The organism is Blautia wexlerae, assembly GCF_013300825.1.
In the GTDB taxonomy this organism is placed as follows: Bacteria; Bacillota; Clostridia; order Lachnospirales; family Lachnospiraceae; genus Blautia_A; species Blautia_A wexlerae_B.
This window is the reverse complement of record NZ_JAAIMY010000006.1, coordinates 1-57,671: the sequence shown is the minus strand read 5'-3', so window position 1 is coordinate 57,671 and position 57,671 is coordinate 1. Positions and strand designations below refer to the sequence as shown.

At 43.0% G+C, this 57,671-nt stretch carries 48 protein-coding genes, 1 tRNA gene, 1 pseudogene and 1 other annotated feature (1 of these 51 running past the window's edge); of the genes and pseudogenes, 40 read left to right on the top strand and 10 right to left on the bottom strand.

The window, feature by feature from the left end:
- Together aroC and G4417_RS17700 are read right to left on the bottom strand one after the other, a co-directional pair.
- Positions 1 to 403, bottom strand: the 5' end (the start) of a protein-coding gene (aroC, locus tag G4417_RS04940) for a chorismate synthase (protein WP_173682849.1). It extends 692 nt beyond the left edge of the window; the window shows 403 of its 1,095 coding nt (coding positions 1–403); it begins with the start codon at positions 401 to 403; the stop codon falls past the left edge of the window.
- 24 nt (positions 404 to 427) lie between these two features.
- Positions 428 to 484: pseudogene (locus G4417_RS17700) on the bottom strand (DUF6783 domain-containing protein); the annotation flags it as partial.
- Positions 485 to 747: 263 nt separating this feature from the next.
- On the opposite strand from G4417_RS17700, the gene G4417_RS04935 reads away from it, so the two are divergent.
- The 4 genes from G4417_RS04935 to G4417_RS04920 all read left to right on the top strand — a co-directional run bounded on the left by G4417_RS04935 (position 748) and on the right by G4417_RS04920 (position 5,505).
- Positions 748 to 1,689, top strand: a complete 942-nt coding sequence (locus G4417_RS04935) for a magnesium transporter CorA family protein (protein ID WP_025576939.1) — start codon at positions 748 to 750, stop codon at positions 1,687 to 1,689.
- A 114-nt stretch (positions 1,690 to 1,803) separates the two neighbouring features.
- Positions 1,804 to 2,679: a hypothetical protein gene (locus G4417_RS04930; RefSeq protein WP_173682850.1), complete on the top strand. Its 876-nt coding sequence runs from the start codon at positions 1,804 to 1,806 to the stop codon at positions 2,677 to 2,679.
- 17 nt (positions 2,680 to 2,696) lie between these two features.
- Positions 2,697 to 3,977 (top strand): diaminopimelate decarboxylase, encoded by a 1,281-nt coding sequence (locus tag G4417_RS04925; RefSeq protein WP_173682851.1) that lies wholly within the window; start codon positions 2,697 to 2,699, stop codon positions 3,975 to 3,977.
- Positions 3,978 to 4,413: 436 nt separating this feature from the next.
- Entirely contained in the window at positions 4,414 to 5,505 is a 1,092-nt protein-coding gene (locus G4417_RS04920) for a leucine-rich repeat domain-containing protein (protein WP_173682852.1), read from the top strand.
- 81 nt (positions 5,506 to 5,586) lie between these two features.
- Here the strand turns inward: G4417_RS04920 and G4417_RS04915 are convergent.
- Positions 5,587 to 5,669: transfer RNA gene (locus G4417_RS04915), tRNA-Leu, on the bottom strand.
- 199 nt (positions 5,670 to 5,868) lie between these two features.
- Here G4417_RS04915 and ftsH point away from each other — a divergent pair.
- The 7 genes from ftsH (at position 5,869) to G4417_RS04880 (ending at position 14,288) form a co-directional block, all read left to right on the top strand.
- Positions 5,869 to 7,824, top strand: a complete 1,956-nt coding sequence (gene ftsH / locus G4417_RS04910; protein WP_173682853.1) for an ATP-dependent zinc metalloprotease FtsH — start codon at positions 5,869 to 5,871, stop codon at positions 7,822 to 7,824.
- A gap of 214 nt (positions 7,825 to 8,038) precedes the next feature.
- Positions 8,039 to 8,386, top strand: coding sequence for a zf-HC2 domain-containing protein (locus G4417_RS04905; RefSeq protein ID WP_008704734.1), 348 nt, complete (start codon positions 8,039 to 8,041; stop codon positions 8,384 to 8,386).
- Between the two features lie 17 nt (positions 8,387 to 8,403).
- Positions 8,404 to 11,160, top strand: coding sequence for a DNA polymerase I (gene polA / locus G4417_RS04900; protein WP_173682854.1), 2,757 nt, complete (start codon positions 8,404 to 8,406; stop codon positions 11,158 to 11,160).
- The gene (gene coaE / locus G4417_RS04895; protein WP_243872076.1) at positions 11,160 to 11,762 is read left to right on the top strand and encodes a dephospho-CoA kinase; all 603 of its coding nucleotides are present in this window, start codon (positions 11,160 to 11,162) and stop codon (positions 11,760 to 11,762) included. Before polA ends, coaE begins: the two co-directional genes overlap by 1 nt.
- Positions 11,749 to 12,543: an MBL fold metallo-hydrolase gene (locus G4417_RS04890; RefSeq protein WP_173682855.1), complete on the top strand. Its 795-nt coding sequence runs from the start codon at positions 11,749 to 11,751 to the stop codon at positions 12,541 to 12,543. Before coaE ends, G4417_RS04890 begins: the two co-directional genes overlap by 14 nt.
- Positions 12,544 to 12,559: 16 nt before the next feature.
- On the top strand, positions 12,560 to 12,832 hold the full coding sequence (locus G4417_RS04885) for an ACT domain-containing protein (protein WP_117674729.1): 273 nt from the start codon (positions 12,560 to 12,562) through the stop codon (positions 12,830 to 12,832).
- Positions 12,833 to 12,923: 91 nt separating this feature from the next.
- Positions 12,924 to 14,288, top strand: a complete 1,365-nt coding sequence (locus G4417_RS04880) for a PFL family protein (RefSeq protein WP_173679666.1) — start codon at positions 12,924 to 12,926, stop codon at positions 14,286 to 14,288.
- A gap of 361 nt (positions 14,289 to 14,649) precedes the next feature.
- Here the strand turns inward: G4417_RS04880 and G4417_RS04875 are convergent, their stop codons facing one another.
- On the bottom strand, positions 14,650 to 15,741 hold the full coding sequence (locus G4417_RS04875) for a pyridoxal phosphate-dependent aminotransferase (protein WP_173682856.1): 1,092 nt from the start codon (positions 15,739 to 15,741) through the stop codon (positions 14,650 to 14,652).
- Positions 15,742 to 16,001: 260 nt separating this feature from the next.
- Positions 16,002 to 16,253, top strand: a binding site (T-box leader).
- 244 nt (positions 16,254 to 16,497) lie between these two features.
- Between G4417_RS04875 and G4417_RS04870 the strand changes: the two genes are divergently transcribed.
- The 3 genes from G4417_RS04870 to G4417_RS04860 all read left to right on the top strand — a co-directional run bounded on the left by G4417_RS04870 (position 16,498) and on the right by G4417_RS04860 (position 19,420).
- On the top strand, positions 16,498 to 17,520 hold the full coding sequence (locus G4417_RS04870) for an ABC transporter substrate-binding protein (protein WP_118408173.1): 1,023 nt from the start codon (positions 16,498 to 16,500) through the stop codon (positions 17,518 to 17,520).
- A 175-nt stretch (positions 17,521 to 17,695) separates the two neighbouring features.
- Positions 17,696 to 18,622: an ABC transporter permease gene (locus G4417_RS04865; RefSeq protein ID WP_288546901.1), complete on the top strand. Its 927-nt coding sequence runs from the start codon at positions 17,696 to 17,698 to the stop codon at positions 18,620 to 18,622.
- Between the two features lie 3 nt (positions 18,623 to 18,625).
- Positions 18,626 to 19,420, top strand: a complete 795-nt coding sequence (locus tag G4417_RS04860; protein WP_118571017.1) for an ABC transporter ATP-binding protein — start codon at positions 18,626 to 18,628, stop codon at positions 19,418 to 19,420.
- A gap of 112 nt (positions 19,421 to 19,532) precedes the next feature.
- Here the strand turns inward: G4417_RS04860 and G4417_RS04855 are convergent, their stop codons facing one another.
- Positions 19,533 to 20,843: a nucleotidyltransferase family protein gene (locus G4417_RS04855; protein ID WP_173682857.1), complete on the bottom strand. Its 1,311-nt coding sequence runs from the start codon at positions 20,841 to 20,843 to the stop codon at positions 19,533 to 19,535.
- A 252-nt stretch (positions 20,844 to 21,095) separates the two neighbouring features.
- Between G4417_RS04855 and pta the strand changes: the two genes are divergently transcribed.
- From pta to G4417_RS04820, 7 genes are all read left to right on the top strand, one after another.
- On the top strand, positions 21,096 to 22,106 hold the full coding sequence (gene pta / locus G4417_RS04850; RefSeq protein ID WP_019161337.1) for a phosphate acetyltransferase: 1,011 nt from the start codon (positions 21,096 to 21,098) through the stop codon (positions 22,104 to 22,106).
- A 231-nt stretch (positions 22,107 to 22,337) separates the two neighbouring features.
- Positions 22,338 to 23,528 carry an acetate/propionate family kinase gene (locus G4417_RS04845; protein ID WP_173682858.1) on the top strand — a complete coding sequence of 397 codons (1,191 nt, stop codon included), beginning with the start codon at positions 22,338 to 22,340 and terminating at the stop codon, positions 23,526 to 23,528.
- A gap of 274 nt (positions 23,529 to 23,802) precedes the next feature.
- Positions 23,803 to 24,330 (top strand): YceD family protein, encoded by a 528-nt coding sequence (locus G4417_RS04840; protein ID WP_173682859.1) that lies wholly within the window; start codon positions 23,803 to 23,805, stop codon positions 24,328 to 24,330.
- Between the two features lie 4 nt (positions 24,331 to 24,334).
- Positions 24,335 to 24,517, top strand: coding sequence for a 50S ribosomal protein L32 (gene rpmF / locus G4417_RS04835; protein ID WP_008704709.1), 183 nt, complete (start codon positions 24,335 to 24,337; stop codon positions 24,515 to 24,517).
- A gap of 226 nt (positions 24,518 to 24,743) precedes the next feature.
- On the top strand, positions 24,744 to 26,108 hold the full coding sequence (locus G4417_RS04830) for an MATE family efflux transporter (protein ID WP_173682860.1): 1,365 nt from the start codon (positions 24,744 to 24,746) through the stop codon (positions 26,106 to 26,108).
- Positions 26,109 to 26,252: 144 nt separating this feature from the next.
- A complete protein-coding gene (locus tag G4417_RS04825) occupies positions 26,253 to 28,526 on the top strand; it encodes a hypothetical protein (RefSeq protein ID WP_173682861.1) in 2,274 nt (757 codons plus the stop codon).
- A 39-nt stretch (positions 28,527 to 28,565) separates the two neighbouring features.
- Positions 28,566 to 30,473, top strand: a complete 1,908-nt coding sequence (locus tag G4417_RS04820; protein ID WP_173682862.1) for a sensor histidine kinase — start codon at positions 28,566 to 28,568, stop codon at positions 30,471 to 30,473.
- Positions 30,474 to 30,505: 32 nt separating this feature from the next.
- Here G4417_RS04820 and G4417_RS04815 read toward each other — a convergent pair whose 3' ends face one another.
- Positions 30,506 to 31,228 carry a LytR/AlgR family response regulator transcription factor gene (locus G4417_RS04815; RefSeq protein WP_173682863.1) on the bottom strand — a complete coding sequence of 241 codons (723 nt, stop codon included), beginning with the start codon at positions 31,226 to 31,228 and terminating at the stop codon, positions 30,506 to 30,508.
- A 260-nt stretch (positions 31,229 to 31,488) separates the two neighbouring features.
- Between G4417_RS04815 and G4417_RS04810 the strand changes: the two genes are divergently transcribed.
- The 15 genes from G4417_RS04810 (at position 31,489) to queA (ending at position 47,240) form a co-directional block, all read left to right on the top strand.
- A complete protein-coding gene (locus G4417_RS04810; protein ID WP_154780059.1) occupies positions 31,489 to 32,298 on the top strand; it encodes a hypothetical protein in 810 nt (269 codons plus the stop codon).
- Between the two features lie 179 nt (positions 32,299 to 32,477).
- The gene (locus G4417_RS04805; protein WP_118509593.1) at positions 32,478 to 34,295 is read left to right on the top strand and encodes an ABC-F family ATP-binding cassette domain-containing protein; all 1,818 of its coding nucleotides are present in this window, start codon (positions 32,478 to 32,480) and stop codon (positions 34,293 to 34,295) included.
- A 175-nt stretch (positions 34,296 to 34,470) separates the two neighbouring features.
- Positions 34,471 to 35,508, top strand: a complete 1,038-nt coding sequence (plsX, locus tag G4417_RS04800) for a phosphate acyltransferase PlsX (RefSeq protein WP_173682864.1) — start codon at positions 34,471 to 34,473, stop codon at positions 35,506 to 35,508.
- Positions 35,509 to 35,545: 37 nt separating this feature from the next.
- Positions 35,546 to 35,773: an acyl carrier protein gene (acpP, locus tag G4417_RS04795; RefSeq protein ID WP_020993747.1), complete on the top strand. Its 228-nt coding sequence runs from the start codon at positions 35,546 to 35,548 to the stop codon at positions 35,771 to 35,773.
- Between the two features lie 57 nt (positions 35,774 to 35,830).
- Positions 35,831 to 36,514: a ribonuclease III gene (gene rnc, locus G4417_RS04790; RefSeq protein WP_173682865.1), complete on the top strand. Its 684-nt coding sequence runs from the start codon at positions 35,831 to 35,833 to the stop codon at positions 36,512 to 36,514.
- Between the two features lie 11 nt (positions 36,515 to 36,525).
- Positions 36,526 to 40,086, top strand: a complete 3,561-nt coding sequence (smc, locus tag G4417_RS04785) for a chromosome segregation protein SMC (RefSeq protein ID WP_173682866.1) — start codon at positions 36,526 to 36,528, stop codon at positions 40,084 to 40,086.
- 15 nt (positions 40,087 to 40,101) lie between these two features.
- Positions 40,102 to 41,052 (top strand): signal recognition particle-docking protein FtsY, encoded by a 951-nt coding sequence (gene ftsY, locus G4417_RS04780; protein ID WP_173682867.1) that lies wholly within the window; start codon positions 40,102 to 40,104, stop codon positions 41,050 to 41,052.
- A gap of 26 nt (positions 41,053 to 41,078) precedes the next feature.
- Positions 41,079 to 42,290: a threonine ammonia-lyase gene (ilvA, locus tag G4417_RS04775; protein ID WP_055053435.1), complete on the top strand. Its 1,212-nt coding sequence runs from the start codon at positions 41,079 to 41,081 to the stop codon at positions 42,288 to 42,290.
- A gap of 185 nt (positions 42,291 to 42,475) precedes the next feature.
- Positions 42,476 to 42,799, top strand: a complete 324-nt coding sequence (gene ylxM, locus G4417_RS04770; protein WP_008704687.1) for a YlxM family DNA-binding protein — start codon at positions 42,476 to 42,478, stop codon at positions 42,797 to 42,799.
- A gap of 3 nt (positions 42,800 to 42,802) precedes the next feature.
- Positions 42,803 to 44,158 carry a signal recognition particle protein gene (gene ffh / locus G4417_RS04765; RefSeq protein WP_008704686.1) on the top strand — a complete coding sequence of 452 codons (1,356 nt, stop codon included), beginning with the start codon at positions 42,803 to 42,805 and terminating at the stop codon, positions 44,156 to 44,158.
- A gap of 113 nt (positions 44,159 to 44,271) precedes the next feature.
- The gene (gene rpsP, locus G4417_RS04760) at positions 44,272 to 44,517 is read left to right on the top strand and encodes a 30S ribosomal protein S16 (protein WP_008704685.1); all 246 of its coding nucleotides are present in this window, start codon (positions 44,272 to 44,274) and stop codon (positions 44,515 to 44,517) included.
- A gap of 63 nt (positions 44,518 to 44,580) precedes the next feature.
- A complete protein-coding gene (locus G4417_RS04755) occupies positions 44,581 to 44,811 on the top strand; it encodes a KH domain-containing protein (RefSeq protein ID WP_008704683.1) in 231 nt (76 codons plus the stop codon).
- Positions 44,812 to 44,955: 144 nt separating this feature from the next.
- Positions 44,956 to 45,459 (top strand): ribosome maturation factor RimM, encoded by a 504-nt coding sequence (rimM, locus tag G4417_RS04750; protein WP_008704681.1) that lies wholly within the window; start codon positions 44,956 to 44,958, stop codon positions 45,457 to 45,459.
- Positions 45,460 to 46,218 (top strand): tRNA (guanosine(37)-N1)-methyltransferase TrmD, encoded by a 759-nt coding sequence (gene trmD / locus G4417_RS04745; protein WP_008704678.1) that lies wholly within the window; start codon positions 45,460 to 45,462, stop codon positions 46,216 to 46,218. It abuts the gene before it with no gap.
- Positions 46,215 to 47,240: a tRNA preQ1(34) S-adenosylmethionine ribosyltransferase-isomerase QueA gene (queA, locus tag G4417_RS04740; protein WP_025576906.1), complete on the top strand. Its 1,026-nt coding sequence runs from the start codon at positions 46,215 to 46,217 to the stop codon at positions 47,238 to 47,240. The genes trmD and queA overlap by 4 nt, the downstream gene beginning before the upstream one ends.
- Positions 47,241 to 47,418: 178 nt before the next feature.
- Here queA and G4417_RS04735 read toward each other — a convergent pair whose 3' ends face one another.
- On the bottom strand, positions 47,419 to 48,813 hold the full coding sequence (locus tag G4417_RS04735; protein ID WP_173682868.1) for a CapA family protein: 1,395 nt from the start codon (positions 48,811 to 48,813) through the stop codon (positions 47,419 to 47,421).
- A 261-nt stretch (positions 48,814 to 49,074) separates the two neighbouring features.
- Between G4417_RS04735 and G4417_RS04730 the strand changes: the two genes are divergently transcribed.
- Genes G4417_RS04730 through G4417_RS04720 form a run of 3 tightly spaced genes read left to right on the top strand, consistent with a single transcriptional unit; the run spans position 49,075 to position 50,885 of the window.
- Complete coding sequence (locus G4417_RS04730) at positions 49,075 to 49,911, top strand: deoxyribonuclease IV (protein ID WP_173682869.1); 837 nt, start codon at positions 49,075 to 49,077, stop codon at positions 49,909 to 49,911.
- Positions 49,912 to 49,913: 2 nt separating this feature from the next.
- Positions 49,914 to 50,465, top strand: a complete 552-nt coding sequence (locus tag G4417_RS04725) for a flavodoxin family protein (protein ID WP_173682870.1) — start codon at positions 49,914 to 49,916, stop codon at positions 50,463 to 50,465.
- A gap of 60 nt (positions 50,466 to 50,525) precedes the next feature.
- Positions 50,526 to 50,885: a hypothetical protein gene (locus tag G4417_RS04720; protein ID WP_173682871.1), complete on the top strand. Its 360-nt coding sequence runs from the start codon at positions 50,526 to 50,528 to the stop codon at positions 50,883 to 50,885.
- A 63-nt stretch (positions 50,886 to 50,948) separates the two neighbouring features.
- On the opposite strand, the gene G4417_RS04715 is transcribed toward G4417_RS04720, so the two are convergent.
- The 3 genes from G4417_RS04715 to G4417_RS04705 form a co-directional block, all read right to left on the bottom strand.
- The gene (locus G4417_RS04715) at positions 50,949 to 51,938 is read right to left on the bottom strand and encodes a 2-hydroxyacid dehydrogenase (protein ID WP_008704545.1); all 990 of its coding nucleotides are present in this window, start codon (positions 51,936 to 51,938) and stop codon (positions 50,949 to 50,951) included.
- A gap of 453 nt (positions 51,939 to 52,391) precedes the next feature.
- Positions 52,392 to 53,666 carry a 3-phosphoshikimate 1-carboxyvinyltransferase gene (aroA, locus tag G4417_RS04710; RefSeq protein WP_173682872.1) on the bottom strand — a complete coding sequence of 425 codons (1,275 nt, stop codon included), beginning with the start codon at positions 53,664 to 53,666 and terminating at the stop codon, positions 52,392 to 52,394.
- Between the two features lie 108 nt (positions 53,667 to 53,774).
- Positions 53,775 to 54,866 (bottom strand): prephenate dehydrogenase, encoded by a 1,092-nt coding sequence (locus tag G4417_RS04705; RefSeq protein ID WP_173682873.1) that lies wholly within the window; start codon positions 54,864 to 54,866, stop codon positions 53,775 to 53,777.
- A gap of 487 nt (positions 54,867 to 55,353) precedes the next feature.
- Between G4417_RS04705 and G4417_RS04700 the strand changes: the two genes are divergently transcribed.
- The gene (locus G4417_RS04700) at positions 55,354 to 57,444 is read left to right on the top strand and encodes an elongation factor G (protein ID WP_173682874.1); all 2,091 of its coding nucleotides are present in this window, start codon (positions 55,354 to 55,356) and stop codon (positions 57,442 to 57,444) included.
- The last annotated feature ends 227 nt before the right edge of the window (positions 57,445 to 57,671 follow it).

Sequence of the window (57,671 nt, the reverse complement as noted above, 5' to 3'; positions counted from 1 at the left end):
CTCTTCCGATGGTTTCCCGCCCTGAAGAACGTCCGCCGCCTCTGTAGTCGCGGAATCCGTATTTTTGGTCAAAAGTATAGTCTGCATGTCCGGGACGATAGGAATATGCAATATTTCCGTAGTCTCTGGAGCGTTGGTCTGTATTTCTTACCATCAGAGAAATTGGAGTTCCGGTGGTTTTGCCTTCAAAGACACCTGAGAGGATTTCTACCAGATCTCCCTCTTTGCGGGCAGTGGTGTATCTGCTCTGTCCGGGTTTCCTTCTGTTGAGAAATTTCTGAATGTCCTCTTCACAGAGAGGGAGGCCTGCCGGGCATCCGTCTACCACAGCTCCGAGAGCTTTTCCGTGGGATTCACCCCAGGTGGTTACCTTAAATTTATTTCCAAATGATGACTGGCTCATATGATTTGTATCCTTTCCTGTTATTGTATTAGAGTGTGTTTGAAAAATCATTCCCACAATCTGTACGCCCCATTTTGCGATATATTTTGCTATAGGTTGCCGTAGCCCGCTACGACGCTCTCATCCGGGACTTCTATAAATACTACTTTATTATAGCGAAGTGTAAAAGTTTTGTAAACCGAAAGCATTGGAATTGACAAAAATTCATGTTCAAATTATAATGATGTTTGAGTCTTTGTGAAAATAAAGAGCAAACGTAACTGTTCAGTAATCTCTTGCAGAAACTCTGAATAGTTGCAGATTTATTTGAGGGGAAATCGAGAAAAAGAAGGGAAGTGTGGATCGTGGTAAGGATTTTTAAGACAATCGATGGCGCTATCCATGAAATACAGGAACCACAGGAGGGCTGCTGGATTGCACTGACGAATCCTACGGCAACAGAGATTTTTGAAATTTCCGAGCAGTTTGGGATAGAGGTGGACGATTTGCGCGCACCTTTGGATGAGGAAGAACGTTCCCGTATTGAAGTGGAGGACAATTATACCCTTATCCTTGCAGATGTACCTGCGATTGAAGAACGTAACGAGAAGGACTGGTATGTGACTATTCCTCTTGGTATTATCGTAACTCAGAAGATGATTTTTACTGTATGTCTGGAAGACACACAGGTTCTGACAAGATTTATGGAAGGCAGGGTAAGAAACTTTTTTACCTATATGAAAACCAGATTTATCCTGCAGATTTTGTACCGTAATGCCAGCATGTATCTGAGATATCTGCGTATTATAGATAAGAAGAGCGAGCAGATAGAGGAGAAACTTCATCTGTCTACAAGAAATCAGGAATTGATGGAACTTCTGGAACTGGAGAAATCACTGGTATACTTTACCACATCTCTGCGTTCCAATGAGATGGTTCTGGAGAAACTTCTGAAGGTGGAGAGTATCAAGAAATATCCGGAGGATACAGAACTTCTGGAGGATGTTATCATTGAGAACAAGCAGGCTATTGAGATGGCTAATATTTACAGCGGTATCCTCAGCAGTATGATGGGAACCTTTGCGTCAGTTATTTCCAATAACCTGAACATTGTCATGAAGGTTCTGGCTGTTATTACCATTGTTATGAGTATTCCGACTATTGTTTTCAGCGCATATGGCATGAACCTGAGTGCTGCGGGAATGCCGTTTTCCAGGACACCATGGGGATTTCTTATCGTTATCATCCTTTCTGTAGTGGCAAGTATCATTGCAGCGATATTTCTTTCCAAGAAGAAGTTTTTCTGATTTTGCAGCTGGACTGAAAAGCAGCTATGCGGTGCAGAGTTACGCAGAGAAAGCAGATTGTGGATATCCGCTGTAACGAAAGAACGAATAGCATTTTGTGAGAAAAGGAGATCTATGAAATTTATTGACAAACTGGAACGAAAATTTGGAAACCGCGGGATTGAGAATCTTACGATTTATATTATTGTAAGTTATGTACTGGGATATGCATTGATGTATATTAATCCAGGGGCTCTTTCCATGTTGAGTTTGAATGTCTCTAAAATCCTGCATGGTCAGATATGGAGACTTGTTACATGGATTATTTCACCGCCAAGTATGTCATCACCACTTTGGTTTGTAATCGCAATTTTATTCTTTTATTATCCTGTAAGTGCTTCTTTAGAGCATACATGGGGAAAATTCAGATTCACCTTATATATTTTGTCCGGAATATTTTTTACAGTGATTGCTGCATTTATTCTGCATTTTGCAATGGATGGAATGTTGGATGGATATAGTGGGATGATTTTTTCCACATATTATATTAGTTTATCAGTTTTTCTGGCATATTCGCTGACATATCCGGATACAACTGTATTGTTTATGTTTGTAATACCAATTAAGATGAAATGGATGTCAATTGTGTATGTGCTGATTGTCATGTATGATGTTGTAAGTGATATCATGAGTGGAGCATGGTTTATGGCACTGCCGATCATCGCATCCCTACTGAACTTTATTATTTTCTTCCTTGGTACAAGAAATCTTAACAGATACAATCCGAAGGAAATCCATCGCAGAAATCAGTTTAAGAGAGCAATGGGAGAAAGCAAGACTGTTCCTTTCTCGGGTGGTAACAAGTCAGGGGAAGTGACGAAGCACAAATGTGCAGTCTGTGGCCGTACAGAGAAAGATGATCCGAATTTGGAATTCCGTTTCTGTTCCAAATGTAACGGAAACTACGAGTACTGTCAGGATCATTTATATACACATATACACAAGAAGTAAGAGGAGAAAAGATTATTATGAAAAAAGTACCATTTGTCACCCTGGATAAACTTCAGGAAATCACCGCACAGTTTCCTACACCTTTCCATCTTTATGATGAAAAGGGTATCCGCGAGAATGCGAAGGCAGTGAAAGAGGCATTTGCATGGAATAAAGGCTTCAAAGAATTTTTTGCTGTAAAGGCAACGCCAAATCCGTTCTTGATTCAGATTCTTCAGGAGTATGGCTGTGGCTGTGACTGTTCTTCCATGACAGAGCTGATGATGTCCAAAGCAATCGGATGCAAAGAGGGAGATATCATGTTTTCTTCCAATGATACACCGGAAGAAGAATTCAAATATGCAAATGAAATCGGCGGGATCATCAATCTTGATGATATCACACATATCGAGAGCGTAGAAAGAGCCGTAGGATATATTCCGAAGGTGATCAGCTGTCGTTATAATCCGGGCGGAGTGTTTAAGATCAGCAACGATATTATGGACAACCCCGGAGATGCCAAATATGGTATGACAACAGAGCAGATTTTTGAAGCATTCAAGATCCTGAAGGAAAAAGGTGCCGAGGAATTCGGTATCCATGCATTCCTTGCAAGCAATACTGTGACAAATGAGTATTATCCGATGCTGGCGAAAGAGATGTTTGAAATGGCAGTGAAACTTCAGAAGGAGACAGGCGCTCATGTGAAGTTTATTAACCTTTCCGGTGGTGTGGGAATCGCTTACAAACCAGATCAGACTCCGAATGATATCAGAGAGATCGGTGAAGGTGTCCGCAAAGTATACGAAGAGGTACTTGTTCCGGCAGGAATGGGTGATGTTGCAATTTATACAGAGATGGGACGTTTCATGATGGGGCCGTATGGCTGCCTGGTAACTAAGGCGATCCATGAGAAACATACCCATAAAGAATATATTGGTGTGGATGCGTGTGCAGTAAACCTGATGCGTCCGGCAATGTATGGCGCATACCATCATATCACTGTTATGGGAAAAGAAGACCAGCCATGTGATCATATGTATGATGTGACAGGTTCTCTCTGCGAAAACAATGATAAATTTGCAATTGACCGTTATCTTCCAAAAGTAGATATGGGAGATCTTCTTGTGATCCATGATACAGGAGCTCATGGTTTTGCCATGGGATATAACTACAATGGTAAGCTGAAATCTTCTGAGATTCTTCTCCGTGAAGATGGAAGCTTCGAAATGATCCGCCGTGCCGAGACACCGAAGGATTATTTTGCAACATTTGACTGCTTCCCGATTTATGAGAAATTGCTGGAAGATATGAAATAATACAGGAAAACGCGATTTACGCAGTGAATCAGCATATTCCGGATAAATATATACAAAAAGGAAGGTACTGATCTTATGTACAATGTCGTAAGATCAGTACCTTTTGCGTTGCCTGATCATACTGAGATTTTTGCGGCAGCATGTCAGTGAAACATATAATCTGGAAATAACAGAGGAAAGTTATTTGGCAAGCCTATTAATCAATATGCATTATTTACGAGGAGTGCTATAGTTCAGAGAAATAGGATTAAGTAATAATATGAGGAAATTCGATGAAAATCGAGATAGACATTTTCTGAAAAAATAGTAATATATAGATATATAAGCGTATGTTGATAATTATAGAGAATCTTTATGACGATTCAGCCGTGAACTGTGAAGAGACTGAATGGTTACAAATGTCTGGCTGATTATCACCGGGAAAAGGGAGGATGGAATGATGAAGAAAATAATTGCTTTTATGCTCGCAGGAATGCTTGCGCTTGGTTCTGCTACAGTTGATGCAGCACAGTTTTCGGATGGAGCAGGTTCATACAGTGAAAACTGTTTTGACGGAGGATTACGGTATATATGGCCGGCCGGTGTCAGTGAAACTGCAGTTGAAATGAATAAAAATACAGATGTGGATGTTAATGAAAGCGTTATTACAGGGCTTGAAAAACCGCTGCTTTTTTATCCTGAAATATATTATGATTTTAAAGTGACAGGTGCGGGAACTCAGAACGCCAGTCCTGTTTCTGGCGATATGAGATGGGTACCTGTATATTGGAGTCAGTCTCCTGAACCGGAAGAAAATGGAATATTCAGGCTTTGGAAGATTGGAACAGCAAAAGGAGTATATACCGATAAGAAGCTTACATTTAATCTGTACGTGTTCTTTCAGAAGGAAATGTATGATGGAACAGAGTGGAAAATTACTGATACAGTAGAATCAGTGAGATATCAATTCAGCGCAGCACCTTTGTTGAAGGAGACGGCTTCCGGATATCTGTCAGGCGGACTTTATTATAAGGTTTCAGGTAAAAAAGAGGTTTGTGTCACAGGATGTACGGCAGATATGAGTGCAGTGCAGATTCCATCGGCAGTTAATATTAATGGAACATCTTATAAGGTTACCTCTGTCGGGGCAAAGGCATTTTCCGGAAATAAGAAGATTACCGGTGTGACATTAGGAGATAACGTGGCTTATATTGATAAACAGGCATTTTATCAGTGCGCAAATCTCAAAACTGTAAGATTTGGCAGAAAAGTCGCAAAGATTGGAAGCAGTGCATTTGCAAAATGCGGGAAACTGAACAGTTTTACACTTCCGGCAGGTCTGAAGAGAATTGACACAAAAGCATTTTATCAGTGTGCGGCTGTCAAAACAGTCAAAATTAACAGCACAGCATTGAAATATGTGGGTCAGAAAGCGCTGGCAGCTAACAGGACAGTAAAGCTGAAACTTCCGAAGAAGTTATATTCAAAATATCAGAAACTGATCAAAGCAGGCGGTGTGTATACAAAAACAAAATTTGTGAAGTTTTAACCGGATCAGGTAAATCTCCCGCTCTGGCAATAAAAAACGAAGCCGCAGTAAATAACGGCTTCGTTTATATTTAATGTTTAATGCCGGCAGTGGGACTTGAACCCACACGTGGTTGCCCACAACAGATTTTGAGTCTGCCTCGTCTGCCATTCCGACATGCCGGCGTTGAAACGACTATTATAATAGCATAATCTGTTAAAGAAAGCAAGTGTATTTTTAAATTTTGAAGCTTATTTTTTCGGGATAGTTACTGTTATTATTCCATAATTCTAAAATCTTTATGAAATTTATCCCACTTTTCTTGAAAAAGTGGAAAATAAGTGATATGGTACATCATAACAAAAACGAATGGAGGAAAAGTCGATGAATATTGATAATAAAAAGCCGGGCAGAAAACCGCTTTATGTATATTATATTATTGCGGCAGTTGTTATCATTCTTCTGAATGTGCTTTTACTTCCTGCAATTGAAGGACGAAAGGTACAGACAACAGAGTACAGTGTCTTTCTGACAGGAGTGGAGAAGGGTTATGTTAAGACCGTAGAAATTCAGGATGATTATATCTATTATGTAGCAGAAAGTGACGGACAGGAAGGCTATTTCAGGACTGTCAAGATGAATGATCCTGATCTTGTAGATCGTCTGCATGATGCAAAAGTGAAGTTTGGTGCGGCAGCACCTCAGCAGACCTCTGTCTGGGTAAGCCTGCTGGCAGGATATATATTACCGATTGTTATCTTTATCCTTCTTGGAAGATGGCTCAGTAAGAAGATGATGAGTTCCATGGGTGGAGGTCCCGGTGGGGCAATGTCATTTGGAAAGAGTAATGCCAAAGTATATGTAAAATCATCTACGGGAATTAAATTCTCAGATGTAGCGGGAGAGGACGAAGCCAAGGATCTTCTGACAGAGATCGTGGATTATCTTCATAACCCGCAGAAATACAGAGAAATCGGTGCATCCATGCCCAAAGGAGCACTTCTTGTAGGCCCTCCGGGTACAGGTAAAACACTTCTTGCAAAAGCAGTAGCCGGTGAAGCGGAAGTTCCGTTCTTCTCCATTTCCGGTTCTGAATTCGTGGAAATGTTTGTTGGTATGGGGGCTGCCAAGGTGCGTGATCTTTTCAAACAGGCGAATGAGAAAGCACCATGTATCGTATTTATCGATGAGATCGACACAATTGGCAAGAAACGTGATGGTGCCGGATTTACAGGCGGCAATGATGAACGCGAGCAGACTCTGAATCAGCTGCTTACAGAGATGGATGGTTTTGACGGTTCTAAAGGTGTTGTGATTCTTGCAGCAACCAACAGACCGGATTCTCTTGATCCCGCACTTCTTCGTCCCGGACGTTTTGACAGACGTATTCCTGTTGAACTTCCGGATTTAAAAGGACGTGAGGAAATCCTTAAAGTCCATGCAAAGAAGATTAAGATTGCAGATTCCGTACGTTTTGATGAGATTGCGAAAGCTGCAGCCGGAGCCTCCGGTGCAGAACTTGCAAATATTGTCAATGAAGCTGCCCTTCGTGCAGTACGTGACGGCAGAAAATTTGCCACCCAGGCAGATTTTGAGGAGAGTATCGAGGTAGTTATCGCAGGGTATCAGAAGAAGAACAGAGTTCTTTCCAATAAAGAAAAACTGATAGTTGCTTATCACGAAATCGGACATGCGCTGGTTGCAGCAAAGCAGACCGAATCTGCACCGGTTCACAAGATCACTATCATTCCACGTACATCAGGAGCACTCGGATATACCATGCAGGTGGATGATGGAGATCATTATCTGATGACAAAGGAAGAACTTGCAAATAAGATAGCGACCTTTACAGGCGGTCGTGCTGCTGAGGAACTGATCTTCCACTCCATTACAACCGGAGCATCCAATGATATCGAACAGGCGACTAAGCTTGCAAGAGCAATGATCTCCAGATATGGTATGAGTGAAGACTTCGACATGGTTGCCATGGAGAATGTGACAAATCAGTATCTGGGCGGAGACTCCAGCTTAAGCTGTTCTTTTGAGACACAGACTCTTCTGGATAAGAAAGTTGTGGAACTGGTAAAAATGGAACACCAGAAAGCACTGAAAATCCTTCAGGACAATATTGGAAAGCTCCATGAACTTGCAAAATATCTGTATGAACATGAGACAATTACAGGTGAGGAATTTATGAAAATCCTGAATGCACCTGTACAGGCTTCCACTGCAGTGGCGGAATCTGAAAGTAATACAAAGTCTGAGAACAATGCAGAATCCGAAAACAGTACAGAAGCTGACGCAGATACATCTTCCGGGAAAATAAATCTGCAGAAGTGATATTTTTTCGAGATATACAAGTCAAAAGTCCATTGTCGCAGGCAATCCGGAAAATTGGCTATATCACAGAAAACTGAGTGAACAGCAATGAAAGCAGCAGAGGCGATTTGAGCTTCTGCTGCTTTTTCTTGCCAATTAACTCCGGTTCGGTTATAATTCGTAATAGTGAACGCAGCATCCTGGATGTTTTTTTGGAAGAAAGAAGGGAATGAAGATGGATTGCCAAACTGCAGAAGGAATGGTGAGCAGGTATATTAAACATGATCTTCCGTTAAATGAACTGGAAGAGTTTCTTGATCATGTACAGAATTGTTCTTCCTGTTATGATGAACTGGAGACATATTTTATTGTCCATGAGGTAACACATCAGCTTGATGATGACAGCAGCGATTCAGTTCTGGATTTCAAAAAACTGCTGGAACAGGACATCCGGAAATCCAGAAGATATATCCGCAAGAAGAAAGTCAGCTGGCTTATGTTTGGCGTGAGTATATGCCTTCTGATCGCTACGATTGCGGCAATACTGATTTTTGTAATGATGGAGACAAATTACATTCTATAAAGATACTGGAGGATTTTATGAGCGAAAAAATATTACTGATTGACGGACACAGCATTCTGAACAGAGCTTTTTATGGTCTGCCGGATCTTACAAATTCAGAAGGAAAACACACAGGGGCGGTATATGGTTTCCTGAATATCCTTTTTCGGACGATCGAGGAAGAGAAGCCTCAGTATCTGACGGTGGCATTTGACCTGAAGACACCGACTTTCCGTCATAAGATGTTTGAAGCATACAAGGGAACACGTAAACCCATGCCTGAAGAACTGAGAGAGCAGGTACCGCTGATCAAAGAGATGCTTACTGCAATGGGTGTGAATATTGTGACAAAAGAGGGATACGAAGCGGATGATATACTGGGAACTCTGGCCAGGAAAAGTGAAGCAGAGGGAATGGATGCGACAATCCTTTCCGGGGACAGAGATCTGCTTCAGCTTGCGACAGACAGGATTATGATCCGCCTGCCAAAGACTGTAAGAGGCAAGACTACCATAGAGGATTACCATGCACAGCAGGTGATCGAGAAATATCAGGTGACACCTCCCCAGATTATTGAGTTAAAGGCCCTGATGGGAGACAGTGCAGATAATATACCGGGAATACCGGGAGTAGGTGAGAAAACTGCCACAAAGATTATTGTGGAGTATGGAAGTATTGAGAATGCTCATGAACATCTGGAAGAACTTAAGCCAAACAGAGCCAGGGAATCAATGAGAGAACATTATGATATGGCGCAGATGAGCAAGGCTCTGGCTACGATCTGTACGGACAGTCCCATAGAGTTTTCGTATGAAAAGGCCAAACTTGGAAATCTTTATACAAAAGAAGCTTTTCTTCTCTGCAGACAACTGGAATTTAAGAATCTGCTTAATCGTTTTGATTCTGCGGCAGTACAGGAAGATACACTGGAGCAGGAATTTTTCACATGTGCAGACCTGGCAGGATGTGAAGCACTGTTTGCGAAAGCGGAAGCAGGAAAGACAACGGGTGTTTCTCTGGTTACAGAGAATGGCAGGGTATTTGGCGCAGGACTTGCGCTGAATGAAGAGGAAATTTATTATATTCCTGTGGAGGGGATGATCACAGAAGGATATCTCTGCGGGAAATTAGAAGAGCTTTTTCGTAAGGTATCTGAATATAATGCAGAGAATAATATGGAATGTAATGCAGAAGATACAAAGGGAAGTTCAGAAAAAGAGATATCTGATGTTAATGCAGACGGTACTCTGAAATATAATAAAACACATACTGTCTGTGCATTGGATGTAAAGGCATTACTCAAGTATATACAATTTGATGATCCGATGGCTGTATTTGATGCAGGCGTGGCTGCATACCTGTTGAACCCGCTGAAATCCTCCTATACCTATGATGATATGGCAAAGGAATATCTGAATGGGCGTATCTTACCTGCAAGAGAGGAACTTCTTGGAAAGAAAACAGTGGAAAAAGCATGGGAGGAAAGTGCAGAGGGACTTACAGCCTGGGGCTGCTACATGGCCTATACAGCACTTGCCTGCCGGAAACCTATGTGTGAAGCGTTGCATGATACAGGTATGTGGAATGTATATACACAGATTGAACTTCCGCTAATCTTTACTCTTGATTCCATGGAAAAATGGGGAATCAGCGTGAAGGGTGAAGAACTGAAAAGCTACGGTGAGAAACTAAGTGTACGTATCGGAGAACTGGAGAGGCAGATCTGGCAGCAGGCAGGGGAAGAATTTAATATCAATTCTCCGAAACAGATGGGAGTAATCCTGTTTGAAAAGCTTGGCCTTAAGGGCGGAAAGAAAACAAAAACAGGCTATTCTACAGCAGCAGATATTCTGGAAAAGCTTGCACCGGAGTATCCCATCGTAAAGGATATCCTGGAATACCGACAGCTCGCAAAACTGAAATCCACTTATGCAGATGGGCTGACCGGTGTGATCGCAAAAGATGGCAGAATACATTCTACATTTAATCAGACTATTACGGCAACAGGAAGGATAAGCAGTACAGAGCCGAATCTTCAGAATATCCCTGTGAGAATGGAACTTGGACGACTGATCCGTAAGGTATTTGTTCCGGAAGAGGGCTATGTATTTCTGGATGCGGACTATTCCCAGATCGAACTTCGTGTCCTGGCACATATGTCAGGGGATGAGAAACTGATCCAGGCATATAAAGAAGCTCAGGATATCCACAGACATACAGCATCAGAGGTATTCCATGTGCCTTTTGATGAGGTGACAGATCTGCAGAGGAGAAATGCCAAGGCAGTAAATTTCGGAATCGTGTATGGAATCAGTTCCTTTGGACTCAGCCAGGATTTAAGTATCACACGAAAAGAAGCAGCAGAATATATTGAAAGATATTTTGAAACTTATCCAAAGATCAAGGGATTTCTTGACGGACTGGTGGAAGAGGGAAAAGAAAAAGGATATGTGACCACCATGTTTGGCAGACGCAGGCCGATACCGGAACTGAAATCCAGTAATTTTATGCAGAGGTCTTTCGGGGAGCGTGTAGCCATGAACTCTCCAATACAGGGAACTGCGGCTGATATCATTAAAATTGCAATGAACCGTGTGTACAGACGATTAAAGACTGAGAATCTTAAATCCCGTCTTGTGCTTCAGGTACACGATGAACTTTTGATAGAGACCTGTAAAGAGGAAATCCCACAGGTTTCTGCGATTCTTGAAGAAGAGATGAAAGGTGCAGCAAAGCTTTCCGTAGAGCTGGAAGTCGATATGCATCAGGGCAATAACTGGTATGAGGCGAAGTGATGATGATAACAATAGGAATTACCGGCGGAGTGGGTGCCGGAAAAAGTACGGTGCTTGATTTTTTTGAAGAAAAATATCAGGCATATGTGATGAAAGCGGATGAGATCGGGCATCTGGTAATGGAGCCGGGGCAGTCCTGTTATGAACCGGTGATTGCATTATTTGGAAAACAAATCATAAAAAATGATAAAACTATTGACCGCAGACAGGTTTCGGATGTAGTATTTTCGCATCCGAAGCTTCTGGGAAAATTAAACCAGATCATCCATCCGGCTGTAAAACAGTATATCAGAGGACAGTTGGATGTAAAGAAACAGCAGGGACAGAAGATATGTGTGGTAGAAGCTGCACTCCTTCTGGAAGATCATTATCAGGAGTTTTGTGATACGATATGGTATATTCATACGGATGAAGAAATCCGTATCAGGAGACTGATGGAGAATCGCGGTTATACAAGAGAGAAATCAGTCAGTATCATTGCCAGCCAGGCACCGGAGGCTTTTTTCCGGGAAAATGCAGACTATGTTGTGGTAAATAACGGAGATTTTGCACAGACCAGGCAGCAGATCGAGGAAGGAATCAGAAAATATGAGACTTTGTAGCATTGCCAGCGGAAGCAGCGGAAACTGTATTTATGTGGGCTCAGACAACACCCATCTTCTGGTGGATGTAGGCATCAGCGGAAAAAAAGTAGAACAGGGATTGAATTCTCTGGAATTGACAGGAAAAGATATTAATGGTATCTTGATTACACATGAACATTCGGATCATATCAAAGGTCTGGGTGTGATCGCAAGGAAACATCAGATACCGGTTTATGCGACAGAAGGAACTGTGGAAGCTTTATCCCACATGAATCTTGGAAAAATGCCGGAGGGGATTTTTCGTGAGATACACGAAGATGAGCCTTTTGAGATTAATGATCTGACAGTGAATCCTTTTACGATCCCTCATGATGCTGCACAGCCCGTAGGATACCGGGTAGAGTGTGGAGAGCATTCTGTAGGGATTGCTACAGACCTTGGAAAATATAATGAGTACATAGTCAGTAATCTACAGAATCTGGATGCGCTTCTTCTGGAAGCAAATCATGACATCCGTATGCTGCAGGTTGGAAAATATCCCTATTATCTGAAACAGAGGATTCTTGGAGACAGGGGACATCTTTCCAATGAGAATGCAGGCAGGCTTTTATGCAGACTGCTGCATGACAATATGAAGGGGATTTTCCTTGGGCATCTGAGCAGGGAAAATAACTATGAGGAACTGGCGTATGAAACCGTCTGTTCAGAAGTAACCTTAGGTGACAACCCTTATAAGTCCCGTGATTTCAGGATCCAGGTGGCAAAAAGGGATTGCATATCAGAAGTAATTACAGTGTAGAAAGGACAAAGAACTTATGAAAAAGACAATCATCACAGTAGTAGGAAACGATACCGTAGGAATTATTGCAAAGGTTTGTACCTATCTTGCAGACAACAATGTAAACATTCTTGATATCTCCCAGACCATTGTACAGGGATATTTCAACATGATGATGGTAACAGATGCCAGCAAATGTGAAAAAGACAACGGAGTTCTTGCAAAAGAACTGGAAGCCCTTGGAGATCAGATCGGTGTAGTGATCCGCTGCCAGCATGAAGATATCTTCAATGTAATGCACAGAATCTGAGAAGATGAGAAAGCAGGTAAGCCGCTGTGAGACTTTCCTGTGTCAGATTGCCTGAAAAATGCTGAGAGAACATACAAGGGAGAAAAACAAAATGATCAATATTTTTGAAGTAAATGAAACGAATAAAATGATCGAGCAGGAGAATCTGGATGTGCGTACCATTACTATGGGTATCAGCCTTCTGGACTGTATCGACAGTGATCTTGCCATTTTGAATGAGAAAATCTATAAAAAGATCACAACCTGTGCAAAGGATCTGGTATCTACAGGAGAGGCTATTTCCGGTGAATATGGAATTCCGATCGTAAATAAAAGAATTTCCGTAACTCCGATCGCATTGATTGGCGGAGCTGCATGTAAGACAAAGGAAGATTTTGTAACTATTGCAGAAACTCTGGATAAGGCTGCCAAGGTGGTAGGCGTAAACTTTATCGGCGGTTATTCTGCACTGGTAAGCAAGGGAATGACTCCTGCTGAGAGACTTCTGATCGAATCTATCCCGCAGGCTATGGCGAAGACAGAGCGTGTCTGCAGTTCTGTAAATGTTGGATCTACACGTACAGGTATCAATATGGATGCTGTTAAGCTGATGGGTGAGATCGTTCTGGAAACAGCGAAAGCTACCAAAGATCAGGATTCCCTGGGATGTGCGAAGCTGGTTGTATTCTGTAATGCACCGGATGATAACCCGTTTATGGCAGGTGCTTTCCATGGTGTGACAGAAGCAGACACTATCATTAACGTTGGTGTCAGCGGACCTGGCGTTGTTAAGACTGCGCTGGAACAGGTCAGAGGTAAAGATTTTGAAACTCTTTGTGAGATGATCAAGCGTACTGCCTTCAAGGTAACACGTGTTGGTCAGCTGGTAGCACAGGAGGCTTCCAGACGCCTTGGTGTTAAGTTTGGTATCGTGGATCTGTCTCTGGCTCCTACTCCTGCAATTGGTGACAGTGTTGCCGAGATTCTTGAGGAGATCGGTCTGGAGCATGCAGGTGCACCGGGTACAACAGCTGCTCTTGCCCTGTTAAATGATCAGGTTAAGAAGGGTGGAGTTATGGCTTCTACAGCAGTTGGCGGTTTGAGCGGTGCATTTATTCCGGTCAGCGAGGATCAGGGTATGATCGATGCGGTGAATGCAGGGGCACTGACTCTTGAGAAGTTGGAAGCTATGACTTGTGTATGTTCTGTAGGTCTTGATATGATTGCAATTCCTGGGGATACGAAGGCTTCTACGATTGCGGGTATTATTGCGGATGAGTCTGCAATTGGTATGGTGAACCAGAAGACAACGGCGGTTCGTCTGATTCCAGTAATTGGTAAGGGAGTTGGCGAAGTGGTTGAGTTCGGTGGACTGCTTGGTTATGCACCGATCATGCCGGTGAACCAGTTCTCCTGTGATGCGTTTGTGCAGCGTGGCGGAAGGATTCCGGCACCGATCCATAGCTTTAAAAACTGATAAAAAAGGCCAGAAACTTCGGAAAAGGGGAGTTTCTGGCCTTTCTTTGTTTAAGAGGGACGCGGGGCGGAAAATATTTTGTCTGGGGTGCGGTTTCGGAGCCTAAGATATTCTAAGCCGCCAGAAATCTGCTAAAAGCATGAGCCGTCTTGTCAAACTCGCTCCGTTGCAAACTTCGCTCAGACAGTGAGGCAGACGGCTCATAACGCAGATTTCTGGTGACTAAGAATATCTAAGACTCCTGCAAATGCACCCCAGACAAAATATTTTCCGCCCCGCTGGTAGCTGGTTTTAAGCTATGATGGATTGGATTGTTTGTATTATTTTATGGAATTACTATAAATAAAAGAAATGTCCTGCTTTAAAGGGATTCCAGTATATGCAGAAGTCGGGTGTTGTCCTGGGGGTGCATGATGCAGAAGCGGATGTATTCTCCGTTCAGGCATTCGAAAGAGGAGCAGTCGCGGATCATGAGACCCTGGCGGATGCAGGCGTCGAAGACGTCCCGGGAGGTCAGGCCGGGCTTCTGGATTTTCAGGAGGAGAAAGTTGGCGTAGGCCGGGTAGGTTTTGTAAGTGGGGATATTCTCCAGTGCTTTGAGCAGGTGGGTGCGTTCTGAGAGGATGAGGTCCCGGGTATGGCGGATGTAGTTTTTGTCCTTGAGCATCAGCTCGCCGGCCAGGGCTCCCAGACTGTTGAGGGACCATGGTACCTGTTTTTCTTTCATTTTTTTGAGAAATTCCAGGTTCCCGGTGATTCCGTAGCCAAGACGCATACCTGGAGCTGCGTAGAATTTTGATACGCCGCGCAGAATCATAAGGTTCGTGAATTCTCTGGTAAGGCTGACAGCAGTGATCTCATTGATATCCGGGGCAAATTCTACATAAGTTTCGTCGATCATCACGAAAATGTTCCGCTCATTGCAGAAGGAAACGATTCTGCGCAGGTCATTTATGCTAATTGCAGATGAGGTAGGATTATTTGGGTTGCAGAGGATGAGAAAATCGTATTTTCCATCCAGAGTCCGGCAAAAGTCATCTACATCGAGAACAAAGTTATCCTCTTCGCGCAGGTGGTAGTATTCCTGAGTGCTTCCGGAGAAGGAGAGTTCCCTGGAGTATTCTGAATAGGTCGGACCCAGGATAAGGGTATGCTTTGGATTTCGTTCCTGTATCAGCAGTGCGATCAGTTCGCTGGAACCATTTCCCGGCAGGATGAATTCAGCAGGAATATTACAATATTCTGAAATTGTGCTGCGAAGTGAAGTATAATCTCTGTCTGGATAAGAAGACAGGATATCCAGCCGCCCTGCAAGCTGTTCCTTTACATGCTCGGAAAGCCCCAGCGGATTTACATTAGCCCCAAACTTCACAATTTCCTCCGGCTTAAGCTGATAGACCTCACATATTTTCTCAATATCACTCCCATGAAAAACCATTTTTGCTGTTGACATATAATATCCCTCATTTCTATATAATCTAATCTATATAAACTTAAAATCACCACATAGCAGATCTTTTCTGAACATTATTTTAACACCTATCACATAGTTCTGTAAACATCACTGTTTACACATTGCTATCCATTACTATCCTGAAATATACAGGCAAAAAAGGAAATATATGTTAATCCGCCAGTATACAGCGAAGGAATGGGAAAAAATAAAAAATAAACCTCTTGACATATCTGCATTAGCGTGGTAAAGTAAACACAACAAAACCGATGAGAAAGAAGAGTAAACAACCAAGAATCATTCCAGAGAACGGCAATTGGTGGGAAGCCGTATGAAACTGATTGTTGAATGGCCTTTCGAGGGCGGTCCGAAATCTTGATAAGTGTGAGAGTAGGCACCGACGGGAACCGAACCCGTTATAAATCAGGAGTGTATGTTTGTACATGAGAAAGTGGACGATTCGTCAATTTGAGTGGTACCGCGATAATAAGATTCTTATTACCGTCTCAAGCAACAGATAGCTTGTGGCGGATTTTTTTATATATAAAGAGAATCTGTTATATGGCACCCCCTGTAATGCAGGAAAATCTGCTGATGGCAGGTGGGTATCACAGCAGTTGACACATCCGGGAAAAAGAGGAATCCGGGGAGTTCTTTCTCACAGACAGTAACAAGGGATTGACAAACATCCCTGAGACTATGGCAGTTAAAAGATCATGAACTGCTAAATAAGATGTAGAGAGAGGAAAAAAGACTATGAAAAAAAGAGTATTAGCAATCGCAGCAACAGCAATGGCAACTATGATGATGGCATCACCGGTTATGGCACAGGATTTCAAGATCGGTATCTGCAATTATGTAGATGACGCTTCCTTGAATCAGATAGTAGACAACATCCAGTCCCATCTGGAAGAAATCGGCAAGGAAAAAGACGTAAATTTTGATGTGTCCTATGATAACTGTAATGCAGATGCCAATGTTATGGAACAGATCATTTCTGATTTTCAGGCTGATAATGTAGATTTGATGGTAGGTATTGCAACACCTGTAGCAATGCGTATGCAGTCCGCAACAGAAGGAACCGATATACCGGTTGTATTTTCCGCAGTGTCTGATCCTGTAGGAAGCGGTCTTGTAGAGGATCTGGATGCACCTGGAGCAAACATTACAGGTACAAGCGATTATCTGGATACAGCATCCATCATGAAACTGATCCAGGCAGTGAACCCGGATGTAAAGAAAATCGGACTTTTATACGATATCGGACAGGATTCTTCTACAACAGCCATCCAGGAAGCCAAGGATTATCTGGATAAAGAAGGCATCGAATATGTAGAGCGTACAGGTACCACAACAGATGAGGTACAGCTTGCAGCAGATGCACTGGTGGCAGATGGCGTAGATGCAGTATTCACACCAACTGACAACACAATTATGACAGCAGAGCTTTCTATCTATGAGAAATTCATTGATGCAGGTATCCCACAGTATACAGGAGCTGACTCCTTTGCACTAAACGGTGCATTTGTCGGATATGGTGTTGATTATGCAAACCTTGGACAGAAGACAGCAGATATGATCGCAGACATCCTTATGAATGATGCAGATCCTGCAACAACATCTGTTGAAACTTTTGATAATGGTACTGCAACAGTAAACACAGAAACCTGCGAGGGACTTGGACTTGATCTTGAAACTGTTAAAAAAGATTTCGAGCCGTTATGCACACAGGTAAATGAGATCGTTACAGCAGAGAGTTTTGATGATGTAGAGAAATAATAAGGATATTCGGACAGCATTTTGAATAAATTCAGAATAAGTTCTGGGTTTATGGAATCCATTGTGCCGATTGAAAAGACGGATATATTTTCTGGATTAAAATGAACAGCAGCAGATATTTTCTGTTGCTGTTCATTGAATGTAATAAAATAAATACAAATTGGAGGAAATCATCGTGACTATTGCGACTATACTCTCTCTTGGAGAGACCGCACTGAAACTTGGCCTGATCTGTTCATTGACAGTTCTTGCCCTGTTTCTCAGTTATTCCATGCTGAATGTCTGTGACCTTTCCACTGATGGCTGTTTCACACTGGGAGCAGCAGTGGGAGCAGCAGTGGCAGTCAGCGGACATCCTTTTTTATCAATTTTTGCAGCTATGGCTGCAGGTGTATGCTCGGGCTTTGTGACAGCCATACTTCAGACAAAGCTGGGTGTTGACAGTCTTCTTGCAGGAATTATCGTTAATACGGCTCTTTATTCTGTGAATATTGCAGTGATGGGAGGTTCCTCCCTGATCAATATGAACAGAACAGAGACGGTATTTTCCATGATGAAAGAAACATTGAAAAGTACACCGCTGAAAGGAAGAGGAGATATTGTAGTTGCTTTCATTGCAGTAGCCATTGTGATTGTCTTCCTTGTATTTTTCTTAAGGACAAGACTTGGTCTGGCAATCAGGGCAACAGGAAATAATGCAGATATGGTAAAATCCTCATCTATTAATCCGGTATTTACTACGATTGTAGGTCTCTGTGTTGCCAACTCCTTCACAGCACTTTCCGGATGTCTTCTGTCTCAGTCACAGAAATCTGTAGATATCAATATCGGACAGGGAATGGTTACCATCGCGCTGGCTTCCCTGCTGATCGGTGGTACGATTCTTGGCAGAGGTGGAATTTTCGTGAGAGCTGTTGGCATGGTACTTGGATCTTTTATTTTCCGTCTGGTATATACCGTTGCACTGAGATTCAATATGCCGGCATTTATGCTGAAACTGGTATCTTCTGTGATCGTTGTACTGGCTATTTCAGGCCCATATCTGAAGAAACAGTGGCCGCAGATTAAGAGAAGAATGACTCACAGGAAAGGAGTACAGTGATTTATGCTGAAGATAGAACATATTTCCAAGACTTTTAATCCGGGTACGGTAAACGAGAAACAGGCCATCAGAGATTTATCCCTGAATCTGGAGAAGGGCGATTTTGCAACGATCATCGGTTCCAATGGAGCTGGTAAATCCACTCTGTTTAATGCGATCTGTGGAGATTTTCTTACAGATTCCGGTGTGATCATGCTGGATGGACAGGACATTACTTTTATGCCCCAGCATGTACGTGCAAAGACCATCGGTCGCCTGTATCAGGATCCTATGAGGGGAACTGCACCTGGAATGACTATAGAAGAGAATCTGGCACTTGCAGCAGGGAAAGGCGGATGGCTTTCCCATGTGTCCAGACAGGAGAAAGAACGATTCCATGAAGAACTGAAGCTTCTGGATATCGGACTTGAGAAGCGTATGACTCAGCCGGTAGGACTTCTTTCCGGCGGACAGAGACAGGCGCTGACACTTCTCATGGCAACCATGAATCCGCCCAAGCTTCTGCTTCTGGATGAGCATACAGCAGCCCTTGACCCGGGCACAGCAGAGAAGGTGCTGAATCTTACGAAACGAATTGTAGAGGAACATCAGCTTACCTGTCTGATGATCACCCACAATATGCAGTCGGCCCTTGATCTGGGAAATCGTATTCTGATGATGGATTCCGGAAACATTGTGCTGGATATCCATGAAGAAGAAAAGAAAGGCCTGACAGTGGAAGGTCTTCTGGAGAAGTTTAAGACAGGTGCCGGTAAGATGCTGGATAATGACCGTATTCTTCTTTCCGGAGAGAAATAAACATAATAAATAGGGCTTAAACTGAATTGAGTAAGTCCCCACCCGCTAAGAAAGTTGCAAAAGTAACAGAGCGTGGGTGGGGACTTGTTTTATTATAAGCAGAGTCAAAGGGCTATAGGATAATGATCTGTTTCTGCGATTCGTGACAGAATTTTCTGCCGGTTTTCAGACAAAGGAGTTTTTCGTATAAATTGGAAGAAAAAACAGTTTCAGATAAAATCTGATTTCCTTCATTGTCCAAAAAATTTTGGGCGTCCGCAAGCTTGGTAATAAGAGGAATTCGGCTGTGCTGCTTGATCTGGCTTAGCAGTTCACTGCTTTCCCTGCGGAAACCAAGAACCCTGGCAAAGGGAATCTGAGTGGGTGCAGTGTGGATATTTAATATAATATGAAGCAATGCCCTCTGTATCCTTGTCTGAGTCAGCTCTTTGGTTTTTAAAACAGATACAGACTGGGAAAAGGACAACAGAAGATTTTGCTGATTTATGATCCGTCGGGCGAGATCATCGGAAACATCCATATAGGAAGAAAGGCTTTTCACATTCTCCTTCATAAGGCAGTAGGAGAGGATAGAGTCCAGAGAATTTTCTGTGAGAAATTCACCGGAATTTACAGCTTCCTGAAAAACAGGAAAAGCCTGTCCCGGAATCTGGGGTGCCAGGGAATCCGGATCAGGGGAATCCTGAAGAATCAGGTTCCGTATAGCAGTTGCAGATGCAAAGAAATCAGTGGGTGACTGTAAATCCGGGGAGGCTACTGTGGAATTTTCATCAGGGACAGTGGTTTCATGATATCCCATTCCCTCCCTGCGGATGGTGACAGGTCGGATCTTGCTGTTCAGGCGAAGAAGTGCCTTGCAATATTCGATTCCCAGAATATTATTCGGTGTATTCAGGATCTGTGTGACTTCATTTAACAGAGGAGTAAGTACCCCGTCAAAATCGTCACCATTGAAGTTGCGCGGATTTTTAAAATATTCTGTCAATGCCTGGCTTCTGGCAGCGGGAAAAGTCAGACCTTCGCTTAAAAAGCTTTTCAACAGTTTCTTATATTCTTCAGGTTCTTCTACAAGGATCTCAGCCAGTTCTTTCAGTGCACTGATCTCCCCTGACTCACTTCCAAAGCAGAGTATATCAACAACACCAAGGCTGTCTAACAGGGAAACACCCCCCATTGCAAAGGCTTCTGCACTTGCTGTAGAGATGGATACCGGCATTTCAAGTACAAGGTCAGCACCACACCGCAGAGCCATTTCTGCACGTGCGTGTTTGGAGGTGAGAGCAGGAGTGCCGCGCTGCACATAATCTCCGCTCATGGCAACAATAACGTAGTCTGCTTTTAACCTTTCCTTTGTATACCTGATTTGATATTCATGTCCTTTGTGAAAAGGATTATATTCTGCAATAATTCCTGCTGTTTTCATAAATTTACACAGATGCTCCTTCCTGAAATTTTGTAGAGTTCTCTTTTTTTAACCATATTGCATCTTAAAAAAAACTTTTTTATGTCATATTCTACCATTCAGATGCTTGAAATACAAGGCTTCAGGAGGTATAATGAAGACAGCGCAGAAAACAGATTACTGTTCACTGTATATATTCGGTGAATGGTAATGACATCTGGTATACAGATATTGTGATATCAGAACTGCTATATGAAAGGAGCCATTTTAATCATGGGATTTATTGACACACTCAAAGAGAGAGCAAAAGCAAACGTAAAAACAATCGTACTTCCGGAGACAGAAGATAAGAGAACTCTGGCAGCTACAGAGAAAATTTTAAAAGAAGGAATTGCAAAGGTTATCCTTGTTGGTAACGAAGAAGCTGTTAAAAAGAGTGCAGCTGAAGACGGATATGACATTTCCGGCGCACAGATCGTAGATCCTGCTACATCAGAGAAAACACAGGGATACATTGACAAGTTAGTAGAATTAAGACAGAAAAAAGGCATGACACCGGATCAGGCTAAAGAGATTCTTCTTAACCAGTATCTGTACTATGGTGTAATGATGGTAAAAATGGGCGATGCAGACGGTATGGTATCCGGTGCATGTCACTCTACAGCTGATACCTTAAGACCATGTCTTCAGATTCTGAAAACAAAACCAGGTACAAAACTTGTATCCGCATTCTTCTTAATGGTAGTTCCAAACTGCGAATACGGCGCAAACGGTGCATTTGTATTTGCTGATTCCGGTCTGAACCAGAACCCGACTTCAGAAGAACTTGCAGCAATCGCAGCATCTTCTGCAGAATCCTTCGAACTTCTTGTTCAGGAGAAACCAATCGTTGCAATGCTTTCACACTCCACTAAAGGCAGTGCAAAACATGCTGACGTAGATAAAGTTGTAGAAGCTACAAAGATCGCAAAAGAGCAGAATCCGGAACTTGCACTTGACGGAGAATTCCAGCTTGACGCAGCTATCGTTCCAAGCGTAGGCGCATCCAAAGCTCCTGGAAGCGAAGTAGCCGGTAAAGCTAACGTACTTGTATTCCCAGACCTTGATGCAGGTAACATCGGATACAAACTTGTACAGCGTCTTGCAAAAGCAGAAGCTTACGGACCTGTAACCCAGGGTATCGCTAAACCTGTAAATGACCTGTCCCGTGGATGCTCTGCAGACGATATCGTTGGTGTGGTAGCTATCACAGCAGTACAGTGCCAGGCTGACGACAACAAATAAGATTTCAGTCAGACCGTAAAACGGACTGAGAATTATTTCATTGACTACATAATGTTAAAGGCATCGGAGGAGATATTTCTGATTCTGATGCCTTTGATATCATTACTCATATTTCCCTGGAAATGATGAGAATAATATTATAATATGAAAGGAAAAGCTGACAGAAATATTCGAAGACTTGTGTCAGGATTATGGACAGTATTCGAAATTTGTTGCCGGCAGAATATGAAAATGAACGTATTAGTAATCAACTGTGGAAGTTCATCCCTTAAATATCAGCTGATCAACTCTGATTCAGAAGCAGTTCTTGCAAAAGGTCTCTGCGAGAGAATCGGTATCGATGGAAGATTAGTATATCAGAAAACAGGCTGTGACAAAGAGATCACAGAAGCTCCTATGCCTACACATAAAGAAGCAATCCAGATGGTTCTGGATGCCCTTACAAATGACAAAACAGGCGCTATCGGAAGCCTGAAAGAAGTAAACGCTGTTGGACACCGTGTTGTACATGGTGGTGAGAAATTTGCCAAATCTGTAGTGATCACAGATGAAGTAATCGCAGCAGTAGAAGAATGCAATGACCTTGCACCACTTCATAACCCTGCAAACCTGATCGGTATCCGTGTATGCTCCGAGCTTATGCCGGGTGTACCTCAGGTAGCAGTATTCGATACAGCTTTCCATCAGACAATGCCTGCAAAAGCATATCTCTATGGTCTTCCGATCGAATATTACAAGAACTACAAAGTAAGAAGATATGGTTTCCACGGAACATCCCACAGCTTTGTTTCCAAACGTGCTGTTGAATTCCTTGGTCTTGACAAAGATAACTCCAAAGTTATCGTCTGCCACCTTGGAAACGGTTCTTCCATCAGTGCTGTTGTAAACGGTGAGTGTGTTGATACAACAATGGGTCTTACTCCACTTGAAGGTGTTGTTATGGGAACACGTTCCGGTAACATTGATCCTGCTATTATGGAATTCATTGCTAAGAAAGAGAACCTTGACATCGCAGGTATGATGAATGTTCTCAATAAGAAATCCGGTCTTCTTGGATTATCCGGCGGATTATCCAGTGACTTCCGTGACCTGAACGATGCAGCTCAGAGCGGAAACGAAGATGCAGCTAACGCAATCGATGTTCTCTGCTATGGTATCGCTAAATTTGTTGGCGGATATGTTGCAGCTATGAACGGTGTAGATGCCATCGTATTTACAGCAGGTATCGGCGAGAATGCTATTCCTGTACGTGAGAAAGTTGTAAGCTATCTTGGATACCTTGGAGTTACACTTGACAAAGAAGCTAACGGAGTTCGCGGAGAAGAGATCGTTATCTCTACACCGGATTCCAAAGTTAAAGTTGCTGTAATTCCTACAAACGAAGAACTTGCAATCTGCAGAGAGACAGTAGCTCTGGTTTAATTTTCACAGATAATAAAGTGTCTGTTTTGTGTCCAAACGAGAGAAATATAACTGGATAAAAGTTATATTTATATAGAAGGGAAGGGTGCATCTGTCAGGAGCACCCTTCTTTGTGCCCGTAAGGCATGTGGAAATTACCTGATAATAATGCCGCCGGATGATAAAATACTTCGTAAAGGAATATTACTTGACAAAATGTGAAATTTTTCTAATTTATCGTTGACAAAAGCAGAGGCGGTATGTATAATAAAACAAGTGTGGATAGGAGAAAAGTATGCAGATACATTTATCAGATATTTCATCCAGTGAAGGAATGCGTATTCAGAAGACTGCAGAGTTTGGAATGGATACGATCACCTTTCAGTCAGGAAGCTTTCCGGTACTTGCAAAAGAACCCATAGAGCTTACGATCACGAATACAGGTGATAGAAATCTTGAAATCAGAGGAACGGGTAAGATTACCGTAGGTATTCCCTGTGACAGATGTCTGGAAGAGGTTTCAATAGAGATTCCTTTGGAGATTGAGCGAAAACTTGATATGAAGCTTACGGATGAAGACCGTGTGAATGATCTGGACGAAAGTTCTTATCTCACAGGTATGGACCTGGATGTGGACCAGCTGGTCTATCTTGAGGTACTGATGAGCTGGCCTTTGAAGGTTTTATGTAGAGAAGACTGCAAAGGAATCTGTAGCCAGTGCGGGAAAAACCTCAATGACGGTCCCTGTGGATGCGTCGAGGAACCTAAGGATCCCCGTATGGCAGCTATCAGTGATATATTTAGTAAATTTAAGGAGGTGTAACATAATGTCCATCTGTCCGAAGAATAAATCTTCCAAAGCAAGACGCGATAAGAGAAGAGCAAACTGGAAAATGAGCGCTCCGAACCTTGTAAAATGCAGCAAATGTGGCGAACTGATGATGCCGCACAGAGTATGCAAAGCTTGCGGAAGCTACAACAAAAAGGAAATCATTAAAGTTGAAGACTAATTTTTAATGGTTGCAAAGTATGGCAGGTTCTCCCGTTTGGGATGCCTGCTTTTTTGTGCATTATTTTATGTTATAGGAAATTACTCTGTAATGTTCCGGAATTGCTATAAAATTCTGTGTAGCGCGAAACGGTTTGCCGGGCAGCGTGGACAGTAACTGCAGATGATCCATATAAAGATAAAGACAGTGGATACATCTGAACATTATAATGGATGAGGAAAAAGTAATGAATGAGAAGGAGAAGGTAAATCAGATCACAGAAGGTGTGATCTGGAAACAGCTGCTGTTATTTTTCTTTCCTATTGTATTTGGAACATTTTTTCAGCAAATTTATAATACGGCAGATACTATTGTTGTAGGCCGTTTCGTAGGAAAACAGGCACTTGCTGCAGTTGGAGGTTCTGCCAGTCAGATCGCCAATCTGATCGTTGGCTTTTTTGTAGGGCTTTCCTCAGGGGCAGCAGTTGTGATCTCGCAGTTTTATGGGGCAAAAGATAAGAAGAATCTGAGTAAGGCACTGCATACAGCATTTGCATTCTCCATTGCAGCGGGAATTGTTCTTACTGTAGTGGGGATTTTTCTGACCAGACCTGCATTGCTGCTTATGAAGACACCTGCAGATGTAGTAGAGGACTCTGCAGTGTATCTTCATATTTATTTTGGCGGAATGGTTTTTAACCTGGTTTATAATATGGGAGCAGCCATCCTGCGTGCAGTAGGAGACTCCAAAAGACCACTGTATGTTCTGATCATTACTTGTGTGCTGAACATTATTCTTGATCTGCTGTTTGTGGTTGCGTTTGGCATGGGTGTGACAGGAGTAGCTGTTGCTACAGTTACTTCTCAGGTGATCAGTGCGCTGATCGTAACAGTAATGCTTCTGAAAACCAGAGAGATATATGTGCTGAAGATCAATCAGATCCGTTTTGACAGAAGAATGCTGTTTTCAGTTCTGAGAATCGGTATTCCGGCAGGTCTGGAATCTGTAATGTATAATATTTCCAATATTGTGATACAGGTATTTGTAAATAATCTGGGAACTGACACAGTGGCGGCATGGGGAACTCTTGGGAAAATCGATGCTCTTTTCTGGATGGTGATCAATGCGTTTGCAATTTCCATTACTACCTTTGTGGGACAGAATTTCGGAGCTGGCAAATATCATCGTATGCGAAAGAGTGTGAGTGTCTGCATGGTCATGAGTATGGTCAGTTCTGCGGTGATGATCATTTTGATGTATTCATTTGCTCCCTGGATTTATCGTCTGTTTACCACAGACAGCGCAGTGATCGTTCATGGTGTTCATATGAGTCGTTTTTTGCTGCCGTCCTATTTCATTTATGTAATCATAGGAATTTTGTCCGGGGCACTGAGGGGTACCGGAAAGGTTCTGGTGCCTATGCTCCTTACCTGTGGCGGTGTGTGTTCCCTGAGAATCCTGTGGCTTTTTACAGCCGGACAGATGTACCCGGGAATTAATACGATCATGCTCAGTTATCCGGTTTCATGGAGTATTACGGCGGTGCTGTTTGTTGTATACTATTTCATGAAATTCCCTGGAAAGGAAAAGGCAGAGCATTTCCGGAGATAGAAACAGTAACGCCATTTTTCATGAAAAAATGCAGTTTATCCTATGTCTGTTGATGGAATCAGGAAAATAAGGTAAGCTAAAGACAGATGTCAGACAGGTGACAGACAGGTGACGATTCCTGGTGTCATAGTGATGGAGAATACTATGAGAAAAGAAAAGCGTATATTTTTGATCTTGATGATAGGTATCTGTCTGTCCGGGATGCTTATCATAAAAAAAACGACGGTCATCAGCGGGCAGGAAAATACGGTCAGCCACGTGACTGCACCCAAAGATATTCCTGCTGTGGCAGTGGAGATAAATAAAAGCAGTGAAGGCATTTGTGATAAGCTGTCAGAGATAACCTATACTGTTTATACAGACTCAGATATCCTGCATATTCCGGTTCTGTGGGATGTTTCTGCTGTCAATATGGAGCTTCCGGGTGTTTATACTGTAAAGGGAACATTGAAACTGCCCCGGGGATATGATCTCGGGGAAATCAATAGTCCGCAGGTGCAGACTACAGTTTCGATTCAGTATCCGGGAAGGCCGGAGATCAATACTTATTACAGGCTGACAGCAGCCGGACTCTATATTTTTCCATGGCTGGAAAGAGAAGATGCAGATTCTATGGAAGCTTATCTGAAAAAGGATAACGGGCAGTGGATGAATCTTACAGAGGAAGGGTTTGCCCTTTGCAGCGAGGATGGTCTGTATGTCTCCAATCAGAGCATGGTTGTGGGAAATACGTATTCGTTGATGGTAGTTTATGGCGATGGACAGAGACAGACCGGTACTCTGCGCTTTCGGTATCAAAAGGATGGCAGTCTTAAAGTATACAGTTACCAGTACAGTCAACTTGGAAATACGGGAAGCCCTGCAAAACGTATTCGTTCTTATAATGCAAAAGATGAGAAATATCTGAGCAGATGTGCTGCCTATGCAGTAGAAACCGGCAGCAGTCTGGAAAAAATAGAAGAAGATCTGAAAGAAAGTGTCAGACTTCGCGTCAGCACTGCTGAGAAATTCGAGAATACAGCAGAAAACCCTGAGATTATTCTGGAGTCTTCCTGGGATATGAGTCAGGCTGATCTTACGAAACAGGGCGTTTGTAAACTCATCGGTACATTTGTGGTGCCGGAAGGATATCAGTTAGCTGAGAATCTGGCACTGCCAAAGGCATATGCCTATCTTTCCGTACAGAAAAGGGGAAATCCGCAGATTGATACTTACAGTATGCCTGTAGTGGATCTGGTAGAGTTTCCGATGCTTATGGCAGATTTTTCAGCAGAAGAACTTCAGAATGTGCAGGTTTATATACGTGAGAATAAAGGGAGTTATCAGAAGCTGGACAGAGAACTGGCGGAAGTAACATCCGGAGGGATACAGCTTTACTGCCGGGAAGTACTGAAAAAAGGAAATAATTACGATATCTGTGCGGTTTATGAAACAGGGAGTACAGGGATTTATTCTTTTCTGTATAATGAGGATTTTATTGTGAACGAATACTGGCATGAGAGAAACTTTTCAGACAGAGATGAGAAAAATCTTCCAGCTATTGTGCAGAAGGCCCCGGGGCAGACGGTTACGTCGGTGCCTTCCGTAGAAGGAATGGAATCTCCGGATACTAAAGAGAATTATTATGAAGAAAGTTCCGGCGAAACTTCGGATAATAGCAGAAGCTCCGGGCAGAAAACTTCAGCAGGAGAGATAAAAGCAACTGATTCCGGAACAACATCGGATTTTGATGCTGCAGATAGTACGGTAACTGAGCTGAGTACAGATACTATCACAGCAATCAGCGGTCAGAGACTGCTTCTGATGTTACAGCAAAATGGAATCGTCAGATTTGAAAAGCAGGGAATTTCTGTGACGATTCTGCCTGAGACGATAAATACCTGGAAAGTGGCAGCGAATGATGAAATCCAGATGAGAATAGAGAAAACTGCAGAATCTGCTTTTTCCCTGAGAATTCTTGTAAGAGGAGAGGAAGTAACGGAAATTCCGGGAAGTAAAGCGGAATTTCAGACTTCTGTATTTGGAGAAATTTCATCTCCGGAGACTGTGACAGTTGCGGATACACAGGGAAATTTGTGTGCGGTAACCTGGCAGGAAAAACAGAAGATTCTGCGGGTTGAGATAGAGAAGACAGGAGATTATTTCATCTCAGAAGCTTCTGTCAGTGGGCAGGCAGATAAAACAGAGACAGATTTGACAGAAGCTTCAGTATCAGACGCAGATACCGTTGAAAGCGCAGAAGTGGTTTCTGATGGGGAAGCGGACAGCACTATGGCAAAAGAGGTAAATGCAGAAGGATTATCAGAAAAACAGAAAATGGAAACCGGAAAAATCTGTGGATTGTTGAGCGTTGTAGCAGTCGGACTGATTTTGCTCCTGATTCTGAGAAAAAAGCGAAATAACATAAGAAACAGATAGAATAAGAATACACCTGTGGACAAAAAGGAGGTGGCAGCAATGAAGAAAAACCGGAAATATTCATTGATACTTGTAGCAGCTGTGTTTGCCCTGTCCATGGGTGTGTTCTTTTTGCTTTACTGCTTTGACAACAAATATACGGCAAAAGGTGACCGTGCAATACAGGGGATTCTTTATATACAGGAGGATTCTGTACATTATCTGACAGGAGAATGGGAATATTATCCTAATCTGCTGCTGACACCCCGAGAACTTGAGGAACATAAAGAAGAGTACTACAGCCGTTATATTTCCATAGGAGAATATGGTGGCATGGATCTTGGAGATGAGGATAAATCTCCTTTTGGAAGCGGAACATATCGGCTGACATTGGTGCTTCCTGAGAAGGAAAAACGATATGCAATAGGTCTTGTTGAAGTATTTTCTTCTTATAATCTGTATGTAAACGGAAATCTGATCGGACAGGTGGGAAATCCGGATCCGGAGAATTATAAGGAACAGATACAGAACAGAGTTTTTACATTTGAGGGAAAAGGAACTGTGGAGATGATGATCTCTGTGACAGACTGGCATTCAGTATCCTCCGGCATTCAGTTTGTACCGGTATTTGGCTCTCCTTTGCAGGTGAATCTGATCAGAGGTTTGTCGATTGTGGGTGATGCAGTATATCTGGCGCTTACATTTTTTGTTTTTCTTTTTGCAGTTTATATGTTTGTGCGTACAAAAAAGACGGAGCTTTGCTTTTTTGCCCTGCTTTGCGTCTGTGTTATAGGATATAGTTTCTATCCTGTCCTTCACGCATTTGTCCCTGTAAAAGTGCAGCCCAGTTATGGACTGGAAACTTTATTTTATTATCTGATGTTTGCATGTGTTGTGGCTGTGCAGCAGAAAATCCTTTGTGATGAAGGACGTTTTCCGGAAATTCTGGCAGTTATCCTTGCGGCGGCAGGTGTTTTGATTTTTGCGGCAGAATTGTTCTGTTCCGGGATTCAGTCTGCAGGCGGTCTTTATCTGATTTCAGGGATTACGGAAATTATGAAATGGTTTTCGGCAGCTTATCTGATGTTCAGAAGTGTGAAGGATATACAGCAGAAATACAACAGTGTTCTTCTGGTGGGAATTACTGCCTATGCTTCATCTCTGGCAGCAGACAGAATATGGAAAGCCTATGAGCCGATCGTAGGAGGATGGTTTACGGAATTTGGATCTGCAGTGCTTATTTTCTGTGTGGGTCTGACTTTGTGGATAGAGCTTGCCAATGCCTACAGATTCCAGTTAACCTATGGGGAATACAGCCGTCAGATGGAGCAGAAGCTTCTGATGCAGAAACAGCATTACGAAGAGCTTACACAGAAGATGGATGAGATCAGCAAAATGCGCCATGATATGCGTCATCATCTCCGCACAGTCATGGCTTATGCACAGCAGGAAAAATATGAAGAACTGATGAAGTATCTGCAGGAGTATGCTTCTGTTATGACAAAAGAGGAAAAAACAGTCTGTTATTGCAGAAATATGGCAGTAGATGCGGTCATCCATTTCTATGCCGGTGAACTGAAGCAGAGAGGGATTTTGCTTGAACATGATATGATGCTTCCGAAAAATATCAGCATTTCAGATACTGATTTATGCAAGATTTACGGGAATCTTCTGGAGAATGCTGTGGATGCAGTGGCAGAACAGTCGCGGGAAAAGAATCCTTATGTAAAGATCCTTACAAAGATTAAGAATAAAAAACTGCTGATAGAAATTTCCAATACGTACACAAATAAAATACAGAGAAAAGAAGACAGATTTTATTCGACAAAACATGAAGGCTTTGGGATTGGGACTGCATCTGTGTCAGAGGTGGTACAGAAAGCCGGGGGTTATGTGACCTTCTGTACAGAAGATGGTGTATTTAAAGTTAATATTTTCCTGCCTGTAAAAACAGCAGCAGAAGTATAAGGGGTATATCAGGAATACTTATTGTAAGATGATTATTTATCGGAATCTGATGAAAATAAGTATTCCAGATATGCTTTTTTTATGGCATTGGAGCCGCGTTTGCGTACAGTGACAAGTTCCCGGCTGTCCATGAGAAATCCTTCCTCGGTGACCTCCTCGATATGATCCATATTTACGATACAGCCCCTGTAGCAGGAAAGAAAGCATTTCATACCGTCAAGAATCTCCTCAAATTTCTGGAAAGTCATGTAAGAGCGTATGATACCGGCATCTGTTGTATGTACCTGAATGGCATTGCGGTAAGTATCTACATAGAGAATGCTGCGTACCGGAATCTTTACAGGAGTTCGGTCAGAAATCAGTTCGATGTATCTGGAATTCTGGGACTGTCTGAGCTGGATCGTGGAAAGGATACGGCACAATTTTTCCGGATCAAAGGGTTTCAGCAGATAGTAGGATGCCTGGACATCGTAGCTTTCTACAGCATAGGCATCACTGCTTGTAATGAAGATCAGAGCGGCAGTGTCTTTTGCATCGCGCAATTTTCTGGCTGCATCCATACCGGTCATGGTGCCCATGTAAATGTCCATAATGATCAGGTCATAAAAGCCTGGAGAATATTTTGCGAAAAAGGACTCTGCACTGGAATACAGACAGATGTCTGCGGATGTGTTCCGGGATTCGTAGTAAGAAGAGACAACAGATTTTATCTGCCGCAGATCTTCTTTTGAATCATCAAGGATTGCAATATTCAAAAAGAGTACCTCCTGATAAACTGCAAAGCAGTTATTTGGTGTAGAGCTGAGTGACAAAGCGGATTGCGAATGTCCGCCTTGCAATATAGTTTGTATTTTAGACTATTTGGAAAGATTATTCAAGGATTACTGTAACCATATTTCATGGAAAATGTCATTTAATCCCATATATATTGAAAATGATGTCAGAATTTCATATAGTAAGGTTATGGAAATTCAGTAAAAAAGACTTACATTTTAAAGAAGGGATGGTAACAACTATGAAGAACTGGAAAAAATTAATGGCAGGTTTCTGTGTGGCGGCTATGTTAGGTTCTGTGGTTGCTCCGGTATGGGCAGCAGATGACGCAGCAGAAGAAGAGGCAGACGGAGATGTTGCGGATGTATCAGAAGCAATGTTGGGTCTGTGGAAGGACAGTGCGGGAGATATTTACGGATTCTATAAAGATAATTCGTTTTTTGGCCAGTGGAAGGATGAAGAGCAGGATGTTCTTGGCGTATATGCTCTGAGTTCAGACGGAGAATATACAGCTCTGGTAATGCAGTTCGCAAATGACGACGGCACGTATGATGATGAAAATATGGTAACTTATCTGGTGCAGGCAAATGAGGAAGAGAATCTTCTGGAACTTTATGATCCGGACAGTCTGGACCTGACTGCAACCCTGGAGCCTTATGAGGCAGACGGTGATGAGTCGGATTACAATCAGACTTATCAGGATATGGGTGATATCCTGACAGAGTGTTATTCCGGCGAAACAGAAGCGGGTGAGACTTTTATTTATGCAGCTAATGAGGATGGAACTTTCTGCTCAGTACTTGTGATCGATCAGGATGATAACTATGTAAGCTTTGTTGGTGAAGGTACTTTTGATGAAGAGAATGGTACTGTGACGATTACTGATGAAGTTTCTGAGATGGCACTTACTTTTGGCGTGGCAGTGAATGATGATGATACACTGACACTGGATATGGGTGATCTTGGAAGCGCTACTGTAGAGGAAGCTACGCTGGCGGTTGCTGTGCAGGGACTGAAGTATGCAGTTGAGAATGGAACTGAGATGAACTGATGAATCCTTTTTTATAAAAAACAGGGATGAGAATGCTCCTTTCCGGGTGATGCCCGGGGAGGAGTTTTTTCGTGCTTCCGGGAATGGGGATAAGTAATAATTAAAAAGCAGATGGGGGTTTTAGAATACCTGATGAGATGGTATAATGGGAGCGAAAATTACGAGAGAGGTTTAAGTTTATGAATATTCTGAATATAGAGCATGTTTCCAAGGTGTTTGGTGAAAAGGTGGTTCTGGATGATGTTTCCTATGGGGTGCATCAGGGGGATAAGATTGGGATTATCGGGATTAACGGAACCGGGAAGTCTACAATTCTGAAGATCATCGGTGGTCTGGAGGATCCGGATGAAGGGCAGGTAATCACACAGAATGGTCTCAGGATTACGTATCTGCCGCAGATGCCGGAGTTTCCGCAAGGGGCTTCTATCCTGGATTATGTGGCTGAGGGGAAGTGGCAGAAGGACTGGAGCACAGAGAGTGAGGCCAGGAATGTACTGAATAAGCTTGGAATTATGGATCACGAGGAGAAGATTGATCATTTGTCCGGAGGGCAGAAGAAGAGGGTGGCACTGGCCAGGACATTGGTGAATCCCTGTGATGTGCTGCTTCTGGACGAGCCTACCAACCATCTGGACAATGAGATGGTGACCTGGCTGGAGGATTTTCTGAGAAGTTTTAAAGGTGTTGTGATCATGGTTACCCATGACAGATATTTCCTTGACAGGGTTACCAATAAGATTCTGGAGATTTCCCATGGCAGTCTTTATGCTTATGAGGCCAATTACTCGAAGTTTCTGGAGCTGAAGGCAGAGCGTGAGGAGATGGAGCTTGCCAGTGAGAGGAAGCGGCAAAGTGTGCTTCGTATGGAACTGGAATGGGCAAAGCGTGGATGCAGGGCAAGAAGTACCAAGCAACGGGCACGTCTGGAACGTCTGGAGGCGCTGAAGAATGGAAAGGCTCCGGTACGGGATGTGAATGTGGAACTGGATTCTGTTGAGACACGTATGGGAAAGAAGACAATTGAACTTCATCATATCAGCAAGAACTTTGGAGATAAGGTAATCCTGGATGACTTTAATTATATTGTGCTGAGAAATCAGAGACTTGGGATCATTGGCCCGAATGGATGCGGAAAGTCAACTCTGATCAGGATCATCGATGGAATGGTGCAGCCGGATGCCGGTGAGGTAGAAATCGGTGAGACGATCCGCATTGGATATTTTGCACAGGAAGTGCCGGATATGGATACGAATCAGCGTGTGATCGACTATATCCGTGATGTGGCGGAGTATATTCCTACCAGGGATGGAAAGATTTCTGCCAGCATGATGTTGGAACGTTTTTTGTTTGACTCTGCTATGCAGTATGCACCCATTGCCAAGTTATCTGGTGGAGAAAAGAGGCGTCTGTATCTGTTGAAGGTTCTGATGGAGGCACCGAATGTGCTGCTTTTGGATGAGCCAAGTAATGATCTGGATATTCCTACACTGACCATTCTGGAGGATTATCTGGATTCTTTTGCGGGAATTGTGATTGCAGTGTCACATGACAGGTATTTTTTGGATAATATTGTGGATCGGATTTTTGCTTTTGAGGGGAATGGACATCTGACTCAGTATGAGGGCGGATATACGGATTATACAGAGGCGCTGGCGAGAAAAGGCGGGGCAGTATCGGAAGGACAGACTACTGTTACCGGTGGAGAAAAGAAGAAGTCGGCCCAGGCAGACTGGAAACAGAACCGTCCCCAGAAGCTAAAATTTACTTATAAAGAGCAGAGAGAGTTTGAGACCATTGATGACGATATTGCTGCTCTGGAGGAATTGCTGGAGAAGCTGGATAAGGATATGGAGACCAATGCCACTAATTCCATGAAGCTTCGTGAGATTATGGAGCAGAAGGAAAAAGCACAGGCAGAGCTGGATGAGAAGATGGACAGGTGGGTTTATCTGAATGATCTGGCAGAGAGAATTGAGGCACAAAAAAGTGAAAAGTGATTTTTTTCAGATGCTATTGACTTTGCAGATGGTTCTTTAGTATGATACAGATTATGGAAGATTGCAGGAGCTGCTTTGCAGCAGGGCAATTTGCGGATGCCGGGTCAGTGACAGAAAATATCTTTTGATTCTGACATCTGTGAGTGAACAGTAAGTGAACAGGAGATATGAAGATATGGCAGAACAGGTCAGAGTTGTAGTGGACGCAATGGGCGGGGATAATGCCCCGGCAGAACCTGTCAAGGCTGCAGTGGAAGCTGTAACAGAGAGACAGGACATAAAAGTAATTCTTACAGGAAAACAGGAAGTGATAGATAAGGAACTGGCGAAATACTCCGGATATCCGAAGAACCAGATCCAGGTTGTCAATGCATCCCAGGTAATCGAGACAGCAGAGCCTCCGGTTTTTGCAATCCGTAAGAAAAAAGATTCATCAATCGTAGTAGGTTTGAATATGGTTAAGAAACAGGAAGCAGATGCCTTTATTTCATCAGGAAGTACAGGTGCGGTTCTTGTTGGCGGACAGGTGCTGGTAGGCAGAAGTAAAGGCGTGGAGAGACCGCCTCTTGCACCGTTGATCCCTACCACAAAGGGAGTTTCCCTTCTGATAGACTGCGGTGCCAATGTGGATGCACGTCCATCACATCTGGTACAGTTTGCGAAGATGGGTTCTATTTATATGGAGAATGTAGTCGGCATTAAGAATCCAAGAGTTGCCATCGTAAATAACGGGGCAGAGGAGGAGAAGGGAAACGCACTTGTAAAAGAAACCTTCCCCCTTCTGAAAGAATGCAAAAGTATTAATTTCATCGGAAGTATCGAAGCCAGAGATATCCCGGCGGGATATGCGGATGTGGTCGTATGCGAAGCATTTGTGGGAAACGTGATTCTTAAATTATATGAAGGAGTTGGTTCTGCTCTGGTACAGAAGATCAAAGAAGGAATGATGACCAGTACAAGAAGTAAGATCGGTGCGCTTTTAGTAAAGCCTGCACTGAAGGAAACTCTGAAATCCTTTGATGCAACGGAATATGGCGGAGCACCTCTTCTGGGCCTTAAGGGACTTGTAGTCAAGACTCATGGAAGTGCAAAAGCCATTGAGATCAAACATGGTATTTTCCAGTGTGTACAGTTCAAACAGGAGAAGATTAACGAGAAGATCGCAGAGCGTATTCTGGAGGATCAGGAAACACTGAAGTCTGAAGCAGAATAGAGCAGGACAGGAACAGAAACAGGAAGGAGGGTTGAAGATGGAACTGGAGAAAATAAAAGCTATCATAGCAGAGGTTCTGAATATTGATGCAGATTCGATCACAGAAGACACTACATTTGTAGATGATCTTGGTGCAGACTCTCTTGATATTTTTCAGATTATTATGGGGATTGAAGAGGAGTATGACATTGAGCTGGATAATGAATCTGTCGAACAGATTCAGACAGTCGGTGATGCTGTTGAAGCAATTCGGACAATTAAATAAAGAAATGATGCCGGGCTGTCAGAAGACAGTCCGGCGTATATGGAGAGGGTTAGAGGAATGAACAAAAAAACAGAAGAATTAGAAGAGATCATAGGATACCATTTTAAAAATAAACATTATCTTATACAGGCGCTTACACACAGTTCTTATGCAAATGAGAAGAAGCTGGGAAAACTGGGAAGCAATGAGAGACTGGAATTTCTGGGAGATGCCGTGCTGGAACTGATCAGCAGTGATTATCTGTATGCCAGATTTACTCAGGTACCTGAAGGAGAACTGACAAAGAAGAGAGCCAGTCTGGTATGTGAGCCAAGTCTTGCTTACTGTGCAAGAGAATTCGGACTGCCGCAGTTTCTGCTGCTTGGAAAGGGCGAAGATATGACAGGCGGAAGAAACAGGGATTCTATCGTATCTGATGCAACAGAGGCTTTACTGGGAGCTATCTATCTGGATGGTGGTTTTGCTAATGCAAAGGAGTTTGTGCTGAAGTTTATCCTGAATGATATTGAACACAAACAGCTCTTTTATGATAGCAAGACCATCCTGCAGGAAATCGTGCAGGAAAACGGAACACAGCCGGTGGAATATATTCTGACAAAAGAAGAAGGCCCGGATCATAACAAGAACTTTACTGTGGAAGCAAGAGTAAACGGCAAAGTGATGGGACAGGGAAGCGGCCATACAAAGAAAGCAGCAGAACAGGCCGCAGCATACCAGGCGATCCGTGTGCTCGGAAAATAAGCAGGAGAATTATGTATTTAAAGAATATAGAGGTACAGGGATTTAAGTCTTTCGCCCAGAAGATCAATTTTGAATTTCATAATGGGATCACAGGTATCGTAGGTCCTAACGGAAGCGGAAAGAGTAACGTTGGTGATGCAGTGAGATGGGTGCTGGGTGAGCAGAGTGCCAGGTCTCTGAGAGGGGGGAATATGCAGGATGTTATTTTCTCCGGTACAGAGACAAGAAAACCTTTAAGCTATGCATCGGTGGCGATCACGCTGGATAACTCAGACCATAAGCTTCCGGTCGATTTTAACGAAGTTACGGTTACCAGAAGGCTTTACCGTTCAGGAGAGAGCGAGTATAAGATCAACGGAAGTGCCTGCAGACTGAAAGATATCAACGAGATGTTTTATGATACAGGTATCGGCAAAGAAGGATACTCAATTATTGGGCAGGGACAGATTGACAGAATCTTAAGCGGAAAGCCGGAGGAGAGAAGAGAGCTTTTTGATGAGGCGGCAGGTATTGTTAAGTTTAAAAGAAGAAAGAACACCACGATCAAAAAGCTGGAGGAGGAACGTCAGAACCTGGTCAGGGTGACAGATATCCTCTCAGAGCTTACCAGACAGCTGGGTCCTCTGGAGAAACAGTCAGAGACAGCGAGGATTTATCTTTCCAAAAGAGAGACACTTAAGGAACTGGATGTGAATATGTTCCTGATGGAGTATGCTGCTGCTGCCAAAGAACTGAAGGAACTGGAAGAGAAGGATAAAATTGCGCAGAATCAACTGAAAGATACCAGGAGCTCCTATGACCAGACCAAAGTTGAATATGAACGTCTGGAGCAGGAACTGGAAGATTTAAATTCCAAAATGGATGCACTTCGCATTTCCGGTCAGGAACAGGCAATCCGTAAACAGCAGCTGGAAGGCCAGATCAATGTGTTAAATGAGCAGATACTGGCAGGTGCCCAGAATGAAGAACATTATAAGAGACGTCTTCAGACTATTGAGGCAGAACTTTCAGTAAGAACAGCTTCAAAGAAGAAACTGGAAGAAGAGAAATCGGATATTTATGCACAGTTAAAGGCGGTTCGCAGGAAGCTTTCTGAGGAAGAAGAGAAAATAAAGACAGCGCAGGAGAATATGGAAGCCTGCAATCTGGAAGTGGAGAATGGCAAAAATGAGATCATTGAGATTTTAAACAGCCGTGCAAATGTCAAGGGTAAAGCTCAGAGATTTGATACAATGATGGAGCAGGCGGAGATCCGCAAGGCTGAGATCAGCCAGCGTATCCTCAGATTAAAGAGTGAAGAGGAAGAGCAGCAGACCATCCTTTCAAAAGCAAAAAAACAATATGATGAGATCACAGAGCAGATAGAAAATGCCAACAGGGAATGTGAAAATCTGAACCTGAGTGTGATGAAGCTTCAGGAAAAACTGAAGGAACAGAACGCAAGGCTGGAAGCGGAACAGACTGCTTATCACAGAGAAGCCTCACGTCTGGATTCTCTCAGAAATATTGCGGAGCGTTATGATGGATACGGAAACAGTATCCGGAGAGTTATGGAGCAAAAGGAACGTGTTCCGGGAATCCAGGGCGTTGTTGCAGATCTGATCCAGGTAAACAAAGATTATGAGATCGCTATTGAGACAGCACTTGGCGGAAGTATCCAGAATATCGTTACAGATAATGAACAGACTGCCAAGATGATGATTGAATTTCTGAAAAAGAACCGTTATGGACGTGCAACCTTTCTCCCTATGAGCAGTATCAGTCCACGCGGTGAGTTTACATCGAAGGAAGCACTGAAAGAACCGGGAGTTGTGGGAATTGCCAGTGAACTGGTGTCTGTGCCCCCTCAGTATCAGCAGATTACGAAATTTCTTCTTGGAAGAGTGCTGGTAGTTGATAACATTGATCATGCTATCGCAATAGGAAAGAAATACAGACACAGTCTGAGAATGGTTACAACAGAGGGTGAATCTTTAAGCCCGGGTGGTTCTATGACCGGTGGTGCTTTCAGAAATAACAGTAATCTGCTGGGAAGACGGCGTGAGATAGAGGAACTGGAAACAAAAACAGATCAGTTGAAGCAAAATCTGGTCGAAATGCAGAAATCCATTGAAGAGAACAGAAATCAGAGAAATACGCTTCGCGATACCATTGCAGGATTTCAGGAAGAGCTCCGACAGAAATATATTGAACAGAATACTGCCAGAATGAATATTAAGCAGCAGGAAAAGAAAGCAGAAGAAATCCGCAGCGGATATGCGCAGATCAACAGGGACCAGGCAGAAATCAAACGCCAGGTTATGGAGATTAGGCAGGATCATGAACGGATCGTTCAGGAACTGAAGAGTTCAGATCAGGATGAGAAAGAACTGGAGAGCTTTATTGAGACAAAGCAGTCGGAACTGGATGAATGGAAAGAGGAAGAAGGAAAAATTTCCAGAGAACTGGAAGAAATCCGTCTTCAGTTAGCTGCCCTTGATCAGAAAGAGAAGTTTGACCAGGAAAATCTGAGCCGTCTGAAATCGGAAATCACTGCTTTTGCAACAGAGAAAGAAGATATTTATCAGTCTCTTTCTCACAGCAGTGAAGAGATGGAAAAGAAGCAGGAGATGATCGTTCAGTTGAAAAGGGAGTCAGAAGACTCTGTTCTCCAGGAAAAACAGGCACAGATACAGTTGGAGAATCTGCAGAAAGAGAAGGAGAGCAGAACTTCCCGTCATAAAGAATTCTTTGAGAAAAGAGATTATCTGTCCGGTCAGATCAGTCTTCTGGATAAAGAATGCTACCGTCTTCAGGGTCAGATGGAGAAGCTGGAGGAAAGCAGAGAAGAGCGGATCGCCTATATGTGGTCAGAATATGAGATCACGCCGAATAATGCACTTTCTTACCGAAAAGAGGAACTTAATGACCTTTCGCAGATGAAGAAACAGGCAGCCCGGATTAAAGATGACATCAGAAAGCTGGGACCTGTAAATGTAAATGCTATTGAGGATTATAAGGAACTTCTGGAAAGACACACCTTTCTGTCCGGTCAGTATGAGGATCTGGTCACAGCGGAGAAAACTCTGGAACAAATCATTCAGGAACTGGACGAGGGAATGCGGAAACAGTTTGCTGAGAAGTTCGGGGAGATTCAAAGGGAATTTGACAAGGCATTTAAGGAACTGTTCGGAGGCGGAAAAGGAACTCTGGAACTGGATGAAGAGGCAGATATCCTGGAGGCAGGAATTAAGATTATTTCCCAGCCGCCGGGGAAGAAACTGCAGAACATGATGCAGCTTTCCGGCGGGGAAAAAGCTCTGACAGCTATTGCACTTCTTTTCGCAATCCAGAACCTGAAGCCGTCACCGTTCTGTCTGCTGGATGAGATCGAAGCAGCGCTGGACGATTCAAATGTTGGACGATTCGCCGGGTATTTACAGAAGTTGACGAAAAACACACAATTTATTATAATAACTCATAGGCGTGGGACTATGAATGCCGCAGACCGGCTTTATGGTATTACCATGCAGGAAAAAGGGGTATCAACACTGGTTTCCGTCGACCTGGTGGAGAATCAGCTTACCCAGTAACAGGAGGAGTTTCACATGGCAGAAGAAAAGAAAGGTTTTTTTAAACGATTAGTCAGTGGACTGGCAAAGACCAGAGACAATATCGTAGCCGGATTTGACAGTATTTTCAGTGGTTTTTCCAGTATTGATGAAGATTTTTATGAAGAGCTGGAAGAGATTCTGATCATGGGTGATATCGGGATCAATGCGACCACTTCTATTATTGAGAATTTAAAGAAAGAGGTTTCCGAACGTCATATTAAGGAACCGATGGAATGTAAACAGCTTCTGATCAATGAGATTAAGGATCAGATGCGTGTGGACAGCACAGAGTATGAATTTGAGAACCGCAAATCTGTAGTTCTTGTGATTGGTGTCAATGGCGTTGGAAAGACTACTTCCGTAGGAAAGCTTGCAGGAAAATTAAAAGACCAGGGCAAGAAGGTTATCCTTGCAGCAGCAGATACTTTCCGCGCAGCAGCAGGAGAGCAGCTTACCGAATGGGCGAACCGGGCAGGTGTAGAGATCATCGGTGGACAGGCGGGAGCAGATCCTGCATCTGTTATCTATGATGCGGTGGCAGCAGCCAAAGCAAGAAATGCAGACGTACTTCTCTGCGATACAGCAGGACGTCTTCATAATAAAAAGAACCTTATGGAAGAGCTTCGCAAGATTTACAGGATTCTGGAGAGGGAGTATCCGGATGCATATCTGGAGACACTGGTAGTGCTGGATGGTACTACCGGACAGAATGCTCTTGCACAGGCGAGACAGTTTGCGGAGGTCGCAAATGTCAACGGTATTATTCTCACCAAGTTAGACGGAACTGCCAAAGGTGGTATCGCAGTTGCAATTCAGTCTGAACTGGATATACCGGTGAAGTACATTGGCGTAGGAGAGAGTATTGACGATCTTCAGAAATTCGATGCAGATGCTTTTGTAAATGCGTTGTTTGATGTAGACCATAAAGAAAACCCGGACGCTTAAGATTAGGACAAAATGGAGGGAAAACAATGCTTACTTTAGAGAGTTTTGAACAGGCATCAGAGATCGTAAAACAGGTCACACAGGAAACAAAGCTGATCAAGAGCAGCTATTTCAGTGAACTTACAGGAAATAAGGTTTATCTGAAACCGGAGAATATGCAGCGTACAGGTGCATACAAGGTTCGTGGTGCTTATTATAAGATCAGCACTCTTTCCGATGAAGAGAGAAATAAAGGTCTGATCACAGCATCTGCCGGAAACCATGCACAGGGTGTTGCCTATGCTGCGCATAAATATGGCGTGAAGGCAGTGATCGTTATGCCTACCACAACTCCGCTGATCAAGGTTGAGAGAACAAAGAGCTACGGTGCAGAGGTTATCCTGCACGGAGATGTATATGATGAGGCATGTGCACATGCACTGGAACTGGCAGAGAAAGAGGGATATACTTTTATCCATCCTTTCGATGATCCGGCGGTTGCTACAGGACAGGGTACCATTGCAATGGAAATCGTCCAGGAACTTCCACTTGTTGATTATATTCTGGTTCCAATCGGTGGAGGCGGACTTGCAACAGGTGTTTCCACACTTGCGAAACTTTTAAATCCACATATCAAAGTCATTGGTGTGGAACCGGCAGGGGCTGCCTGCATGAAAGCTTCTCTGAAGAAGGGTGAGGTTGTGACTCTTCCGCACGTAAATACGATTGCTGATGGTACTGCTGTACAGACACCCGGAAAGAAAATCTTCCCGTATATCCAGAAGAATCTGGACGATATCATCACTATCGAGGATGATGAACTGATCGTTGCTTTCCTTGACATGGTTGAGAACCACAAGATGATCGTAGAGAATTCCGGCCTTCTGACAGTGGCAGCGCTTCGTCATCTGGATGTGAAGGGAAAGAAGATTGTTTCTATCTTAAGCGGTGGAAACATGGATGTTATTACCATGTCTTCTGTTGTTCAGCATGGTCTGATCCAGAGAGACAGAATCTTTACCGTATCTGTTCTGATTCCGGATAAGCCGGGTGAACTGGTGCGTGTGGCCAGTGTGATCGCTAAGGCACAGGGTAATGTTATTAAGCTGGATCATAACCAGTTTGTAAGTACGAACAGAAATGCGGCAGTGGAACTTAAGATCACACTGGAGGCTTTTGGTACAGATCATAAGAACGAGATTGTTAAAGCTCTTGAAGATGCAGGATGCAGACCAAAGGTGATCCGCCCAAGTCTGTGATTGTCTCAGAGTAGCATCTGCCATGTAAATAAATGAAATGGGAGCTCTGGTGTTCAGTATATGGATGCCGGGGCTTTTTTGATGAGATTTTTAAGAAGTGTATCGGAAAAAATAAATTTGTGCTGTCAAGAGAAAATGCTTGACAGCACATTGGAAATAGGTTAATATAGTCAAGGTGATTACAGATGGAGAAGTTTGTAGAGCAAGGTTATTTATATGATTTTTATGGAGAACTTCTGACAGAGAGACAGCAGCAGGTTTATGAGAGCGTGGTGCTGGAGGATTACTCGCTGAGTGAAGTCGCAGAGGATCTGGGCATCAGCAGACAGGGTGTGCATGATATGATCAAGAGATGCAACAAGACCCTTGAAGAGTATGAACAGAAGCTTCATCTTGTAGAGAAATTCCTGAATATACGGGCACAGGTAAAGCAGATCCGTGTACTTGCCCGGGAATATCATTCCGATGAAATTGTAAATATTTCCAATGAGATTTTAGAGGAGTTATAACATATGGCATTTGAAAGCTTGACAGATAAACTGCAGAATGTATTTAAGAAGTTGCGAAGCAAGGGCCGCCTGACAGAGGAGGACGTTAAGCTTGCCCTTAAGGAAGTAAAGATGGCTCTGTTAGAGGCAGACGTAAACTTTAAGGTTGTGAAGCAGTTTACCAAATCTGTACAGGAGCAGGCAATCGGACAGGACGTTATGAGTGGTCTGAATCCGGGTCAGATGGTGATCAAGATTGTTAATGATGAACTTGTGAAATTAATGGGAAGTGAGACAACAGATCTGCCTCTTCGCCCGGGAAATGAGATTACAGTGTTCATGATGGCAGGTCTGCAGGGTGCAGGTAAGACCACCACAGTTGCGAAGCTTGCAGGCAAGCTGAAATCCAAAGGTAAGAAACCTCTTTTAGTAGCCTGCGATGTCTACCGTCCGGCGGCTATCACACAGCTGCAGGTCAACGGCGAGAAACAGGGCGTGGAAGTATTTTCCATGGGAGATAAGCAGAAGCCTGTGGATATTGCGAAAGCAGCCATAGAGCATGCGAAGGCAAATCAGCAGAATGTCGTACTTATCGATACAGCCGGTCGTCTTCATGTTGATGAAGATATGATGCAGGAACTTGCAGATATCAAGGCGAACATTCAGGTAGATGCAACCATCCTCATCGTAGATGCGATGACCGGACAGGATGCGGTAAATGTGGCAAGCACATTTGCTGATAAAGTAGGAATCGACGGTGTCATTCTTACCAAGATGGATGGTGATACCCGAGGCGGTGCAGCCCTTTCTATCAAGGCAGTAACCGGTAAGCCTATTCTGTATGTAGGTATGGGCGAGAAACTTTCTGATCTGGAGCAGTTCTATCCGGAACGTATGGCTTCCAGAATCCTTGGTATGGGTGATGTCATGAGTCTGATCGAGAAAGCAGAAGCTTCCATCGATAAAGAACAGGCGCAGGACATGCAGAAGAAGTTAAAGAAAATGGACTTTGATTTCAACGATTACCTTACCAGTATGGAACAGATGAACAAGATGGGCGGTATCGGCAGTATCCTGAATATGCTTCCAGGTATGGGCGGTAAGATGAAGGATATTGAGGGAATGATCGATGAGAAAGCCATGGACAGAACCAAGTCAATTATCCTTTCCATGACACCTCAGGAGAGAAGCAATCCGTCAATCCTGAACATTTCCAGAAAGAACCGTATTGCCAGAGGTGCAGGAGTAGATGTCTCTGAAGTAAACCGTCTGGTGAAACAGTTTGAGCAGAGCAAGAAGATGATGAAACAGATGCCTGGTCTTATGGGCGGAAAAGCCGGTAAGCGCGGCGGTGGATTTAAACTTCCGTTCGGACTGTAATTGAGAAGTTAGCGAAGCGGATAACGCTTTGACATAAAAGTTACTGTTTCATAGCTGAACAGTAATATAACATAAGAAAACAATATATTTTATTTAATGGAGGAAAAGAAACAATGGCAGTTAAAATCAGATTAAGAAGAATGGGACAGAAGAAAGCACCTTTTTATAGAATCGTAGTTGCAGATTCTCGTTGCAAACGTGATGGAAGATGTATCGAAGAAATCGGAACATACGATCCAAACCTTGAGCCAAGCGCTGTAACAGTTGATGAAGAAGCAGCTAAAAAATGGCTTGCAGCAGGAGCTCAGCCTACAGACGTTGTAGCAAAAATCCTCAAAGATGCCGGAATCGAAAAATAATTCAGATTTACCATGTAAGGTATTTCTGCAGCGTCCACAGGGGACGGGTCAGGGAGGTATGTAATGAAAGAATTAGTGGAAGTAATTGCAAAATCTCTTGTTGAAAATCCGGATGAAGTAGTTGTTACTGAGACAGAAAAGGAAGACGCGATCATCGTTGAACTGAAAGTCGGACCTGCTGACATGGGCAAGGTTATCGGACGGCAGGGAAGAATTGCGAAAGCGATCCGAACTGTGGTAAAAGCAGCTTCTTCAAAAAGCAGCAAAAAAGTGATTGTAGATATTCTGCAATGAAAATAAGGGTCAGGAGCTGTGGAACATCCCATGGCTCCTGATTTGGGTTTAAGCGGATTTGGAATATGGATCAGCATTCGCTGTGAGCAGGCATAAAAGCAGAATGCAAATGACGTATGATATGAAAATTATAGGAGTCAGCAGATGGAAGATTTATTAAAAGTTGGTGTGATCACTACGACACACGGAATACGCGGGGAAGTAAAAGTATATCCTACCACAGATGCAGACAGATTTCTGGATCTGGAATATGTTCTGCTTGACACAGGCAGAGAGAAAAGAAAGCTTGAAATAGAGAATGTTAAGTATTTCAAGAACCTTGTAATCCTGAAATTCAGGGGAATTGATAATATTAATGATATAGAGATGTATAAAAAAAGAGAACTCTGGATCCCAAGAGAAGAAGCGCAGGAGCTGGAAGAAGATGAATATTACATTGCAGACCTGATCGGTATGGATGTAGTTCTCGAAGACGGAAGCAAATTTGGAACTCTGAAAGATGTAATGGAAACAGGCGCTAATGATGTCTATGTAGTAGAGGATGCCAAAGGCGAAGAAATTCTGCTCCCTGCTATCAGGGAATGTATCCTTGATGTGGATGTGGAGAAGAATGTAATGACCATTCATCTGATGAAAGGATTAATATAAATGAATTTTCATGTTTTAACCCTGTTTCCGGAGATGATTGAAAATGGCATGAATACTAGCATTACCGGACGTGCGATCACAAAAGGTCTCCTCACACTGGAGGCAGTGAACATTCGTGATTATGCATTCAATAAGCATCAGAAAGTGGATGATTATACCTATGGCGGCGGTGCCGGAATGCTGATGCAGGCAGAACCGGTTTACCTTGCTTATGAGGCGATTGCAAACCGTACGGCAAAAAAGCCAAGAGTTGTATATCTGACTCCTCAGGGGCAGGTATTTAACCAGGCTATGGCCAGAGAAATGGCGCAGGAAGAGGATCTGGTATTCCTTTGTGGACACTATGAGGGAATTGATGAGCGTGTTCTGGAGGAAATCGTCACAGATTACGTATCTATCGGAGATTACGTGCTTACAGGCGGCGAACTTCCTGCAATGGTCATGATGGATTCCATTTCCAGAATGGTTCCGGGTGTACTGAACAATCAGGAGTCCGGTGAGACAGAATCCTTTGCAGGAAACCTTCTGGAGTATCCGCAGTACAGCCGTCCGGAAGAGTGGCATGGCAAAAAGGTACCGGAGGTTCTTATGTCCGGTCATCACGCAAATATAGAAAAGTGGCGCAGAGAGCAGTCAATTTACCGCACGGCAAAAAGACGCCCGGATCTTCTTAAGAAAGCTGATCTGACAAACAAAGAATGGAACTATGTGCGCCAGTTAAGGAAACAGTGGAAGGAAGAAGAGGAGCAGATAAAATGAAAACATCAGATTTTTATTATGACCTTCCTCAGGAACTGATCGCTCAGGATCCTCTGGAGGACAGAAGTTCATCCAGACTGATGCATCTGTCTTTAAAAGATGGCAGCATTGAGCATCGCCATTTCACAGATGTTCTGGATTATATGGAAGAGGGAGACTGCCTGGTCATCAACGATACGAAGGTAATCCCTGCCCGGTTATACGGACATAAAGAAGAGACAGGAGCACTGATTGAAATCCTGCTTCTGAAGCGAAGAGAGAATGATATCTGGGAGTGTCTGGTAAAACCCGGAAAGAAGGCACGCCCGGGTGCTAAGATCACATTTGGAAATGGTATTTTAAAAGGTGAGATTATTGATGTGGTGGACGAGGGAAACCGTCTGATCCAGTTCCATTATGAAGGAATCTTTGAGGAAATCCTGGATCAGCTTGGCGAAATGCCTCTGCCGCCTTATATTACACATAAACTGAAAGATAAGAACCGTTATCAGACAGTTTATGCAAAGAACGAAGGCTCCGCAGCAGCACCGACAGCAGGATTGCACTTTACTAAAGAGCTTCTTGAAAAAGTAAAGGAAAAAGGCGTCAATATCGCTCATGTGACTCTTCATGTAGGTCTCGGAACTTTCCGTCCTGTCAAAGTAGATGACGTGGAAAGCCACCATATGCATTCCGAATTCTACATAGTAGAGGAGGATCAGGCAAAGCTGATCAATGACACAAAGAAGGCAGGTAAACGTGTAATAGCAGTGGGAACCACAAGCTGCAGAACACTGGAATCTGCAACAGGAGAAGATGGAATTCTGAAATCCGGAAGCGGTTGGACAGAGATTTTTATCTATCCGGGCTATCATTTCAAAATGATCGATGCCCTGATCACAAACTTCCACCTGCCGGAATCCACACTTGTGATGTTGGTGTCTGCGCTGGCAGGCAAGGAGAATATCATGCATGCCTATGAGACTGCAGTGCAGGAAAAGTACAGATTTTTCTCTTTTGGAGATGCTATGATTATCATATAATGTCACCCCAAATAATTATATCAATCAATTATTTGGTTATGAGCAAGTAGCGAAGAGGATGCTTTTATCTGCCTGATAAAAGCATAGTAAAAATATAAAAAAGAGCTGAGAAGTCCTTAACTGGATTTTTCAGCTCTTTTGAAGTATTGATGTGATTTTGGATGAATGAAGGCTCCATTTATTCGGCGTCCGAATTATCAGTATCATAGGATTCGTCGTATGTCTCTGCGTCTGTGTCATCTGAATCTGAACTGTTCATATCAACGATATCGCTATCTGAAGCAGCTGTATCTGCAGAACTGCTCTGGGAGTCGTTATTACTGTTATATTTTGCAGTAAAAGTACTGCCTTCTGCAGTAGAAATCCAGGAACTCCGCTCATTGATTTTTCCAAGGATTCTTGTTGCCTCATCACCTTCTGCCGGAGTTGGTTGATAATTATTATATCCATCATAGGCAGCAGAAGAAATGGAGCAGGGAATGATATTGGTCACGTTGTCTTTTTTTACCCCATTGGCATCAATAGTAAAGGTCTGCTGGTAGATCATGGTATCCATATCACTTGGAGAACTGTTGCCGCCGAAGCAGAAGTTTCCGAGGCTGTATACAATATTCTTGCCTTTATAAGTTTCAATGCCCTGAAGTACATGCGGATGATGTCCGCATACAAGATCAGCGCCTTCATCGATCGCGATGCGTCCAAGTGTTGTCTGGTTGCTGTCCGGAACGGTTTCCGTTTCATTACCCCAGTGGAAGATCACTACGATCAGCTGTGCCCCGTCTGCCTTTACTTTTGCAATATTGTCTTTTAACTGCTGCTCGCGCTCAAGATGGTCGTACAGTTCATAGATACCGACTAATCCCACTTTGATTCCCTTTACATCCATAACAGCAGTTTCATCATATCCGAAATGAACGATTCCTGCATCATCCAGTGCTGCCAGAGTATCATCGAAACTCTGATCACCGTAATCATGACTGTGATTGTTAGCGGTATTTACGGCTTCTACAGATCCGTTTGTCAGAATAGAGGCATAGGATGCGGGTGCTTTAAATGCAAATGTTTTATCCTCCCGTTCATCAGAATCGGTGAGTGTTCCCTCAAAATTCGCAATAGTCAGATCATCTGCGGAAAAAATATCTTTTACATTCTGCAGGAAATAATCTGCACCGTAATTTTCATAATAAGCATTTAAGCTGGTATTGTAATCAAAAGTTTCATCTGTGCCAAGCGTGCAGTCACCGACAACACTGAGTGTCAGAGAAACAGGAGAAGATACCGTAGCATTGGAAGAATCCGTGTTTTGAGAATCTGCGGACATTTTTTTGCTGCTGTCTTTAGAAGGGTTCATGGAAACAGTATTTTTGGCTGCTGCCTGTCTGGAACTCATATAGTTACTGCATCCGCGGATACCCGCCAGAATAAGTATGAAAACCAGAACAAAGGCACCAATACCTGCTGCAATCAGCAGTTTCTGTTTTTTTTCCTGATAGTATTTTGATTTTTTGTAGATGTCTTTTCTGCGGACAGAAGAAGATTTTGTCCGGGGACGTTTAGATGGTTGTGGGCTCATATGTATAGTTCTCGCTTTCATATATAATAGATGAGGATGCAATGTTTATTTTGAAAAAACTGATAAAGAGACAGAATCGTCAAGATATCTGAATAGATGATCAAAATCAACAAAAAATAAATCATGATCATCATATGATATATTCAAAGTATATAGAGAATTCACAGAATCGTCAAGAAATAAGTCTTTTCATAAAACTGTATTTTTGTTATAATACTATGACAAAAGGTTACATAAATATTACAGACAGAGGAATGATATATGTTATATATAGGAAATCACACGAGTTCATCTAAAGGGTATCTGGCGATGGGAAAGCAGACACTTGCAAATGGAGGCAATACATTTGCCTTTTTTACCAGAAATCCAAGAGGAGGGAAAGCAAAGGAGATTGATCCGCAGGATGTACAGAAATTTCTGCAGCTTTCGCAGGAGAATCATTTTGGAAAGCTGGTTGCGCACGCTCCTTACACAATGAATTGCGCGGCGGCAAAGGAGAATCTGAGAGATTTTGCCAGAGAAACAATGGCAGATGACCTGAAACGTCTGGAACTGACACCTGGAAATTATTATAATTTTCACCCGGGCAGCCATGTCGGACAGGGAGCAGAGACTGGTATTGATAAGATTGCGGAGATTCTGAATGAAGTACTCGCAGAGAGACAGAGCACTACAGTACTGTTGGAAACGATGTCAGGAAAGGGCAGTGAGGTAGGCCGAAACTTTGAAGAACTGCGCGAAATTATTGACAGAGTGGAGCAGAAAGACAAACTGGGTGTCTGTCTTGATACCTGCCATGTCTGGGACGGTGGATATGATATCGTCAATAATCTTGATGGAGTATTTGCGGAATTTGACCGTGTGATCGGACTGGACAGATTAAAAGCAATCCACCTGAATGACAGTATGAACGGACTTGGCAGCCATAAAGACCGTCATGCGAAAATCGGTGAAGGTGAAATTGGTCTGGAGGCACTGGTGCGCGTGATCAGACATCCTGTTACAAAAGGAATCCCGTTTATACTGGAAACACCGAATGATGATGATGGATGGGCGCGAGAGATCGCACTTCTCAGGAAAGAGTATGAGGACAAATAAAGATGAAAACACTGATATTTAACGGTTCGCCGAGAAAGAACGGTGAGACTGCATATATGATCCGGATTCTGCAGGAAGCGCTTGGCGGAGAGTTTAAAGTGGTTAATGCGTACAGGGCAGATATCCGCCCGTGTATAGATTGCAGATGGTGTTTTGACCATGCAGGGTGCGCAGTCAAAGATGAATGGCAGGAGGTTCTTTCGTATATTGAAGAATGTGACCACATTATTCTGGCATCTCCTGTATATTTTGAAGAAGTTACGGGAATGCTTCTTGCAGTGATGAGCAGACTGCAGACCTATTTTAGCGCCAGATATATCCGTAAAGAAGAACCTGTTCCAAAGAAGAAAACAGGAGCAGTTCTGCTGACAGCAGGAAGCATCGGACCCAGAGAAAAAGCGGAAAGTACGGCAGAGATGCTGCTTCGTCAGATGAGTTGTGGCAGTCTGGGTACTGTATATGTGAATCGTACAGACAAAGTACCGGTCAGAGACAGAGCAGATATCATACAGGAAATAAAAGATCTGGCAGGCAGATTGAGAACAGCAGAATAAATATTATCTGAAAATGAAACACCATTTGTGTTATGTGGAATAGACGAAAGGATGACAAAAATGAAAAAAATAAAATACTTTATGATTACAGGAATGCTTCTGGCATCCATCGGCCTTGCCGGATGTGGGAAGAAGTCAGAAGATGATATTACAAATAAGGAAATTTATCAGGATGATCTTGAACCGCTGACAGAAGAAGAGCTGAATGAAATGGATGCAGATACTTCTGATGAGGATATGAAACAGATTGATGAGCCTGAGGATGAAACCACTGACATTACAGATACTACAGATGCAACAGAAACTACAGATAAAGCAGAAACTTCGGATTCTTCTGCAAAAAAATCTGCGGATAAAACTGAAACATCAGATTCTGCAGATACAACGAAATCAGAAACTAAAACGAAAACTGAAAAATAATCACAAGGGGGCTGTCGCTGAAATTATTATTGCGACAGCCCCCTGATCATATTTCTGTAATTATCAGGAAAGAACCTCGTTCTTCAGTTCGTTCCCATCCATAAATGCTTTCGCATTTTCGAGAGTAGTCTCGGCAATGTTAGTCAGTGCTTCTTTTGTAAAGAATCCCTGATGAGAAGTCATCACTACATTCGGGAAGGAGAGCAGGCGCTGAGTAATGGAACTCTGCAGAATACGCTCGGACATATCTTCGAATACGAAATCAGTTTCCTCTTCATAAACATCCAGACCGACTGCAAAGAATTTATGATCACGGATTCCGGAGATCAGATCCTCTGTCTTGATCAGACCGCCGCGGGAAGTGTTTACAAGAATTACACCATCTTTCATCTTGGCGATGGTTTCTTCATTGATGATGTGTTTGGTTTCTTCTGTAAGCGGGCAGTGAAGACTGATGAGATCACTGGTCGCCAGAAGTTCATCCAGAGATACATATTCCAGATAATCCAGACTCTTATTCGGGAAAAGATCGTAAGCGATAACTCTCATACCAAAACCTTTGCAGATTTTTGCCATTGCCTGGCCGATTTTCCCGGTACCAATGATTCCGGCAGTTTTCTGATAGAAATTAAGTCCCATCAGACCGCTTAAGGAGAAGTTATTCTCACGGCATTTGATGTATGCTTTATGTGTGTGGCGGTTTGCTGTCAGCGCAAGTGCCATTGCATGCTCAGCCACAGCTTCTGGAGAATATCCCGGAACACGCAGAACCTTCATTCCGAATTTGTGAGCAGTTTCCAGATCTACATTGTTATATCCTGCGCAGCGCATAAGGATCAGTTTAACACCCTGAGCATTCAGCTCTTCGATAACAGGAGTGCTCAGATCAGCATTTACAAAAGCGCAGATTGCCTCATATCCTTTTGCAAGGGAAGCAGTTTCTTCGTGAATATTTGCTTCGGTAAATTTAATTGTAATTCCCGGATAGGAAGGAAGAAGCTTTTCGAAAAATTCTTCGTCGTAGTTTTTTGTGCCGTAAAATAAGATTTTCATAAATGTTAGCTCCTCTCTGGCTGTATACCTGTATGGTATACTCACCGTGAAAATTATAATATCAGTGTTTATAGCAATCCTCATAAATAATGCATCTTAATCCAGACCATCAGAGTGTGAAATCCTGCTATAGTAAAACAAATCAAATAATGTTAAAATAATAACAATCTTCTGACGATTCACATTATAACTGATTTGTCGGAAAAAGAAAAGACTATTTTGGATAAAATTTCTCAAGTATCTATAAAAATACAATCTGAGAGAGTATGAAGATACCGTAAATAGGAATTGCAAATCATGCTTTATTATGAAAAGTATGCACAGAAAGACAAAAGATATGCAGGATAAAAAAACACCTTGCGGGATATTACCGGTGAACAGTAAAAATTATGCTGCTGTCAACAAACATAAAAAATGATATGTTGACAGCAGCATAATTATAAATGACAGTTGCTATTTTCCGAGAGAATAAAGATCTTCATAGAATTCCGGATAGGAAATTTTAACGCAGTCCCCATCTTTAATGGTAAGTGTACCGTCACAAATTGTACCTGCAACAGCAAAGGACATGGCAATACGGTGATCAAGATAAGAATTGATCTCAGCACCATGAAGTGGTTTTCCCCCATGGATGATCATTCCGTCATCAGTTGGCTGAATATCAGCTCCCATGCGTTTCAGTCCTTCTGTTACCACTGCGATACGGTCGGATTCTTTTACCTTCAGCTCCTGTGCATCCCTGATAACAGTAGTCCCCTCTGCAAAAGCTGCCATCACAGCGATCATCGGGATTTCATCAATCAGTGTGGGGATGATCTCACCCTCAACAGTGGTTCCGTGAAGACTGCTTGTGCGGATCAGCAGGTCAGCGGTAGGCTCACCCTCTGTACTTGCATTCAGCAGAGTAATATCAGCCCCCATAGCCTTGCATACACGAAGCATTCCGTCTCTGGTGGGATTAATGCCTACATTCTTAAGAAGAATCTCACTTCCGGGAGTAAGAAGCCCTGCTGCGATAAAGTAAGCAGCAGAAGAAATATCTCCGGGAACTTTAATCTCGCGTCCGTTCAGTACAGGCTCCGGTTCAATAGAAGCAGTTGTTCCCCGGGAAGTCACATTTGCGCCGAAATAATTCAGCATGATCTCTGTATGATTTCTGGAAAGTACCGGCTCAGTAACGCTGGTGATCCCATCTGCATACATACCAGCCAGAAGCACGCAGGATTTTACCTGTGCGGAAGCAACCGGTGACTGATAATGAGCGGCATGTAAAGACTTTCCTGTAATACGCAAAGGTGCGCATCCATTGCCCCTCAGACTTACGATATCAGCGCCCATCGACAGAAGAGGAGTCATAATCCTTTTCATTGGACGGGACTGAATGGAAGCGTCGCCGTTTAATTCGCTGGTAAAAGACTGTCCTGCCAGAATTCCGGAGATCAGTCTTGTGGTAGTCCCGCTGTTTCCCACATCCAGAGTTTCAGACGGAGCACTGAGTCCGTGAAGTCCCTTTCCATGAACGAGGATTTCGGAAGCATTTCTTTCAATATCGATTCCCATTTTCCGGAAACAGGAGATAGTAGAGAGACAGTCAGCTCCTTCAAGAAAATGTGTGATCTTTGTAGTACCCTGTGCGAGAGAACCGAACATGACTGCACGATGGGAAATGGATTTATCTCCAGGTACAGTAAGTTCTCCTCTGAGGTTTGTCTGTTTTTTTATTTCCATATCTGATTCCTGCCTGTTTTTATAATATTTCTGTATTTCCCTGCAGCTATTTACAGCAATCTGCTTTTGACAAAATATTTTTGAAATGAATGTCAAAGGGTAATCTGTTTAGCGCTCGTAGACAATATAATTTCTTTTCTTAAGGAGTGCGGCACCCTTTTCCATAGAAATTCCGTCGTAGAATTCAATTTTGAGGACACCTTCCTCAAATTCACGGTTGTGAATGATGCCGATATTTTTTATGCTGATCTTCTCCATCGCAAGGATAGTGGCAATCGTAGCAATACCGCCGGCCTCATCCGCGATATCAAGATACAGGACATAAGCCTTTTTCAGCAGACCATTGTCTACCACATCAATAGAATCACGGTAATCTCTGGAACTTGCAAACATCTGATACAGACTCCTAGAGTCCTTGTTATCCACAAAACACTTAATCTGAACCAGCAGACGAATGTAGTCATCCAGAACATTGGAGATATTCTGATTATTTTCAACACAGATCTGCTCCCACATAATTGGAGAAGAAGAAGCAATACGTGTGATATCACGGAAACCTCCGGCTGCAATCGTTTTCATATATTCCTGCTCACTGTCCAGCATATTGACAAGATTTACCAGTGCAGAAGCGATAATATGAGGCAGATGGCTGACTCCGGCAGTGATGAAATCGTGTTCTTCACTTGTAAGGACCATCGGGATCGCACCCAGGGAAGAGATCATCTCTGTGAAATCTGTCAGGCGTTCCAGTGCAACTTCACCGCCCGGAGTAATAATATAGTAAGCATTCTCGATCAGACGGTCACTGGAAGCTTCGAATCCGGTCTTCTCAGAACCGGCCATTGGATGACCTCCGATAAAACGGGATTCCATTCCAAGACGTTCCACTTCTTTATGGATAATGCCCTTGACACTTCCAACATCTGTGAGAATCGTGTCAGGACCGATATTCTCTTTGAAATATTCAAGATATTTTACATTAAATTCTACAGGAGCACACAGGAAAATATAATCGCAGCTCCTGAAACGCTCATCATGTTCTTCGCATACAGCATCGATCATATTGCTGCTGACTGCTGCAGCAAGTGTTTCCCGATTCTGATCATAAGCAAGAAGTCGGTAGTCTTCATGGTATTTTCGGATGGCCTTGGCAATTGATCCGCCAATCAGTCCGAGACCGATAAAACCGATAGTTTTCATAGTGGTTTTTGCATCCTTTCAGGTAACATTATTCGTAACTGTGAAAATACGGAACAGTTACATGATTTCATAATTTACTATTTTAAAGGATATGATTTGAAAAGTCAATTCATACGGCACTTTTATACATAAATAATTTAAAGCGACAAAGCAAGCGCCGTATCATATGAAGATATCTTCCATGTCTTTCGCACTCTGGTTACGAGGACTGTTATAGTCAACTGAAAAAACGATGCACTACAAATATTCGTATAATCAAAATCAGTCAGTAGCTGTACACTTGAGATAAAATTCACAGTCAAAATCCGTAAAAATTACTGAAAATATATAAAATGCTCATCAATTTACAAGAAGTTCATAAAAAAAGATGTTAAAATTTCATAAAATACTTGAAAAATATAAAAAAATTTAGTAATATATAGCCATATCGTTGCTGCGGACGTTACAGGCGGCAATAACATAACAGACAAACAGGGAGGTACGCAACATGGATGTATTTAGAACTGACCGAATTAGAAATGTAGTCCTTTTAGGTCATGGGGGCGCTGGCAAAACTACACTGGCAGAAGCAATGGCTTACTTAGCAGGAATGACTAACCGTCTCGGAAGAGTAGAAGACGGAAATACTGTCAGCGATTATGACAAAGAAGAGATTAAGAGACATTTTTCCATTTCTACCACATTGATCCCGGTACCGTGGGATAAGGTAAAGATCAATGTGCTGGATACTCCCGGATATTTCGATTTCGTAGGCGAAGTAGAAGAAGCAGTAAGCGCAGCAGATGCAGCGATCATTGTAGTTTCCGGTAAAGCAGGCGTTCAGGTTGGAACACAGAAGGCATGGAACTTATGTGAGAAATATAAACTTCCGAGAATGATCTTCGTCACAGATATGGACGTAGATGATGTCAGCTACCGTAAAGTAGTAGAACAGCTCACTGAACTCTACGGCAAGAAGATCGCACCGCTTCACTTCCCGATTCGTGAAGATGGCAAATTTGTAGGATATGTAAATGTTGTAAAACAGGCAGGACGTAAGTACATAGATAAAGGTAAGAAAGAGGAATGCCCGATTCCTGAATACCTGGATGAATATCTGGAGAAATATCACGATATCCTTATGGAATCTGTTGCAGAGACCAGCGAGGAATTCATGGACCGTTATTTTGAAGGTGATACATTCTCAGTGACAGAGGTTTCCGCAGCACTTGCAATGAACGTACAGGAAGCATCTATCGTACCTGTATGCATGGGCTCACCGATCAATCTTCGCGGTGTATCCAACTTACTGGATGATATCTGCGGATATTTCCCAAGCCCGGACAAACGTTCCTGCAACGGAATCGCTCAGAAGACAAATGAGATCTTCGAAGCAAACTATGATTTCACAAAAGCGAAATCCGCATATGTATGGAAAACTATCGCAGACCCGTTCCTCGGCAAATATTCTCTTATCAAGGTATGCTCCGGTGTTATCAAATCCGATGATACTCTGGTAAACGTAGAGAAGGGCGAAGAAGAACGTCTGAACAAATTATATGTACTGGAAGGCTCCAAACCTATCGAGGTTCCTGAACTTCATGCAGGTGATATCGGTGCCATTGCCAAATTAAACAGTGTACAGACAGGTGACAGCCTTGCAACAAAGGCAAATCCGATCTTCTATCCGAAGGCAGTTATCTCCACACCTTATACCTGCAAGAGATTCAAAGCAGTGAAGAAAGGTGATGAGGATAAGATCTCTCAGGCACTTGCCAAGATGATGAGTGAAGATAAGACACTCCGTGTAGTGAACGACAGTGCAAACCGTCAGAGCCTGATCTACGGTATCGGTGATCAGCATCTGGACATTGTCGCCAATAAGTTAAAAGAACGCTATAAAGTAGATATAGAACTGAGCAAACCGAAGGTTCCGTTCCGCGAAACCCTTCGTAAGAATTCAGACGTTGAAGGCAAACATAAGAAACAGTCCGGCGGACATGGACAGTATGGTCATGTCAAGATGCGTTTCGAGCCGTCAGGCGATCTGGAAACACCTTATGTATTTGAGCAGGTTGTAGTCGGCGGTGCAGTTCCGAAGAACTACTTCCCGGCAGTTGAGAAAGGTCTGCAGGAATGCGTATTAAAGGGACCTCTGGCTGCATATCCGGTAGTTGGTGTGAAAGCTACTCTGTATGATGGATCCTATCATCCGGTAGATTCCTCAGAAATGGCATTTAAGATGGCTACCATCCTTGCATTCAAAAAAGGCTTCATGGATGCATCACCTGTACTCTTAGAGCCGATCGTATCCATGAAAGTAACAGTTCCGGATAAATACACAGGTGATGTTATGGGTGACCTGAACAAACGCCGCGGTCGTGTTCTTGGTATGACTCCTGACCATCAGGGAAATACGATTATCGAGGCAGATGTACCTCAGCTTGAGATCTACGGATATTCCACAGATCTGCGTTCCATGACAGGTGGAAGCGGAGAATTCTCCTACGAATTTGCACGCTACGAGCAGGCTCCGAATGATATCCAGGCAAAAGAAATCGAAGCAAGAGCAAGCAAAGTGGATAAAGCCGAAGAATAAAAAAGGGTAATTACTGACAGAGCAGTAATTTGTGTTAGCGCAGTAATTAAAATATAGTTAAGAAATAAAAATGGCAGGACATTTTGCAGAGATGCGGAATGTCCTGTTTTTTACGTTTTGTTGACAGAACTCGTGGTGTATTACTCGAAAATGCGAAATAAGTGCCATTTTTGTTACTGTTCACACACCACTATCCCGCGAGGTGTTTTGGCATGAATATGCCAAAA

Coding starts and splice junctions, on each gene's coding strand:
- smc (WP_173682866.1), top strand. CDS start 36,526: ATGTATTTAAAGAATATAGAGGTACAGGGATTTAAGTCTTTCGCCCAG.
- G4417_RS04875 (WP_173682856.1), bottom strand. CDS start 15,741: ATGTCAACAGCAAAAATGGTTTTTCATGGGAGTGATATTGAGAAAATA.
- ilvA (WP_055053435.1), top strand. CDS start 41,079: ATGCTTACTTTAGAGAGTTTTGAACAGGCATCAGAGATCGTAAAACAG.
- G4417_RS04920 (WP_173682852.1), top strand. CDS start 4,414: ATGATGAAGAAAATAATTGCTTTTATGCTCGCAGGAATGCTTGCGCTT.
- G4417_RS04705 (WP_173682873.1), bottom strand. CDS start 54,866: ATGAAAACTATCGGTTTTATCGGTCTCGGACTGATTGGCGGATCAATT.
- ffh (WP_008704686.1), top strand. CDS start 42,803: ATGGCATTTGAAAGCTTGACAGATAAACTGCAGAATGTATTTAAGAAG.
- G4417_RS04885 (WP_117674729.1), top strand. CDS start 12,560: ATGAAAAAGACAATCATCACAGTAGTAGGAAACGATACCGTAGGAATT.
- G4417_RS04855 (WP_173682857.1), bottom strand. CDS start 20,843: ATGAAAACAGCAGGAATTATTGCAGAATATAATCCTTTTCACAAAGGA.
- plsX (WP_173682864.1), top strand. CDS start 34,471: ATGGCAGAACAGGTCAGAGTTGTAGTGGACGCAATGGGCGGGGATAAT.
- rpsP (WP_008704685.1), top strand. CDS start 44,272: ATGGCAGTTAAAATCAGATTAAGAAGAATGGGACAGAAGAAAGCACCT.
- queA (WP_025576906.1), top strand. CDS start 46,215: ATGAAAACATCAGATTTTTATTATGACCTTCCTCAGGAACTGATCGCT.
- acpP (WP_020993747.1), top strand. CDS start 35,546: ATGGAACTGGAGAAAATAAAAGCTATCATAGCAGAGGTTCTGAATATT.
- G4417_RS04845 (WP_173682858.1), top strand. CDS start 22,338: ATGAACGTATTAGTAATCAACTGTGGAAGTTCATCCCTTAAATATCAG.
- G4417_RS04755 (WP_008704683.1), top strand. CDS start 44,581: ATGAAAGAATTAGTGGAAGTAATTGCAAAATCTCTTGTTGAAAATCCG.
- G4417_RS04810 (WP_154780059.1), top strand. CDS start 31,489: ATGAAGAACTGGAAAAAATTAATGGCAGGTTTCTGTGTGGCGGCTATG.
- G4417_RS04860 (WP_118571017.1), top strand. CDS start 18,626: ATGCTGAAGATAGAACATATTTCCAAGACTTTTAATCCGGGTACGGTA.
- G4417_RS04825 (WP_173682861.1), top strand. CDS start 26,253: ATGAGAAAAGAAAAGCGTATATTTTTGATCTTGATGATAGGTATCTGT.
- G4417_RS04925 (WP_173682851.1), top strand. CDS start 2,697: ATGAAAAAAGTACCATTTGTCACCCTGGATAAACTTCAGGAAATCACC.
- G4417_RS04820 (WP_173682862.1), top strand. CDS start 28,566: ATGAAGAAAAACCGGAAATATTCATTGATACTTGTAGCAGCTGTGTTT.
- G4417_RS04905 (WP_008704734.1), top strand. CDS start 8,039: ATGGATTGCCAAACTGCAGAAGGAATGGTGAGCAGGTATATTAAACAT.
- G4417_RS04890 (WP_173682855.1), top strand. CDS start 11,749: ATGAGACTTTGTAGCATTGCCAGCGGAAGCAGCGGAAACTGTATTTAT.
- rpmF (WP_008704709.1), top strand. CDS start 24,335: ATGTCCATCTGTCCGAAGAATAAATCTTCCAAAGCAAGACGCGATAAG.
- polA (WP_173682854.1), top strand. CDS start 8,404: ATGAGCGAAAAAATATTACTGATTGACGGACACAGCATTCTGAACAGA.
- G4417_RS04715 (WP_008704545.1), bottom strand. CDS start 51,938: ATGAAAATCTTATTTTACGGCACAAAAAACTACGACGAAGAATTTTTC.
- rnc (WP_173682865.1), top strand. CDS start 35,831: ATGAACAAAAAAACAGAAGAATTAGAAGAGATCATAGGATACCATTTT.
- ftsH (WP_173682853.1), top strand. CDS start 5,869: ATGAATATTGATAATAAAAAGCCGGGCAGAAAACCGCTTTATGTATAT.
- G4417_RS04720 (WP_173682871.1), top strand. CDS start 50,526: ATGAAAAAAATAAAATACTTTATGATTACAGGAATGCTTCTGGCATCC.
- coaE (WP_243872076.1), top strand. CDS start 11,160: ATGATGATAACAATAGGAATTACCGGCGGAGTGGGTGCCGGAAAAAGT.
- G4417_RS04830 (WP_173682860.1), top strand. CDS start 24,744: ATGAATGAGAAGGAGAAGGTAAATCAGATCACAGAAGGTGTGATCTGG.
- rimM (WP_008704681.1), top strand. CDS start 44,956: ATGGAAGATTTATTAAAAGTTGGTGTGATCACTACGACACACGGAATA.
- G4417_RS04840 (WP_173682859.1), top strand. CDS start 23,803: ATGCAGATACATTTATCAGATATTTCATCCAGTGAAGGAATGCGTATT.
- trmD (WP_008704678.1), top strand. CDS start 45,460: ATGAATTTTCATGTTTTAACCCTGTTTCCGGAGATGATTGAAAATGGC.
- G4417_RS04735 (WP_173682868.1), bottom strand. CDS start 48,813: ATGAGCCCACAACCATCTAAACGTCCCCGGACAAAATCTTCTTCTGTC.
- G4417_RS04700 (WP_173682874.1), top strand. CDS start 55,354: ATGGATGTATTTAGAACTGACCGAATTAGAAATGTAGTCCTTTTAGGT.
- G4417_RS04725 (WP_173682870.1), top strand. CDS start 49,914: ATGAAAACACTGATATTTAACGGTTCGCCGAGAAAGAACGGTGAGACT.
- G4417_RS04930 (WP_173682850.1), top strand. CDS start 1,804: ATGAAATTTATTGACAAACTGGAACGAAAATTTGGAAACCGCGGGATT.
- pta (WP_019161337.1), top strand. CDS start 21,096: ATGGGATTTATTGACACACTCAAAGAGAGAGCAAAAGCAAACGTAAAA.
- ylxM (WP_008704687.1), top strand. CDS start 42,476: ATGGAGAAGTTTGTAGAGCAAGGTTATTTATATGATTTTTATGGAGAA.
- G4417_RS04730 (WP_173682869.1), top strand. CDS start 49,075: ATGTTATATATAGGAAATCACACGAGTTCATCTAAAGGGTATCTGGCG.
- G4417_RS04880 (WP_173679666.1), top strand. CDS start 12,924: ATGATCAATATTTTTGAAGTAAATGAAACGAATAAAATGATCGAGCAG.
- G4417_RS04805 (WP_118509593.1), top strand. CDS start 32,478: ATGAATATTCTGAATATAGAGCATGTTTCCAAGGTGTTTGGTGAAAAG.
- ftsY (WP_173682867.1), top strand. CDS start 40,102: ATGGCAGAAGAAAAGAAAGGTTTTTTTAAACGATTAGTCAGTGGACTG.
- G4417_RS04870 (WP_118408173.1), top strand. CDS start 16,498: ATGAAAAAAAGAGTATTAGCAATCGCAGCAACAGCAATGGCAACTATG.
- aroA (WP_173682872.1), bottom strand. CDS start 53,666: ATGGAAATAAAAAAACAGACAAACCTCAGAGGAGAACTTACTGTACCT.